General features: G+C 55.9%; 23 protein-coding genes (2 of these 23 running past the window's edge). 11 read left to right on the top strand and 12 right to left on the bottom strand.

Going from position 1 to position 57,671, the window contains the following annotated elements; genetic code table 11:
- Together CGZ80_RS09680 and CGZ80_RS09675 are read left to right on the top strand one after the other, a co-directional pair.
- Positions 1-566, top strand: partial view of a hypothetical protein gene (locus tag CGZ80_RS09680; RefSeq protein WP_094413756.1) — the 3' portion only. Its footprint begins 52 nt before the window's first position; 566 of the gene's 618 nt are visible here — the last part of the coding sequence; its start codon lies beyond the left edge, outside the window; the stop codon is at positions 564-566.
- 70 nt (positions 567-636) lie between these two features.
- A complete protein-coding gene (locus CGZ80_RS09675; protein WP_094413754.1) occupies positions 637-1,746 on the top strand; it encodes a serine hydrolase domain-containing protein in 1,110 nt (369 codons plus the stop codon).
- Between the two features lie 18 nt (positions 1,747-1,764).
- Here the strand turns inward: CGZ80_RS09675 and CGZ80_RS09670 are convergent, their stop codons facing one another.
- Both CGZ80_RS09670 and CGZ80_RS09665 read right to left on the bottom strand, forming a co-directional pair.
- The gene (locus tag CGZ80_RS09670) at positions 1,765-2,118 is read right to left on the bottom strand and encodes a YciI family protein (protein ID WP_094413752.1); all 354 of its coding nucleotides are present in this window, start codon (positions 2,116-2,118) and stop codon (positions 1,765-1,767) included.
- A complete protein-coding gene (locus CGZ80_RS09665; RefSeq protein WP_094413750.1) occupies positions 2,115-2,525 on the bottom strand; it encodes a DoxX family protein in 411 nt (136 codons plus the stop codon). The genes CGZ80_RS09670 and CGZ80_RS09665 overlap by 4 nt, the downstream gene beginning before the upstream one ends.
- A 393-nt stretch (positions 2,526-2,918) precedes the next feature.
- Here CGZ80_RS09665 and CGZ80_RS09660 point away from each other — a divergent pair, with 393 nt between their 5' ends.
- Complete coding sequence (locus tag CGZ80_RS09660; protein WP_094413748.1) at positions 2,919-5,003, top strand: transglutaminase family protein; 2,085 nt, start codon at positions 2,919-2,921, stop codon at positions 5,001-5,003.
- Positions 5,004-5,025: 22 nt separating this feature from the next.
- Here the strand turns inward: CGZ80_RS09660 and CGZ80_RS09655 are convergent, their stop codons facing one another.
- From CGZ80_RS09655 to CGZ80_RS09635, 5 genes are all read right to left on the bottom strand, one after another.
- Complete coding sequence (locus tag CGZ80_RS09655; RefSeq protein ID WP_094413995.1) at positions 5,026-5,526, bottom strand: ferritin-like domain-containing protein; 501 nt, start codon at positions 5,524-5,526, stop codon at positions 5,026-5,028.
- 231 nt (positions 5,527-5,757) lie between these two features.
- Complete coding sequence (locus CGZ80_RS09650; protein ID WP_094413746.1) at positions 5,758-7,569, bottom strand: glycoside hydrolase family 2 TIM barrel-domain containing protein; 1,812 nt, start codon at positions 7,567-7,569, stop codon at positions 5,758-5,760.
- Entirely contained in the window at positions 7,553-32,197 is a 24,645-nt protein-coding gene (locus tag CGZ80_RS09645) for a putative Ig domain-containing protein (protein WP_094413744.1), read from the bottom strand. The genes CGZ80_RS09650 and CGZ80_RS09645 overlap by 17 nt, the downstream gene beginning before the upstream one ends.
- Positions 32,104-46,896 (bottom strand): CARDB domain-containing protein, encoded by a 14,793-nt coding sequence (locus CGZ80_RS09640; protein ID WP_158222635.1) that lies wholly within the window; start codon positions 46,894-46,896, stop codon positions 32,104-32,106. Before CGZ80_RS09640 ends, CGZ80_RS09645 begins: the two co-directional genes overlap by 94 nt.
- Before the next feature lie 404 nt (positions 46,897-47,300).
- On the bottom strand, positions 47,301-47,774 hold the full coding sequence (locus CGZ80_RS09635) for a GNAT family N-acetyltransferase (protein ID WP_094413740.1): 474 nt from the start codon (positions 47,772-47,774) through the stop codon (positions 47,301-47,303).
- Between the two features lie 191 nt (positions 47,775-47,965).
- Between CGZ80_RS09635 and CGZ80_RS09630 the strand changes: the two genes are divergently transcribed.
- The 4 genes from CGZ80_RS09630 (at position 47,966) to CGZ80_RS09615 (ending at position 50,177) form a co-directional block, all read left to right on the top strand.
- Entirely contained in the window at positions 47,966-48,286 is a 321-nt protein-coding gene (locus CGZ80_RS09630) for a DUF6916 family protein (protein ID WP_094413738.1), read from the top strand.
- Between the two features lie 57 nt (positions 48,287-48,343).
- Positions 48,344-48,886 (top strand): phage tail protein, encoded by a 543-nt coding sequence (locus CGZ80_RS09625; RefSeq protein ID WP_094413736.1) that lies wholly within the window; start codon positions 48,344-48,346, stop codon positions 48,884-48,886.
- A gap of 68 nt (positions 48,887-48,954) precedes the next feature.
- On the top strand, positions 48,955-49,524 hold the full coding sequence (locus tag CGZ80_RS09620; RefSeq protein ID WP_094413734.1) for a PEP-CTERM sorting domain-containing protein: 570 nt from the start codon (positions 48,955-48,957) through the stop codon (positions 49,522-49,524).
- A 50-nt stretch (positions 49,525-49,574) separates the two neighbouring features.
- Positions 49,575-50,177, top strand: a complete 603-nt coding sequence (locus tag CGZ80_RS09615; protein ID WP_094413732.1) for a hypothetical protein — start codon at positions 49,575-49,577, stop codon at positions 50,175-50,177.
- A gap of 42 nt (positions 50,178-50,219) precedes the next feature.
- Here the strand turns inward: CGZ80_RS09615 and CGZ80_RS09610 are convergent, their stop codons facing one another.
- The 4 genes from CGZ80_RS09610 to pdxH all read right to left on the bottom strand — a co-directional run bounded on the left by CGZ80_RS09610 (position 50,220) and on the right by pdxH (position 53,326).
- Complete coding sequence (locus CGZ80_RS09610) at positions 50,220-51,197, bottom strand: hypothetical protein (RefSeq protein WP_143543830.1); 978 nt, start codon at positions 51,195-51,197, stop codon at positions 50,220-50,222.
- Between the two features lie 42 nt (positions 51,198-51,239).
- Positions 51,240-51,737 (bottom strand): RNA polymerase sigma factor, encoded by a 498-nt coding sequence (locus tag CGZ80_RS09605; RefSeq protein ID WP_143543829.1) that lies wholly within the window; start codon positions 51,735-51,737, stop codon positions 51,240-51,242.
- A 147-nt stretch (positions 51,738-51,884) separates the two neighbouring features.
- Positions 51,885-52,646, bottom strand: coding sequence for a hypothetical protein (locus tag CGZ80_RS09600; RefSeq protein WP_094413726.1), 762 nt, complete (start codon positions 52,644-52,646; stop codon positions 51,885-51,887).
- A gap of 32 nt (positions 52,647-52,678) precedes the next feature.
- A complete protein-coding gene (gene pdxH, locus CGZ80_RS09595) occupies positions 52,679-53,326 on the bottom strand; it encodes a pyridoxamine 5'-phosphate oxidase (RefSeq protein WP_094413724.1) in 648 nt (215 codons plus the stop codon).
- 218 nt (positions 53,327-53,544) lie between these two features.
- Between pdxH and CGZ80_RS09590 the strand changes: the two genes are divergently transcribed.
- From CGZ80_RS09590 to CGZ80_RS09575, 4 genes are all read left to right on the top strand, one after another.
- A complete protein-coding gene (locus tag CGZ80_RS09590) occupies positions 53,545-54,246 on the top strand; it encodes a YqgE/AlgH family protein (protein ID WP_158222634.1) in 702 nt (233 codons plus the stop codon).
- 143 nt (positions 54,247-54,389) lie between these two features.
- Positions 54,390-54,887, top strand: coding sequence for a cold shock domain-containing protein (locus CGZ80_RS09585; RefSeq protein WP_233148334.1), 498 nt, complete (start codon positions 54,390-54,392; stop codon positions 54,885-54,887).
- A gap of 214 nt (positions 54,888-55,101) precedes the next feature.
- The gene (locus CGZ80_RS09580; protein WP_094413720.1) at positions 55,102-55,683 is read left to right on the top strand and encodes a hypothetical protein; all 582 of its coding nucleotides are present in this window, start codon (positions 55,102-55,104) and stop codon (positions 55,681-55,683) included.
- Positions 55,684-55,949: 266 nt separating this feature from the next.
- Entirely contained in the window at positions 55,950-57,257 is a 1,308-nt protein-coding gene (locus CGZ80_RS09575; RefSeq protein ID WP_233148333.1) for a tetratricopeptide repeat protein, read from the top strand.
- Between the two features lie 83 nt (positions 57,258-57,340).
- Here CGZ80_RS09575 and CGZ80_RS09570 read toward each other — a convergent pair whose 3' ends face one another.
- Positions 57,341-57,671, bottom strand: partial view of a Trx7/PDZ domain-containing (seleno)protein gene (locus CGZ80_RS09570; protein ID WP_094413718.1) — the 3' end only. The gene runs 986 nt beyond the window's last position; the window shows 331 of its 1,317 coding nt (coding positions 987-1,317); its start codon lies off the right edge, out of view — the gene reads right to left on this strand; it ends in the stop codon at positions 57,341-57,343.

Below are 57,671 nucleotides of genomic sequence, written 5' to 3'. Positions count from 1 at the left end.
CTAGTGCTGGACTGATGGTTCAAGGCCAAGCTTCTGCATTGGTACCAGCCGGATCAACCGGGGTCGTCACCTTCACCATTTCAAGTGATGCCCCAGATTTTTTTCCCGACCTATTTCTTGGCTACGAGTTCACGTTTCATATCGATTCCAGCATGAGCCCTGGTTCCATCGAGTTTCTACCCTCTGGTTTGCCAGACCCTGCTGACTACGTTTTCGGTAATCAGAGCACTGCGCGTCTTTCCGGCAAGACATTCACACCGACAATGACGCTTGTTCCGGATGACACACTGGTGATCGAGGATGGCGGTGCGCCACCTGTTTTTCTGAGTCAAGGAAGCGGTAGCCTCGTTTTGGCAGAACTGCATTTCACCACCAATGGGACACTGCCACCAAACGTCGGTGATACGTTTAGGATTAGCGCGAGCACCTCGAATCCTTTCATTGCTTCGGACAACACTCCTACAGAGATCACGATCACCGCAGCCACTGGAGTAGTCCCTGAACCGCACAGCTTGTTGACCTGCCTGCTGTTCTCGACGCTCGGCATCATTCGCCGTCGTCGCTAGTCATCCTCAGTTCGCCTGCGTCAGCTCGATTCGCCTGCTTCGGTTCCCCTTCACCCTGAATTGATCCTCGATGCGTTTTTCATTCGCCCTGATCAGCTTGCTCGGATTCGGCCAGTTCATGCTCGAATCCAGTTCAGGCCAAGATCTCGAACAAGCCACCACCTTGCCACGCGCGACGCCTGAATCCCAAGGGATCGCGTCCACGGCAATCATCAACTTTGCAAAAGCCGCCGATGAGTCCGTCGACAGCATGCATAGCTTCATGATTGTTCGTCATGGCAATGTGGTTGCCGAAGCATGGTGGAGTCCCGAAGCAGCGGAAAAGCCACACGTCTTGTGGTCCCTCAGCAAAAGCTTCACTTCCACCGCGGTTGGCTTGGCCGTGGAAGATGGCCTGCTGGACATTGATGATCCGGTGCTGAAATTCTTCCCTGACGATGCACCACAGGATCCTTCCGATCATCTCAAGGCGATGCGTGTTCGCGATCTGCTGACGATGACCACCGGACAGGAACCGCTACCTCGACCGACCGAGAACGATCACTGGGTCAAGACATTTTTGGCCGCGCCCGTTCCGCATCAGCCCGGGACAAAATTTCTGTACAACACGCCAGCAACTTACATGCAATCGGCGATCGTACAAAAAGTGACTGGCGAAACGGTGTTGGATTACTTGACACCTCGCCTCTTCGAACCGCTCGGTATCGAAAAGCCGACTTGGGACCAGAGCCCACAAGGCGTTTCGCTGGGCGGATATGGGCTGTACCTCAAAACCGAAGACATTGCCAAGTTTGGACAACTGTATCTGCAGAATGGCCAATGGAATGGCAAACAACTAATCCCTGCCGATTGGATTCGGCTCGCAACCAGTAAGCAAACGGAAAACGCCGATGCCCCCAGCGGCGGTTCACCGGATTGGCGGCAAGGATATGGGTTTCAATTCTGGCGTTGTCGCCACGGTGTTTACCGTGGTGATGGCAAAGACGGTCAGTTCTGTGTCGTGATGCCTGAGCAGGACACGGTCGTCGTCATGACTGCCAACACACGAGATCTGCAGAAGCAACTCGGCCTGGTTTGGGAGCACCTTCTTCCCGCACTTGACCAAAACGCGTTGCCAGAAAACGAAACGGCAAAAGCTGAGCTAACAACAGTACTCAGCAATCTAAAAGCGACGCGTTAAACCGCCGCTACGTTGCGATCACTCTGGCAAGCCTTCGACTTCGATGACCGGACGAATCTCGGCAATCCCTCGCCGAGTTCCTGGGATTTGCTTGGCGAACTCAATCGCCTCGTCCATTGAGTCAACATCGATCAGGAAATAGCCGCCGAGTACTTCTTTCGTTTCCGCGAACGGACCGTCTTGAACTGACGCCTTGCCTTCGCGCACCCGCACGCACTTCGCCGTCGATGTCTTTTGCAATGGCGCCGCGTCAATGAATTTGCCCTGCTGATGATAAGCTTGGCAAACTTCCACCGATTCTCGAATTGCTACTTCGTGTTCAGGATCAGGCCAAGCGTCTTCGCGGCTATGAATTAGAACGAGATACTTCATGACGATGTAACGGTATCGACCGCTTCTGGTTGAATGGGAGTCGATCGGGTAAAGGCCAATTGGAAGACGCGCGAATCACGCAACCCCAGCGCGATCCAAGCCAGCACGCCGATCACGATCGGCACAATGAATGGATCGTCAACGCGGACATGCGTCGCAACAGCCCCCCCTAAGTAGGCACTGATCAAGATCGCGCCGATAAACGCAGTCTGCGGGATCAGAAACAACACCGTCATCCCAATCTCGACAAAGCCGATGTAGACCATTACGTCCTCTGACCACCCCAGTTTATCAAACATCTCTGCCTTTCCTTCGAAGTCCATGAACTTTCCGGGAGCGCTTAGGCAAACGAGGAACACAAACAGTAGCGCACTGAGGATCCATCCGACAATTTTTGATTTGGACATTGTTAGCGTTTCTCCGAAGACTCTTTCATTCTTTCGTTGATTACAAAGCGATTTCACACCAGCCTTCAGACTGGCGACCAGGTTGATACTTGACGATCGGCATTCTCTTTCATGATCCCGGTACAAATTGGTTCGCAGATCGTAAAAAAGCGGTCGATCGCGAAAAACTTGCCAAGCAGAAAAATCAACCTCACAACGCTGGTCGAATCCAGGCGAGTGACTTCGACAGGACAGCTCGCTTTTTGGCCAGAAAGCCAGCGGGGGTGCGCAGCGACAACTAGCCGATTGCACTACATTACCCCGTCCAGTCATCGCACTTCCCGAAGGCGGCGCGACTTAGCGATGAGCTGACTCAATCAATCCTTCCAACAACTTCGTCGGGTATGGCGTCGAATGGATTCAGATGATGGGTTTTTGCGCGCCCTTGCTGCGCATGATACGGCTGTTTCGCAACTTGGACTTCCGATTTGGATCGGTGCCGAACCGACGTTTACGGACCGGTTTTCGGAAGCTCCGGAGTGGCTGTTCTGCGCTTTGGGTGACGAAAAACGAACGCGTGCGGAGCGCGTCTTCACGCTACTCGCCAAAGCGGCACCCAACGCCGCGGTGATTCGGTGTGTCGGACGCCAGTACGAAGACGAAGACCTGCCGCGATGGAACTACGGCTTGTACGAAAGTCGTGATGGCGTGCCCACTTGGAAAGGCCCCCCGGATCCGCTGCTTGCGACAAGTGCTGGCGAACCGGAACCGGAACGATTCGCAACCGAGCTGACCACGAACTTACAATCGCAGTGCTACTCAGCCGCCACGCTCGCTTCGCCTCACCACACCCGCGTGCTGTTCCGAATCGACGAAGCACAACCGAACGTCAACGTCGAAGAACGCCCCACGCTTTTGCGTTCGGCGCTGGAATCGGAACGGATCGAAGGTGTCCAGGCGAGTGACGATTTGGCAGCGACCGGAGATTACCTCATTAGCTGTTTTGCGAATAACGGTTCATTGCAAATCGAGCTACCGGCGATCGACGATATCGACATGTTCCGCAAACTGCTCGACGCGATCGCGCAAGTTGCCAATGACTTGAACGTCCCATCGCTAATGCTCACAGGCTTCCCGCCACCAATTGATCACACGATCAAGTGGATGACGGTGACGGCAGACCCCGCGGTCATCGAAGTCAACATGGCGCCCTCCGATCAGGTTGTCGATTTATGGCAGAACCTCCGAGGACTTCAAAACGCGGCCAATGACGAGGGTCTCGAATCGTACCGCCTGCAATACAACGGTGAAGAAAGCGATTCCGGTGGCGGGGGGCAGATCACGCTTGGCGGGCCAACGGCGCAAAGCAGCCCGTTTCTGCGGATCCCAAGCATGCTGCCAAGCTTGATCCGATATTTCAATCATCACCCCTCGCTGTCATATCTGCATGCCTTCGCATCCATTGGGCCAGCCAGCCAAGCACCTCGTGTCGACGAAGGCGTACGTGGAACCGTCAATGAGCTGAAGTTGACTTTGGACCTGCTGCAACGGATCGGAAATCCGACGCCCGAGACAATCTGGGAAACCCTGGCGCCATTCTTGGCTGATCCAAGCGGCAACACACACCGCGCCGAAATCAACATCGAGAAACTTTGGAATCCGTATTTGGGGAACCGAGGCCGCTTGGGACTGGTTGAATTTCGATCGTTTCGAATGGGTCCTGTCCCAGAAACCACCGCATCGCTCGCCGCACTCTTAAGAGCCATCGTCGGTATGCTTGCGGCCCATCGTTGCGAACGCCCTCTAATGGATTGGGGAACAGAGCTCCACGAAAAGTACTCGCTCCCGTTCCACTTACACCATGACCTCAAATCGGTGCTTGCCGAATTGAAACAAAATGGCTTCGGACTCGAAGACCCGATCGTTCATTATCTGATGCGAGACAAAGATCTCGTGATCTCGCGAAGCAACCTTGGCGAAACGCAATTTGAACTTCGGCGTGCGATGGAATTCTGGCCGTTGGTTGGCGACGTCGCGATGCAGCGTGGCGGCTCACGCACGATCGATGCGAGCACTCACCGACTAGAGATTCGCTTGCGGAATAACAATCGGCCGGAATCGCTCGACGGTTGGACGCTGCAATACCGGGACTGGAATATCCCATTGCGTTCGGAGAAAGACGAATCAGGCAACGTCAAGCTGGTCGGCTTGCGTTATAGAAGTTTTGTCCCACAACGCGGACTGCACCCGCCGCTTCCAGCCCAAGACCCGCTGGTCTTTACCTTATCACACCCTGACGATCGACACTGGGAAATCAGTTTGTATCAATGGGAACCGTCCGGCCAAGCTTATCCGGGCTTGCCGGACTCGTTGGAGGAGGCCCGAACAAGGCGGCAAGCACGGTGCGTGATCAAGCAACTGCACCGCGCCCCCGACCCAGGCCAGACACCACGCAACGAAGCGATCGGCGATCATGTCGCCGACCTGCGTTGGCTGTAACGTCGCGCTATCGGACGTCGCCTCAACGGACCATGCCCATCGCCAAAAAGTTGATTTTACGCTCGGCAAGTCGGCTGAGCGTTTGATTGGCATGGCCCTCTTCGTTCAAGGTTTCTTGAAGTGCATCGGCTGCCTTTTGGTGGCCGAGCTTTTCAGCGAACGTACGTGCGGTACCATAGCCGGCCATTTCGTAATGCTCGACACGCTGCGCGGCTGCGATTAACGCGGCATCCAATACCGACGGTTCGATGTCACTCTTCAGCAGTGATTCGCCTTCTTTGATCAGACCTTCCATCGCCGCACACTTGTGGCCCCGAGGTTCGAATTCAAGGTCACTGAAGATCGTTTCTAGACGAGCGACATGCGTTTTCGTTTCTTCCAAATGGCTCTCAAAAGCCTCCTTCAATTCGCTATTGGAAGCAGCTTCCTGCATCTTGGGGAGTGCTTCAAGCAACTGTGTCTCGGCACTGTACAGGTCCTTCAGTTCATGGACATACAGCTTTTCAAGTGAATCAAGTTTCATCGTTTTTTCCTCGTGTCGTGCGAGCGGGCAATCTCGCGATTGGTCGTATTTGATACGGTGCGACAAGGAAGTGAATTCCCCGTGCACACACCGCTGTCGGTACTTCGCAGATTCCGTACCAGACCTCCGCGATAACGAAAAATGGGCAGGCCGGTCACCGGTCTGCCCATCGAATTGCATCGCCGTCATCCCACTTGCGCGGAAATCACCCATCAAAATGCGACAGCACAACTATTCGCTGATGTAGCGAATATCGTCCAGGTAAAACTTGATCGGTTTACCTTGGCCGGCGAGAGACCATCCGAAACCCGTTTTGATTCGGCTTAAATCCATCCCCTTAAGCGGAATTTGGTATCGATTCCATTCTGGCGTCAGCCGGACGTCCTTCAGCTCGGCCTTGGACGAATCGGCATACGGCGTGTCGCTTTCAATGACACCAATCACCACCGAAACCACTTCGCCGCCTTCGGCCCCGCGGGCATAGAATTCGAGCGCCGTGGCACCAGAAAGGTCTAGGCCGCCCGGCAGGTTGCCTTCCCAATCGTTTGCAGGTGATTGCCACAAAACGCCTCCCCACTTGTCGCTCGCTTGATACTGAACCTCAACGCAGGTTTTTCCGGAATATGGCTTCGCCGTGCAATCAAATTGCATCTCGATTGCCTGCGTATTGCCCATGTAACCAGACGGTTCGTAAGGCGGTTGGCTACTGTCAGCATAAACCACAAATGGCAACGTCGCCTTCGCAGCGGGGATTGCCTGTTGAGGTGCGTCGACAAACAAAGGAACATTTGCGACCGCCGCGCCGCCATGCTGGTCTTTGACATAAGCGAACAAACGATAGTTTCCGCCGCCGCTCGGAATCGTTATCGATGCTTGCTTGCCATTTGCATTGACCGCTTCTTTGAAAGCCAACTCGGCTTGCTGAAAATCACCGCCAACACCGATCGTTCCACTGTCTTGACGGAGTACCCAAGTGACTTCAATTGAGTCGCCTTCGGGATCACTCACATCGACAGATGCTTTGACAAGCTGGCCAGGCTTCAACCGATCTGCCTGGTCAATTGAGATGGACGTGAGCTGAGGACAACGGTTTGCCGGCGGCATGCCTTTCCATAGTGTCGACATCGCGTCGGCAGCTTCCAAGCGTGATCCGTCGGGCAACATCATCCCAAACCACGTCGCCGTCGTCTCTTGTTTATTTCCCCACAAAAAGGCGTACGAGCCAAAGCACAGGTCTTTCGATTGAATCGCGGTTGATTCGTATCCGTTCCGGTATCGATTCCCCTTCAAAGTACTCGTCGATTCGATTGGTGTCCCCCAACGTGTCTTCGCGACTTCCCACGGTCCATGTGGCCCATGTTCGGTAACGATATAAGGCTTGTCCACACCAGCGTTTCGATAGCGTTCCGCAAGCGTTGAAATGCCCGCATAAGAATTGACGCCAACGATATCGACATGCGGACAGAATTGGCCAAGTCGACGAAGCTTGTTTTCAGCTTCGCCTAACTCCGCAATCACGGTCATGGTTGGGTGATGCGTGTCGATCGCCTTGATCTCGCGTGCGATGTGCTCGACCGCATACCAGATCGCCGGATTTTTTCCGTCGCCTTCCATTTCATTGCCAATGGCCCAGATCAGAACCGCGGGGTGATCTTTGTATCGACGCACCGTTTGTAAACAGTCATTGAGCTGTTTCAAAACAGCAGCTTCGTCCTGATAGTCGAAACCGTGACGGGGATGTCCCAGCCACATGCCGACACAAACCGTCAAGCCTTGTTGATGAGCCTGATCAAGCAACTCACCCAGCCCATCCGTGCTCCAGGTGCGGATCGAGTTGCCGCCTAGCTCCGCGAGCAACTCGAGTTTTTCATTTCCGCCAACCCCGTGGATTGGATAGGGCTTGCCGTCTCGAACGAGTTGGAACCCATTGGATTCACGTAGCACATGGACCGGGATCGCTTGAGCGTTGACGTTCGAAACGCCAACCGCAAATAGAACGAAGACGTTTAAAAAAATGACAGTAAGCTTACGAGTGAATGTCATCGATTAGTTCAAAAGAAAAGGATTGCCGCCGTTTTCGCGGGTCGGATGACTCCGGCTCCCCGTTGCGAAGGAGCGTGGCAAGCAGAATCGTATTGGTGGCGAGAACGATGATGCGGGACCAACCTGTCCAAACCGGCTGCTCGTAAGCCAGCTGTTCTGCGGCAGGTACAAGCACGTCGCTCTCTAGCGGCACGTAAACTGGAGTACCGGCGACAAAGCATTTGACCGTCAACGCACCAGCGATTCCCGTCACCATCTGTCCATAGAAAGCATACTGCAAGCTCGTCCGGAAATCTCGTCCGGTCGACATTCCGTAGGCAAATCCGGCCGCTGCCCCGCTGGCTTCCACAGCCATCGCGGTGGCCGCGTATCCCAGCGCCGCACCACGCCCTGCGGTCGCCGCTTTACGCGCGTATGCCGCCGCCCCAGTGCCAAAGAAGCCTCCCATCATGCTTCCCAGCGTGTAGCCATTTGCTAAATCCCATCCGTTTGCGTGGGATACCGCTACGCCAGCGACGCCGCCCGCTAGGCTGACAAACGCCCCGGTGGGGGCGATCCCGCCAAAGCCTGCCCCGATCATCAGTTGCCAGTAACCCGCCGGCTCGCCAGACAACTCGCCTTGGATATAGGCGTCGGCAGCCCCTGCGATGATCCCGAGTGCGATCGGGACTCCCGCCATGCCGCCTGTCGCGATCGTCACAGTGACTGCAGCCAGTACCGTGACACCGGCCGCAACCGTGGTCGCTCGCACTCCGAAAAGGGTTTCGTTTTCCAATCCATCCAAACCGACCCCAACAAGCCACTGCCCGGTCGATTCGGCCCCAAGCATCGTGAACTGGTTCCCCGTCGCGACGATTGCCTGATTGGCGTAGTCGGAGATTGCTTTGATCGTTTGCGCGGTGTATTCGCCAAAACCTTCGAGGTAGGGTTGCACTTGACCGGCAACGATTTCGGCACCCGCCATGACAGGATCCAGAATCGGTCGCAACGGCGTCACCACGGCGTCAATCATCGCGTTCGTCATATCGACGATGTTGGACAAACCGCTGCTTTGATAAGCCTCCTGTAACACCGGCACCAACGCGCTGCCATAGGTAAACATGCCAAACGAATCGTTGTGCACAAGCACAAAACGGTCCGTCCCTGGAAGCCGCACGTGGTAGTTGTGATGCCGCCGAACACAGAAGTTGTAAACCGGCAAGTCAGTGGCTGACTCAGTTGCAACGTTACTGATCGTGAGACTGTCACCGCTGGCCGATATCAACTGGTCTCCCGGTTTCAGCTTGTCGGCCAAAACCCATTTGCCCGACCAAGTCGACTCAGTCGCATCGGGATCGATCACGAAGAATGGGTGACCGGCAGTCGTACGAATCGTCTCTGCTTCTGCGCTATTGTTGGCATCTAAACAGATCCGCACCAACACTTCCGTCGAGTTTTGATAAACCTCACTGACTTCGCCATCGACGAGCTCTGAATGCAGAACGGCGGCGGCTTCGCCCGATTCAATCGCTGCTGCAATTCCTTCCGTACGTGCGGCCCGCGACGCGACTCGGTCACCGACATCGACTTGCTCAATCGGCTTCGCGCTCCCGTCAGCCATCAGGACTTCGGTACCAGCCGGGAAACAGAATTGCTGTGCCGCATTGACGCCGGCTTGTGAGAAATTATCGACGATCGCACTTCCAGACCATGCGCTACCGATCGGAACGGAACCAGCCGCACTCGCTTGGATGCCACGGAAGTTCGCTGCGGCCATCGATCCTTGCGCAGCACTTGCTGAGGACTGAATCGCGACCGTCGAAACCCCGCCAAGAGATTCCGCTCCTCCGCCCGTCGGAACCGCAGGAGCGTTTCCAAAGGTCAACGGCGCACCGGTCGGCGAGTGATCCAAATCGCCAGGAACACCGGTTCCCGCATTTGATGTTTCCGCATAATCGACGAGCAAGTGATAGCGTCCAGTGCCAGACACACTCAAGTCGATATCGCCGTCAATGTAGTTGCCTTCATGCGTGACAACTTGATCGATCACCTCGTCGATATTATTCGCGACACCGCCGATCGTCTGAGTCCCCGTGGTCTGACCGATTAACTCCGTACGACGTTCGAACACGCCCGTTTGTGAATTCACAGACTCGGCTTCGGTAAAATCATCGGCACCAGTCAAATGAGTCTCGTAAACTCCGTTTGCAGACGCCCCCGTTTCAGTCAACTCGTAAACATCGCGCCCCGAGGTCGTGTTCGACATTGCACCGGTTAAACCGTTTTCTTCGGTCACCGAATGCGACGTCTTCGTCCCTGCGCCAACCAAGGTGTAGGAATCGCCGACTCCACGATCGATCACTTGTGTAAACGCGTAGCCTTCGGTCGCATCACTAACATACTCAAACACTCCGGTGACCGAATTCCCATCACTCGAACTTGTCTGGGTGATGTTTGACGATGCGTCATAATCGACCTGCGAACCGGAAACCACGCCATCTTGGGTTAACGTTTGAGAGACGGTCGTCGTCGCTTGACTTTGCATCGCACCGGTTACTGAATTGCCGTCGGAGTCGACCAGGGACGACGAATTCGTGGCATTGACGGTGACTTCGTCGAACAAACCGTCCGTTGACACCACCGATTGAGTGACAACGGCTTCACTGGACAACTCTTGATGGCTTTCAAACACACCGGTGATTTGGTTGCCTTCACTATCGCTCGACGAGTCGCTCACAAAGGTTTCGACGATTGCCAACTCGTTGTCGTCGCCATCGATCAAATCGCGTCGTGTGGTCGAGGTCACCTCGCCCGAACTCGAAATCAAATAGTCCCCTGTCACACGGTTCCCGACATCGGTCGACAGACTTTCGGATTCGGTGTGAACGGTTGCCGTGTATGTCTCCGTTCGTGTTCCCGTCTCGGCAACATCAGTAACGCCCGATGACTCGGTCGTTGTCCGGTACAGCCCAGTGATCGCATTGCGTTCTTCGGTGGTGGTCGACTCGTTTGTCTGTGTCACCGTCTTGCTGTCGGTTCCATCGCTATAGGTCACTTGCTTCGAATACTCATACACGGAATCCGAATCGCTTGCCGAAGTCATCTCCGTCGTGATCTGGTTTCCTTCGCTGCTTGTTTGAACCTGCGTCGAGTTCGATTCTTCAAGCGTAAAGGTGCGATCTCCGATCGTCCCTGTCTGATCCAGCGAGACAGAATCGGTTGCCGAAGTCGTCTCAGTTAAATCACCAGTGACCGAATTCCCGCTACGTTGACTTTCGACAGATCGGGATTGACTGGAAACCGAGGTGACATCGTGATCGGTATTGGTCTCATTGGTCGTGACAGAGGACGTGGAAGTCACCGTCGAGTTTGAGGTGTACAACCCGGTGATGTCGTTCCCGATCTGCCGAAACACTTCGTCAAACGCATCATCGCTGCTGTTATCGGATGCGAGAGTCTGATTCGACGATTCACCGGACGAGGTTGAAGTAGATGACCTTGTGATGTCTTCGCTGAATTCGCCGCTGACCGAATTGCCGCTGCGAACGGATTCCGTTTCAGTCGTTGACGACGACGAACTGCTCGTCGTCAGCGATTGATTGACAGAAGACTGCGAAAGCTGAATTGTTTGCAGCGAATTCGACTCCACCGAATACGTTTGAAAACGACTGTTGCCGGTTTCACTGGAAGTCACTGCCAGCGTTTCTGTTTGTCCGATCGTCGTCAGTCGGTTCGACTGGTTTACGATTTCACCAACCGATTCCGTCGACGCGTTGGTAGTCTGATCCGTGCTGTAGTCCCCCGTTACCTGATTGCCCGATGCTGTCGAATTCGTCGTCGATTGCGTGGTTTGCTGCAGCGATTCGGTCAGTGTTTGATTCGTTCTTGCCTCCGTCAGTACTGATATTGACTGCGAGGTCGCGTTCGACTGGTACACGCCAGTGATGGCGTTAAGTGATTCAGTCTCGGCCGATGAACTTGTCGCCGCAATTGTCGAGACAACGGTTTGGGTCTGGTTTACATCCGTCTGCTCTGATGTCGATCCCGAACTGCTGTCCGTCTCCGAAGTCATCGCCCCAGTGATTTCGTTACCCACCGAAGTCGCGGTGGACTCCGATTCTGTTGTCGCCTGAACGGTTGTCGTCAACGTTTGATTTCGAGTCGTAACCTGTTGAGTGCTTTCTGAAACTCCCGACATCGTTGCGGTGAACTGCCCGGTGACCGAATTGCCGCCCCGATGGCTGGTCGATTCCTCGACACTCGATCCACTTGAATCGTGTGACAACGTTTGATTCTGGCTTGTCTCACTCCACGAGTCGGTCGACACACTCGTCGAATCCGATTCATAGACGCCCGTCACTGAATTCGATATCGACGTCGAATCGACGATCACCGAAGAAGTGAACGTGGTATCAACAAGCACCAACGACTGGTTGTTTTCGGTCGAAGTCCCCGCGCTCGATGACTCGCTGTGACTGGACAGCGACTGTGTCCCCGCGATTTCATTCCCCGCCGATTCGCGTTCTGTCTCACTGGTCGAACTGGAGGTTTTCGAGGCGGACAGATCCAGATAGTCGAAGGTTTCGACAAACGTTGACGCGACGCTGGTCGTCGAAGTCGACTCGAACGCTCCGGTGACATAGTCGCCAGTAGTTACAACATTCGACGTTGTCGACTGGGTCGATTGATTGGTGCTATTGGGCCCGATCTGGTTCGATTCAGAAGAGGAGGACGTCGCGGATTGAGTTTCATTAAGCGTATAGGTACCCGAAATCAGATTCCCACTTTCGGTGGATGTTGTCTCCGACGTCCCCGTATACGCCGAATCGACCACCCGTGTTTGGTTGACATCGTTTGACTCGCCGGTCGAAACTGATTCCGTAGACGATTCACGGGAATAGTCACCAGTAATGTCGTTTCCACTTTGAGATGTAGTGGTGTGCGATGATGCCGTCGCGTTCGCAGTGATTGCCAGCGTTTGATTTCCGGACTGCTGCGAAGAAGTGGTTGCTGAATCGCTAGTGGATTCAGATGCATAGACTCCAGTGATATCGTTACCGCTTCGGACGCTTTGCCAGGTGCGCGTCGTGGCGGAGTTCTCTTCGACAGCTTCGGTTTCAATTTCACTGGATGCATCGACGACTTCAGTGGATTCCCCCGATTCGTTTGAGATTGATGCGCCGGTGATCGTGTTGCCAGATGCTTCACGCGTGTTGTTGGATTCGGTGCTCGAAGAATGGGTTGCTAGGAAGCCTTGATTCGAGAGCGACTCAACACGATCACTCGTCGATGTTGTGACGGACTCCGTAGAGAACTCTCCTCGGTACTGGTCATTCGTCGAAGTCGCCTCGGTGCGTGATGAACTGTTTGCGGTGATGTCGACGGACAAGGATTGATTGGCATCCGTTTGCGTTAAAACGCTGATCGTGTCAATCGCAAGGGTTGATGAACTGGTACCCGCGACGGAGTTGCCGGTGAGCGTCTCATGCGTCTGTTCCGTCGTGACCAAAGTCGACTCAACCGCCAGCGGTCCGTTGGTCGACAAGGTTCGCTTTGTCACCTGCTTCTGCGAAGCCGAATCGCTTGTAAAGTTACCGACAACATTGTTGCCGCTGGATGCGTTGGTGTAGCTACTGGACTGTTCCAGGGTGTACTCGACGGAAAGCGACTTGTTGACGTCGTCGCCCTCGAGTGTCGAACTCTGAGACCCCTCGATCGTCTCTTGATAGACGCCGGATAATGCATTCTCCGATCGCGTAGCCAGCGACGCGAAGATCGACGTTTCGCTGGCTTGAGAATTCAATGTTCCGTTGGTGATCGATTCACTTCGGACACGTTGCCCGCTGTTCTCGGTTGTGGACTGGGAAGTTCCCTCGACGGAATTGCCTGTAAACGATGCCCGGACGGTGACGATTTCGTCGATTCCGGCAACGACCAGCAAAGATTGATTCTCGAACGTCCGAGCGGTGCTGTTGCTTGTCGTTGAAGTCGAACTGCCACTCCGCTGTCCCGTCACGGCATTGCCACCAAGCAATTCCTGTGACGTCATGTTTTCTGTCGCTAGGATCGTCAGCGCCGACGTTTGATTCGTCGTCGTTTCATCGGTCTCGGCCGAAGTTTCGGTCTCTGTCACGCGATCAAAGCCGCCAACGATTTCATTGCCCGTTTCGACAATCGACTGGTCGGTTACGACTTCTGTCGAATTCAATGTTAGCTGGGTTTGGTTTTCGGACCGCGTCGTTCGTTGTGTTTCCACTTCGTTTTGCGAGTCAACCGAATAGAGGCCCGTGATCGCATTTGCGTGGCGAATCGTGATTCCGCTTGAACGGTCCACGATGCTGATCTGATTGATTTCGTCTTCGATCGTTGACGTGTCCGATTGCGACAGTGTTTCGGAGAACGTCGTTACCGATCGTGTGGTGCCAGTGACCGTATTGCCTGACACATCGGTGGTATTGACCGTCTCAATTTCGACAGACGACTCAACCGACATCGGCCCATTGGTTGTGGATTCCGTGCGGGCCGAATCGCTGTCGATCGTTTCACGACGCGTGTAGTCTCCCGTCCATTGGTTGCCCGACGTCTCGCCTGTGGTCTCCGCGGTGCTTTCGGAAGCGAGCTGATTTGTTCGAGATTGGTTCGTGACGTCTTGCGACTCATTGGTCTCGTGAATCGTCGTCCATGATTCCGCGTAGTCTCCCAACAACTGATTGCCTGAACGAGTTGTTTCCGTGCTAACACGGGCAACCGAACTTGACACGATCTCCAACGTCTGGGCCGTCTCAGTTTGCGCCGTCTCCAACGTTTGCGACAGGTTTTCGGTGCTACGATACGCCCCTGAAATTGAATTTCCGTCGCTCGTACTCGTCACGGTTGACTCCGCTTCCTCAGCCAACGTTTTGCTGCGGCTGCCGTTGGTCTGGTCCAAGGTCCGAGTGTATTCACTGGTTGCCGATCGCGACTCGCTGAACTCTCCGGTATTGGTGTTGCCAGTGCTCTGAACGATCGCCGTGGTCAGCGAGTCATTTGACTGATTGGTCGCCTGTGTCTGGTTAACGGTTTCTGAACTCGATCGGCTCGCCGTTTCGCTTCGCTGTGTCGATGTTGTTTCCCCGGTAATCCGATTGCTGTTCGACTGGTTGGTTGTGGTTGATTGATTGGTCGCGACCGATGACTGCGACAAGGTCTGATTGAGTGACAGTGTTGTCGTTTCACTTGTCGCCGTCGTTGCCGATTCCGAGGTAAATAGCCCTGTGATGCTGTTACCACTCTGACTCGAGACGATGATCGATTCAGACTCGGATTGTTGATCGCGAGTTTGCCCCTGGTTGGTGCTGACCGATTGACTGTTTGACTCGGCGGATTCGGTGGAGTTTGTCGACGAATCACCCGTGATCGTATTGCCGCTTGCAATGGTGCTGCTGACCCGATTGCTCGACTGAGTTGATTCAGAGATCGAGGCTTGGTGGGTTCGGTAAGATCGCGACTGCTGATCGATCGACTGCGTCGTCTCGGATTCATAAACGCCATCAATCTCGTTCGATGTCGATTCCGAAGTGGAGTTTGACTGAACCCGCGATACGGTTTGCGATTGGTCATCGGAGTAAATCTGCACGCCAGCTTGAACGACAACGCTCAGACCGTCGGCCAGTGTTTTGAACTCGCTCCCCACATCGGTCGGCCAAACGGTGTCCTGGGTCACTTCACTCGCCTGGACTCCCGCCATCGCGACGTCCAAACTACGTCGGTCGGACTGCGTTGTTGTGATGCCGGACCGATCACCAACAATCTGATTTCCCACCACGCTGGTTTCCGCTTGCGTTTGCCCAATTGACACGGCAAACGCGATCGCCGAAAGGCTTGTGGTGGTCGATTGCGAAGTGGACTCACTCGACGAAATCGACTGCGATTCAATCACGCCGCTAAACTGGTTTGCCGATTGTGACGTGACCTGACGAGTTGTCGTGATTCCCAACTGCTGAACCGTTTTCCCCAGGATCGATTCGCGAGACGATGAATTGACTTCTGCGGTTTGAGCCGTCCGTGAAGTCGACTCGCCTGTAAAACGGTTGCCTTCCGATTCAGACACTGCTGTCGACCGTGTCTGAATGTTGCTTTCCGACACACGATCTTGATTGGTCTCGATTGCCGTCGACTCGGATTGCGATACTTCGTCGACCACTGATTGCGTTGTTCCAAGCAACGTGTTCGAAACCGACTGCGATGCCCGCTCCGATTGAGTCACCGATCGGCTTTCGCTCCGCTTGGTCTGATTGGTCACCACCGTGTCGCTTTCGATCGTGGTAGAACCTTCTTCTTGCTTTTCGACTCGCCCGGAGATGGAATCACCGGTACCGGAATAAACGGATTCCATCAAACGACTTTCGGTCTGGTTGGTCGTTTCCACCGTCCCGTTCGCACCGGTGTTTGTCGCAAGTTGTGTCGATGAGGTCGTACCAAAGCTATAACCGCTGAACTCGTATTGGCCCTGCTTCAGGTTGCCCGACTTTTCAGATTCCGAATTGGATTCGGATTCCGCAACCGTTTCCGACTCGGTCGTTTGATTGCGAGTCACTGTGGTCGATTGTCCGACGGAATTTGCCTGCTGTGTCAAACGGAACTCGCCAGACTTTTTATCACCAACCGTTCGCTTCTCGCCCGTCGTCGTGCTGGTCGAGTCAGTTTCAATCCGGCTGGGGCCGTTGCTGCTCGTCACAAAAGACTGTGCTTCGTGCGTAAACGTTTCGTCATACTGGTAGGAACCGTCGTACAGATTACCGGACTGCTCGACCCGAGACTCCACCAAATCACTCATCGTCGATTCGGACCGATAGTCCACATCAACGCTGTTGGTCAAAACAGTTTCATTGATCGACTCGGTTTCGCTGGCGAGCACGAAATTGAACACACCTGTCTCGTCATTACCTCCACCAGAGAGCGTCGATTCGGCATGGTGACCGAGCGTCGAGACCTTACTTTCACCCTGATTTTCTTGCCGGACGACTTGGTCGCTTTGGGTCTCAACCTGTTGCAAGAGCGTGAAGTTTCCTGATTGCAGATTGCCTGCCTTCTGTGTTGTCGTGGTACTGGTCGTGCCACCGGTCGTCACGGTCGACTGGGGACCGTTGTTTTGCCGACGTTCAACAATTTGAGTGGACACGGTGCTTGTGATTGCGAGCGAGTAGTCGCCTGAATCAGAAACCGTGCCGAACGAGTGGAACACCGAAGTCGCATCACTTGCGTCCGTGAAGTCGAAGCTTTGCCGTCCGCCCGTGTGATTGGTTTGCGACTCGGTTTCGACCAGGAAATCTCGTGTCGCCATTGCCTGGGTACCGAACTCACGCAGCGTTTCGTCGACCGATTGGTTCCCCGACATGACGAAGCTGCCGATGTACGAACTTCCTCCGCCGCCGATCAACGCGTCGACTTGCGAAATTAAGTCACCGTCGACAAGACGCTCGCCGCTGGTGACATACTCCGTGTCTTTATGAGTCCGCAGCGTCCAATCGAACACGCCGCCGTCCCACGTTTTTTCGTCGACAAACTGGCCGACAAAATTGGTCGTGGTGGTTGCATTTTGAGCGTATGAGTTCGAGCTTGATGTGCCGCTCGCTTCGACCTCGCCATCGAACGCGGTTTCGTAAGTCGCGACGGAGAAGGATCCCGGTGCGAAGTTCACCCCGTCAAGCGTTCCCCGTGAGATTACTTTGCGGACGTTGACGCCGGAACCGTCGCCACGCTGACTGGCATTCGGTTCGCCCTGTCCGTCACTGCCAGCGGTTTCATAAACGAAATTGTACGAGAACGCGGCGGTGCCTAGCGAAAGGACTTCATACGTCCCCGCCGCACGATCAATGGAAACAACGGTTCGCAATCCGAGCGAAGTCGGCGAATCCGATCCGCCGCCACCGCCACCTTGACCTGATTGTCCGGAGGAGTCTTGATCGGATTCTGTCAACGGCGTCGCGAAGCTTTGCACGCTCGGCATCACCGGGTTTCCGTCGCTATCGGTCTCGGACAGTTTCTCGAGGTTCTCTTCGGACTTGACGTTGATGATGTTCGCTAAAGTCGTCGCGAGACCACCATTGTCATGGACCGTGTCGGTGATCTGAACCGTTATCGCATAGGGACCTTCGCGATCATAGGAATGCTCGGCAACGACTTCGTATCTGGCACCGCCAATCGAACGAATTTCTCCATTAATGACTGTCCCGTCGCCAAAGTCTACGCGAGCGATGAACTGGCTGGCCGTTGCTTTGGGATCGCCTGCAACAAAGGTCGCAACCGCCGCACCGCCATCGCGTGCATAGGTGGAGTTTTCGCCCAGCCGTCGGCCTTCGAGTGCATAGATGACTTCACCATTCGCATAAACCGGCGGCGTCGCACGAACGACTTTATCGCCAGTCGAGAATGCGACTTGGCCGGAGTTGTTGACGATGTCGAACCCATGAATTTCGTTGACAGGACCAATCCCTGGCAACAACTCGCCGAGATCAACAACCTTGCCGTGGCCATGGAAAAATGGAATGGGAACCGTCCCGCCGGATTGATCTGTCGGGAACGCAAACCGAGCCGAATGCAATCCTTGCTTGCCCTCGCTGTCGGCCGCCATGAAAGCCACTGTGAAATAAGGTGCACCACCGGGTGGCTCACTCGTCGTGGTGGGAGTTTGTGAGAGTCCCGATGAGTTTTCGCCACTTTGGTCACCACCGGAACCGCCAGAATCTTCGCTCACTGCAAGCGAGCCGTTGATTCCGATCGGGCCTTCCAGCAGGCTAGCGATGCTTCCGACATCGCTACCGTCGATATCAATTTCGTTGGAATCCAAAACCCCGTCACCCGATTCGCCGACGACTTTCACCCATAGACCGCTTTCGGCATCGATCGCATAAATGCCGCGTCCGAGCGGTCCGTTGGCAAGTACTGCGATCACACCGGTGTCGCTGATCGAAACGTCGTTTCCGATCGCTTCAAACCCAAACCGTTTGACTTCACCCTCGATCGAAACCGCTTTGACTTCACCGTTTTCGACATAGGCGGCCCAGCCGTTGTCTGACAAATGGATGTTGTCGATCGGTTGCGAGATCGGCACGTTGACGTAGGGCTTCGCACGCTCGCGGCTGTACGTGACCAAGTTCAATCCGGGATCAACTTCCGAATCGTTGGTTTCGGCCAGGAAGACCGTTTCACCACGGTTGTTGACGGAACTCGTTTCGGGGCGAATCGAAACGAAAGGCGTCACGTAGATTTGGTCCGTATAAATCGGCGCAAGCGAGGTCACGATCGCGACGGACTGAAGCACGTTGATGTCAACCGCATCGGGATGCTGAAACGCGTTCCAAACCGGATTGACAGGCGTGAAATAGGCGCTCGCCCAACTTGGGTTGATGGTCCAAACTCGCGGCACCATCGTGGTCTGAATCGTCGTCGCAGCTCCGATGATCGGCGGCAAGACCGCCAACATTTCCAGGAACACGAAATCTGTCATGGTTGGGTCGCCCCAGCGCAGACCACTGTTCGCAAGTCCCATGTCACCGACACCAACTTGCCGGGGCAGCGTCGGACGAACACCAGTACTACTTTCCCCCGGAGACCCGCTGAGGATGCGGTCGGCATTCCAAAGCTCGGAATAAGTCAGCGCCAAATCAGTGAACTCCATCAACGGCGCACCAAGGGCCACAATCCCCAACATGCCGCGAGCATTCATTTGCCGCTGTGCGTAAACCGAGTTTTGATCGTTGATCTGGACGGTATCGCTAAACCGCATCATCGGTGTTTCGTCAAACTCGCCACGGGGAGGCGTCGAGATTGACGAATCCCCAAACGTCAACGAATCAGGGATCAATGTCGCGATACCACTTTCACGCGTCCATACATACAGGTTGTCTTTGTCAGCTTGCGTTGCCGAGAAGCTGACCGCCCCGTGATTGTTGATGGAAACGCCTTCGCCGATCCGATCGTAATCTTTGCCAACCAAATCGAAGCTGTAACTTGATGGACCGCTGCGAACAATGATTTCAACGACGCCTTCACTGCTGGCCTCCAGCGAACTGGATTCCGCCCCGCTTGACACCGCATTCGCACTTGCTAGCGGCGCAGTACTCGGCGAATCGGATACGGAGTACGTAAACGTATCGACGACATCGATGCCTTCGGCTTTGAACTGGGCTAGCGCCGCACTGACGGTTGGGTCGTAGCTGAAGCTTCCGTCTGCGTTCACGATGACGCGTGCGCCGTACTGACTAAAACCGTCAAAGCTAGCCAAAAGTGTTGACTGGCCATCGACCTGATCCGGATCACTGTCGTTGATCAGCAAGCCGTTTGCGGCATCGACGGTGATCTTTTGCGACGCGACCGCCCAGTAGCCACGTTCGATTCCGTCCGTACCAGAAACCGGCGCATCGTCCACACCGACGACCTCGATTTCGACCAAGCCAATTGATTCTGCCCCCCGGTCATCCAGAACGACGTAAGTAAACGAATCGACGACTGTTTCACCTGCTGCCAACGCATCGAAAACTCCCACGGGGTCATAATCGAACGTGCCGTCCGGACGCAGTGTCACGGTTGCCCCCAGCGACGACAACGCGTCGGTTTGGCTGGGGTCAATGATCAGTGGCAACGGCGAATCAAAGTCCGAATCGTTGGCAAGCAAACCCGTTCCTGGATCAACCGTCAACACTCCATCGGCGGCGACGCCGAAGTACTGATCGTCGACCACACTCGGCGCGTCGTTTTGCCCATGAATCAACAATGTCATCGTTTGAAACGGCGAGTCATCGATTCCATCACTGACCGCAAACTGGAATGAGTCGGAACTCACGTCACCAACCTTCAGTGACTCGATTGCCGCAACACCGTTGCTGTCGTACACGAAGGTGCCATCGGCAAAGATCTGGACCGTGGCACCAAGGCTGCTTTGCACCGATGTTGCCACCGTTTGCAACGCTTGGTCACCGGGCAACGCATCAGGGTCGGTAGCGCCGTCCAACAGGTTAGCCACATCGGTGGAGAAGGCTTCGCCATCTTCGGTGATCTCCGCCAAGTGATCGATCGCGACCGGTGCCAAGTTCTGTGAACTGGTCACGACGATTTCCGCGATGGCAGTGCTCGTTAAACCAGACGGATCCCGCAGCGTGTACGTCACTCGGTCGATCAAGGTTTCCCCGGCAGCCAACGATGCGAATGCTGGCACGGATGTCGGGTCGTAAACATAATTCCCATCGACCAGCGTCACCGAAGCTCCGCGTGAACTGACGCCATTGATCGCTGAGATAGACAAAAGATCGTTTACATCTGGATCGACGTCGTTGGCCAACAGATCGGACGGGTTAATGACCAGTGTTCGTGTTGCTCGTACGCCTAGCGACGCAAGTTCGTTGGGTTGAATGTCATCGAACGCGATCGGCGATTGGTTTTCCCCCGTCACACGAATGAAGACCGTCGACTTCACGAGTTCTGATGCCGCGTTACGAGCCGTGTACTCGAATGAGTCGACCGCGATTTCGCCCTCGGCGAGCCCTACGAAAGCCTGACCAGGGACCAATACAAAACTGCCGTCTGATTCGACCGCAACGTCCGCCCCCCAACGTGTCCTAAGTGGTGCTTGCGTGACCGTGTTGATTCCAGCCGCGTCATTGCCAAGCAATCCGTTGGCTTCATCAACCGCCAGAACCTGTGACGCATCGATCGAATAGAAATCGGCAGCAGACCTGCCCGAATCATCCCCCGGCGCAACACTTCCTGGTGTTTGCGCGAAAATCGTTACCGAAGCAACGGAGTCGCCATCAGCCAGATCACTCATCTGCATCGACACCAGCAAACGATCAGGCGAAGCAGAGGAGGTGAAACTAAAGCTGAGTTCTTCCCCAGGGCCTAGGCCATTCCCATTGTCTGCGATCATCCGTGCGAGAAGATTGTCTGGTTCCACCTCGAAATGCCATCCTGGAGGAACCGCCCAATCGATCAAGTCCGCGTTCGCCGGAATCGGAATAGGGACTTCATCAAGCCGCCGAGAAATCTGCTCCGCACCGGTTGCCGTGTAGCGATAGCGATATTGACCGGCTACGGAGACGACCTCGCTAACCAACGTCGCGCTGGCGAATTGATTCCGCTCCCACGGCACCATCACTGTTTCACTGCTGCGTCCCGCATCGTCCACCGCCCGGAAGTACAGCTTGTGTGTACCGTCCAAGAACGGCGCACCGTGGATCACTTCCCAATCCGTCGCATCCAACACAAACGATCCGCCGTTGATCTGATCGGTTAAATCAACAACTTGTGAAGCAAACGTCGGGTCGGTGCTGACTTGGGCAACAGCGATTGGGCTTTCCGATCGAAGCTGCCCCGCGATGGTCGGAGCGATCAATGGACCTTTGTCGGCGACATCGAATGTGAACGCGGGAGGCAATAGCTGTCCCAGTGTGACGATCAATGTTTGAGTGATCTGATTGCCAGCCAAGTCTTCGGCAATCATCTCAAAGGGGTTCTCGCCGGGCTGAAGTTGCACCGAAATCTCGAACGTCCCGGAAGCATCGACGATCAAATCATTCTGCCCGTTGATGGTGACGTTCGAGCCGGGATCGGCATGTCCCACCAGAACCACGTCTTGATCGAGCGTGTGCGTCGGACGAACGCTGCTTTGAAAATCCTCCCGCAGTTGCAAGCCGATTTCTGACGGTCCCTCCAAGTCGATCGTCAGTTCCAACGGTTCACTTGTCTCCGCGATGTTGCCAGCCAAGTCTTCGATCGTGCCGGTGACTTGGTACGTGCCACTCGACATTTCAGGCAACGCATACTGGGCGACACCGGTTGAATAGGTCGATCCGATTTCGACGCCGTCGACGAAGAACGTGACGAGCGAACCGCGTTCGGCAAATTGGCGGACGACAGGCTGTGGTTCATTAGTGATGTTGTCGCGAGCGTCACGACCATGATCGCTGGACGTCAACAAATCCACTGGCGTCGGAACCGGTGGTGCGGTTCGATCGAGCGAAAATTTTAACGTTGCGTCGGATTCATTGCCGAGCGAATCGGTCGCGTGCAGCAATAGCTCATAACGTCCATCCGGTAACGCTTGCCCTACCATCGATTCCAGAGCACCGACGTCGAGCGACAACAAGTCCTGATTCAGCGATGGTGTCAGGTCGATCGCCGGAAATTGATTGAGCGATCCCGTTACGACGACAATCGACGAAGCATCGGTCAGCGTCCCGATGATCGCGGGGTCGTTTGTACGCCCGTCGCTGTCGCTGGCCCCGGTGTCATTGACCAAGTTCATTTCGATTGCCGGTCCGTCTTCGTCAACCAAAATGACCTCAAGGTTGACGGTTGCCGCGTTGCCTGCCACATCGGTCGCGTCGACTGACAGCGAGTTCGCACCAACGGCAAGCTCGACGTTTTCAATGGCAAACATGCCAAACTCGTTTGCGTCGGCAAAGTGCGGCGTCCCGGTGATTTCCAATCGCGTCCCAGGCTCAGCCGATCCAACCAAATCAACCACTTGCGTCGATGTAAACAGTGGACCGCCTAGATCGTCTCGCCGGAAACGAGCTGCGAGTGAGACGGTCGGTTTTGTGAATCGATCGTCTACGGTGACAAACTGTGGTGCGGTGTAAAAGCTAGCGTTGCCAGCCAGATCGACGGCTTGTGCGACAAACCGATGCCGCCCAGTCTCACTGGACGCCTGCAGGGTCACTTCGCCAATCGCGTTTGCACGATAGACGTCGATCCCATCGGCAAATAAAAGCACTTCTGCGTCACTATCCGCTACGGTCGTCGTAAATACCAACGCGGTTTGACTGGTGACTCCATCACCTTGGACGCCGGTGTCTGCACTGCTGTCCAACCGAAGCGTGGCTGGCGTCGAGGGTCGAGCGGTATCAAGCTGGAACACCAAGGATTCGATTGCCGAAGCATGCCCCCATTGATCCACCGCACGTACACGCACAGTGACTTCGCCGTCAAGAAGCGATGCATCCAGCGCCGTTTCGAGGACCGAACGCGACAAATAGAAGCGGTTGTCTTCTAACGTACCCAGTGCGTTGACGAAGGGGCCTTGCTGGACGCTGATTTGGAACGTCGTGATTCGGCTCGCGTCATCCACACGTCCTTCAATGTCAGGGACGCGGGTCAACAAGTCATCCGCGAACGCCCCCGTGTCCTGCGCAAGGCTTAACGCAATCTGGGGTGCTGACAAGTCGGGTGCGTCAAATCGAATCGAGCGGGTCTGTTCGATCGAATTCCCAGCCAGATCTTCGGCAACGACACGGAAACGATTGATGCCGTTGGCAAAACGAACCGAATCGAAGCGATAGGAACCGTCGGTTGCGGCGATCGTGGTTGCGATCGCCGTTTGAGAATCCAACCCGCGATAAAGATAGACCGTCGCGTTCGGATCGGTATTGCCACGCACCGCACCGACGTCAACGCCAGCTCCCGGCAACTGAATTTCAGCATCCAGTTGACTCGGCACAGTCGTGTCGAGCGACACGTCAAGTGTCGCACTGGATGAACCAACATTCCCAGCCAAATCGGCGAGCGACGCGGTCAATTGGTGCGTGCCTTCGGAAAGTCCCGTCACAGTGACACTGTTCTCGCCGATTGGCAGATCAAACGTCTCCCAAGCCGCGCCGTCAACGAACACGGTCAGCAGGCCGGGTTCGGCAAGCATCACGTTGATGCCAAGATTTGTCAGCCGGGTGATTCCGTCACTGTCGTCCCGCCCAAGGTCACTTTGTGGGTCCAACCTCAACACATCATTCGCGATCGGTGCGGTCCGATCCAGCTTCAACGTGACGCTCTGCCGGGCCGAAGCATTTTCGTATTCGTCGACGGCGACCAGTGAGATAGTCACATCTCCATCCGGAACTGATTGGCCGAGAGCCGCTTCGATTTGCGCCGTCGAGATCGAGAACGTTGCACCACTGATCGACGAGACCAAATCAACCGGATCAAATCGCTGAGTCGTCTGGGTTGCCCGCGATGTTGATGTCACAGTCATCCACAGATGGCTGATCGCCGACGCGTCATCAACCGCCCCCGCAAACGCCATTGACGAAGTGACTTTATCATTGAAATAGCGGCCGAGATCTTCGGTCAGCGTCAGTGCCAACCGAGGTGCGTCCGATTCCAACCGTGGCCGGAATAGGGTCAACGATTGAGCGTGTGTGTTGCCGATCGCATCGCTGACCGTCAAGTCAATTTGATTGGTACCGAAGCCGAGCGGCAGGGAACCGAGTTCGAATGCGCCGTTCACATCGGCGACCGTTTCGAGCATCCCATCCACGGCACGCACGATCGCGCCAGGTTCGGTGATTCCCACAACGTCGACTTGTGCCAAGTCCGTCGTCCGATCGCCGACGGTCCCGGTATCGCTGGCCGGGGCCAATTGCAACTGTGCGAACGACGGTGCTGTGCGATCGATCGTCACCGAAAGCTCACCGCTGCTGCCGCTGCGATTCCCGGTAGGATCTTCGGCGGTTGCAGAGAATTTGTAGGTTCCGTCTGCCAACGATCCCAAGTCGACTTGGAAATCGACGGCATTCGATGCGATGCCGAGACCAACTTCCGAACCACCGTCTTGATACAAACGCAAGATGCTGTCGGAGTCGCCTTCGCTGCGAATGGTCAACAATGAATCGCCCACAACGGGCGATGTGACTTCGTTGCCGTCGCTGTCGATCAACACCGGTGTGATCGGGGTTGCGGGTGCGGTCACGTCAATGGCAAAGTCGACCACAAACGGCTCCGATTCATTGCCCCAGCGATCCGACGCGACGAACACCAATTCGTGATCGGCTTCGTCGAGCGACCGTGACGCCATCGCATACAAATCCGCCAACGGCATCTGCAAGGCTTGTTCGCCGGACAGATGCGAAACCAACTCGACCGCAGGCGATCCGTCGATCGTTGCCTTCAAGGAAGCGATTTCGCTGACGTCGTTAACAACCAATGACAAGTTCGAATCGCGTTGATACGCATTGACCAAAGGCAGACGTTGGTCAGGCAGTGTCACTGCCGCAATCACCTGCGGTGCCTGATGGTCGGTCGTCGATGGGTATTGATTTCGCCACTTGATGAAATCGTACCGGTCGATCCTGCCATCGCCGCTCAAATCGCGATAGCGAACATAGCGATCAGAACTGGACGTGCTGTTGAAGCTTTGGTTGATGTCGTCCCAGTCGTCTTGATCGACTTCGTTGTTGCCATTGACGTCGCCAAGCAGTTGGTGGAACGGCAGCGGCAGGAACTCGCTCGCGACTTCCGGGCCGTTCGCCATCGTTTGCAAACGGTTCGCGTCTGAGGCGATTCCGACACGTCGCATCATCAAGTAATACTGGGAATCGTCAGTAAGCAGCCCTTCGACGTCGATCGTTAACGTTGCAGTGTCAGCGTCATAGTCGAACCGCTTGGGGGCGATCAACGTGTCATTGCCATCGGTGTCACGAATCATGATGTCAGACATCGGATCGGCAATCCACGCGTCCTGATTAAACGTGACGGACAAGGTGTGGATGTACGATCGTTGAGTTTCGCCGCGATTGATCTCGTAGGCGACAATCGACATCGGGTCGACGATGGTGCGACCAACTTCGACAGTCATTGCCGATTCTGTAACAGCTTCGCTGGCTGCGGAATCGGACGCGACAACCGTCACATTCAATTGCGTCTCGCCGCTCCAACCGGACGAAGGCAGCAACGTCAAACCCGTGAGGTCGTTTTCAGTCAGCTCATAGACGCCGGCAGAGATCCGCCGTCCATGATTCAGAATCGCGCCCGTCGGCAACGCATCGACGCGTACATAAAACGTTTCACTTCCGTCGGTATCCGCAGACCGTGCGTCGATCGTCAAAGCAAGCGGGGTGTCTTGACTGCCGCTTGCCTTTTGGAGTTCGAGCACTGGTACATCGGTGACTGCCTGCACGTCGACACTGACGAAGGCCTCATTGCTGACGAAGCCTGCCGCATCACGGATGGTATAGGTAAACGAATCGCTGCCCGAATAATCGGCCTGGGGTGCGTAGGTGACCAAGCCGGTTTCGCGGCTGAGGTAAACTTCGCCGTGTGATGGGGGCACGACAATTTGCAGCGAAGCAAGATCGAACGCCGCGGTCGCTGTTTGGTCGTTCGCCAACAGATCGAAGTTCACCGGCACGTCTTCGGAGGTGACGATGATGTCAGCTTCCGCTACCGGTATCTTGGCCCCACCTTGAACCAATCCGACCTCGTCAATCGACACAGTGCTGTCGGTGTCGCCGAAGCCCAGCAGGTCCATCGACAGGACGGCAAGTGTCCCCGCTGGAATCGACGAAACATCAATTTGCACCAGATAGCGACCGAAACCATCAACCGCAACGACTCCACCAAGGTCCGAGGAAGGATCGGCACCGTTCGCGTCACCGACCACAACACCGGGGGCGGCGAGGTAGGTGCCATCGGAGCGGATGTTTAAGAGCGAGTCGCTATCCGCTGCGGCGACCACACCGGCAAGAGGCAAGAGTGTTGTCGCGTCAAGTAAAGCGATTTCAAACGCATCGGGCGCATGCTTGACGGTCGAGTTCAGCGTCAGTCCAGAAACGATCAATCGCAGCTCGGATGAATCGTCCGGAACATAGAACGCTTGACGAAGCGAACTGCGTCGTGTGCCGTTCTCAAATAGCTGCGCCGCGGCGGTGTCAAACGTCACCGTTCCGATCGTTGACCAACTTTCACCAGCTTGATCGAAGTTGCCGTTGCGAAGCCCAAAGGTCGCTCCGGCCGTTGGTGCGAGCGGCATCGCCACCGTTTGTGGCGGTTGTACGATCACGGTATCAGCGGCCGGTAATTGCAAACGGTCGTTGTTGCCGACTGACGGGTCGACCGGTGTTTCCGGAATTGGCGGCTGACCGGTTCCGGGATCGGGGATCACGATCGCACGCGCCGCGTCAGTCGTAAAGGCTTGGTTCAAGGCGAACGTCGGCGAACTGGAAGTCAGTCCATAGTTTGCCGCAAGTAACTGCGAATCGCTGACCGTGATTGCTCCGTCGGCGTTGAAGTCAGCTTTGGCATTGAAACCCAACTGGCCAACGAAGGTTCCCATCGCTTGAGCAAGCAACTGGCTGTCGATCCCGTCAACTTTGCCGTCGTTATTGATGTCACCCACCAAGTCAAGCTGCAATCGATACTGACCGGCATCGGTTGCGGAGGCCCCGCGAATTTCCAGTGCAGACAGGTCGGCATGATCAATCGCAAACAACGCAACCGTTCGATCCCCGTCAACGCTGCGGGCGATCGGCTGCATCCCGGAAATCGTCGGTGTCGCGGCGACGAAGCGGCTTCGGTAGCGTTCGATGATCGCACGGACATAGACAATACCGTCGCGCGTGCTTCGGATCTGATTGTCTTCGATCGAAAAAGCAAACCGATCTGAGTGGCCTTCTTCAATTTCGCCGATGACAGGCGACAATGAAAACTGGTCCGATGCCCCCAAGTTTTCTGTCAACGTCGTGTCACTCGGATAAGACCGATGGTCACCCGTGGAACTGACGGCAATCGCAAGGGCTGATGAATCGTCGGCTCGATAACCATACCGATGCAGCACTTCGATCAACGTCGCTTCGTCGGCATTGCTTGCTGGTTGACTCGCTAGCACTTCCGAAAGTGCCCCCTCATCGTTCCAGCGATAATTCAAATCGATCGATTCGGTAAGCAGCCCCGCAAACTGACTTGCCAAGGAAGACGGCCCGCTAAGCATGACACCCGAAGGCAACCGGATCGCTGTGAGATTTCCCTGTGGATCGAATTGGGTGGAAATGAAAACACCATCCGAAAGCTGCACGCCGCTATCGCTAAGATGCCAAGTGGTGCCGTCCGGCCAAACCGTCCGAACGATGACTCCATTTGCGTCAGCGACATCAACTTTTCCATCCGGATGTGTCAAACGCCAACTGTCGGCCCCCAGCAACGTGTTGGCTGGATGATAGGGCTGACCGCTCGATTGGTCATAAAACCGGTTGCCGCCTCGGACTAACAGCCGATCGAGTGACTGAAGCTCGTATTCCACACCCGTGTCAGCAATCCAAAGCGGCTTGTAAAACACGAGCGACGAATTCGATGCGAACGGCTGACTCGGTTCGGGAGCAAACGTAAACCCGGCGCGAGTGCCATCGGGCAAACTGATGTAGATGCGATCGCCCGCCGACAACGCCGAGTAAATGCCGAGTGATTCGAGATCGCTGGCGCTGCCGGTCGACATTAGGTCTGGCTTGCCGAGCGAGCGAAAGGTTGGCCGCCATGATTGAGACAGCGAATCGTATTGACGCGAGACTTCGAACACTTTGCCATCGACTTCGATCGCGGCATCCAAGTCCGTCCTCGTAAAGGCATCGATCTTTTCGGCCGTGTCGATTTCGACAAAAACATTTGTTGCCGATTCACGGCCTTGGATGTCTTGGGCGTCGAGGGTGATTCGATAGAAGCCGTTGGCAAACTCGCGTGGGTCGATCTGTGCGATCACTTCATCGAGCACCGTTGTGTCGCCACTGGCGATTGTTGTCGTTCGGCCGGTGGCTAAAGACTGAACAGTCAGCGTCCAGCGTTCCAGTTGTGCATCGTCAATTGTCCCGGCCAAGTCCGCTTGGTTCGACAGCTTGCTCAGCGAAGGCAAATTCAGCGAAACGACGGGTGGCTGGTCATCAGCTAGGTCGCGGACACGAATAAGCTCGCTTGTGGTGCCAGTGAATCCGTCTTCATCGGTCGCGGTGGCAACCAAAGTCGACTTGCCAGGACCGCCTGCCGTGATGGTTGCTTTGCCGGACGCGTCGAGCGTGACCGGGTTGCCTCGATAGGTCAACGAAAGTGTGTCGATCGGCGAAACTCCATCGGCGATCACTTGAACTTGAATCACCTGTCCCGGACGTGCGGGGAAGCTTGGCGTGGTGACGATCACGACGTTGGGGACGCGAGCCGACGCGACGCATTCGATGACCAATGTTGACTGTGATTCGAGCAACCCGTCGCTGACCCGCACGTCAACATAATACGATCCGACTTGTCCCGGATTCGGCACCCACTCGATCTGCCCGCTCGACGCGTTCAACGTCGCGCCTTCGGGTAGTCCGTAGGCCGAATAGGTCAGTTGGTCATCGGCGTCTGAATCGGATGCAACGATGGTCGTTGTCAACGATTCGCCGACGAGGACCTGATGCCGCCGGGCTTCAATCGTTGGCGGGCGATTCGTGTTGCTGACAAGGATCGGAACGGAGATCGTATCACTCGCGGATTGCTCGTCGGTCAACGTGAACCGCACGTTGTAGGTGCCCGCTTGATCGTACCCCGGCACCCAACGGAAACGTCGCGTGCTTGAATCAAACGTCGCGCCGGAGGGCAGATTTTCCGCGACCAAGTTCAGTGGGCCACCGTCGAAGTCATCACCACGGACACGGAACAGCAATTCGCTGCCTTCCCGACCGTATTGCATCGCGGGATACGCCAGTTTCGGCGCACGATTGACATCGTCGACGATGATTTCCACGTTCCGCTGGTCGCTTGCGGAACCGTCCGTTGCCTTGATTGGGATGGTGTAGATGCCGGCTTGATCAAACGACGGTGTCCAGCGTAGCCAGCCTGTGATCGGATCGAACATCGCACCGTCTGGCAAGTTTGACGCAGCGAAATGGACCGAATCGCTGTCTGGATCGGTCGCGGAGAGCTGACGAGCAAACGCTTCACCTTCGCCGATCGTGATCGTTGGTATCGCGTTCAGCATTGGACTTTGATTGGTCGCACGTACGTCCAGCGAAAACGTCTGCGAAGCTGTCAGACGACTGGCCATGACGCCATTGCCCGAATCGGTCGCTGACACGGTGACGTCGTAGTGCCCCAAGTCGGCGGTTGTGGGATCCCAATTCAAGAACGCTTCGCCGTACCGGGCTCCGGCAACGATTCTGGCTTGCGGCGGTAAACCGGAGATCGAAAACTCCAGTGGTTCTTGATCGATGTCTGAAACCTGGATCGGCAAGCGCAGCCGTTCGCCCGCAACAGCAACCAGGGCTGGAACCGTTTCAATCACGGGCGGATCGTTTTCCGATTCGATCGTTACGACAAAGTCATACTGTGACTGCGCGACCTGACCGCGATAACCGCCTCCGCCATCGTCCTGGGCTAGAATCGAAAACGTGTAGTTCCCACGGTCTCCGGTTCCAGGTGCGAGCTGAATCACGCCGGTGCCATTGCCATGGTCCGTGAACGTCGCGAACTTCGGCAGCGGCAGCCCTGTCAAACCGTTGGCAACTTGCAATTCGATTGTGTCACCATCTAAATCGACCACTTCGATCGGCAAGTCGACTCTGCTGCCACGTGACAACGCCAGCGAAGCAACGGGAGTAATCAGCGGCTTGTGGTTGACGTCGCGAACGGTAATCGGAATTTCGGTCTTGATCGTGATTGGGTTGCCCGTTCCATCGCCGTCATCCGTCGCAAAGACTTCAACGGCGTATTCACCGGCCTGATCAAAGTCGGGCGTCCACGTCAGTGTGGCCGTGGCACTGTCATAGGTCGCGCCATCCGGTAACCCGATCGCGTCATACGTGATGTACGAACCGGCGTTTGGCGAACGAACTTCCGGATGGTCAGGGTCGAACGCGAACGTGGTGATCGATAACGTTTGGCCTTCATCGATCACCCAACCTTGCATCGGATCGAACAGCGGTGCGCCGTTGGCGTTGATCACATCGACGGTGATGTTGGCCGTAGTCGACTGGCCGCCGCCCGTCACCGTGATCGGAATCGTCACGACTGCTGGGCTGTCAAAGCCGACTTGCCAACGTAACACGCCTTCACGAGCATCCAGCGTTGCCCCACTCGGCAGTTGATCGCTCGTAAACGTCAACGCGTCGCCATCAGGGTCTGCCGCTTGGATACGGTAGGTCCACAGGTCACCCTGACGCACGGTCGCGTTAGAAACCGGTTCGATCACCGGCGGACGATCGGCAGCAGCGACCAAGAGGTCAAACGAATGACTGGTGACGTGAACACCGTCGCTGGCCCAAAGTGTGACGCCGTGATACGTTCCCGCGGAAGCCGCACCGGGCGACCACCACAGCGTTTTGGTTTCCGCATCCAAGAACGCACCGGCAGGCAAATGATCCGCCCAAACATCGACGCTGTCACCGTCAATGTCTGTCGCATCGATTGTCAGTTGCAGCGTTTCGTTCTCGGCAAGCTGCACCGTGTCGGGTGGCGAAACGAATTCTGGCGGAGTGTTCCCGCCCGTGACGTTGACCGTCCATTGCTGGGCAGCAAAGCCGCCACGCGAGTCAAACGCATAAAGCACCACGTCGTTTTGTGCGGCAACGTGCGAATCGGTCTGCCACCGAACGATGCCCGTCGCGGAGTCGACGGTCATGCCATCGGGCGCACTTAGCAACTGATAGAAAATCGCGGTGCCGTCGGGATCGTTTGCGTTCGCGTCGTAAACGTATTCATTTCCCGCGACGACGTTTTCGGCGGCAACGGAATCAAACGCGGGACGCAGGTTTGCGGTTGCGGTCGCTAAAAAACTGGGGACAACGTCCGTTACCGCATCGCCAGGCACCAACCATCGCAGTGTCTTTGCCGAAGTCGATTGGCCCGGTTGCAAACGAACACCGCCGGGAACCTGATCGGCCAAGTCAAAGATCCAGCGCCTTCGGCATCACTTGATGCGTCATCGGCCGGTGTCGCTTCGATCAGTCGCCCGTTCGATGTGAAGGCAAGCGACATCGGCAGCAGCAGGTCATAGCTGCCTTGGTTGGTGATCGTGACATCGTAAGTCAACGTTTGCTCGGCACGATTCAAACGCGTTCCGACAATCGTGATGTCGACGTCGGCCGAGAACTCGCTGACCGTTTTGAAGTGGACTTCGAAACCACTTGCCATCGGGAACCCGCCGGCACTTTGAATGCCGCCGCCGACAAACAAGGTTTGATCGCCCGGCTGAAATCCGCTGACAAAGACATACGCCGTGCGAGTCGCATCGTGATAGCGAACTCCGGTCACGACAGGATCATTGCCGTCAGCACTGTGAATGACATAGTTGCCGGGGTTGATCACCGACTGAACTGCCATCCCGTCACCAACCCACATGTCTTCACTGAACGCGACCGCGATCATCCCCAGCGGCAATGCCGTCGTCGTTTGCTCGGCCGGTAAAGTGGCAATGATTTGAGGCGTTTGAATCGGGCTGAGCACATCGACCGAAGTGGAACCACTGACGTAGATATTGCCGTCGCTGCTGGTGATCACCACGTCGCCTCGCGTTCCACCACTCGCCAACGGCACTTGGCGAAGCGAGGCGAGATCGACCATCGTCAACTCGCTGTTCTCGTTGTCGCTGTTCGCACCACGGATTCCACGGTTGTGGGTGACAAACATCAAACCCTCGAGCGGCGTGTCTTTGATCCCGATCGCGATGGAATCGATCGGCGTGTCGAATTGCAAAACGGTTTCGGCACGTCCCAGTGCGTTGAACTTCACCACCGCGTCTCGCTGAGGCCAGCGTGTGGCGTACAGTGTGCCATCATCGGCAAACGCCAAACTGCCGACGCGAAGATCCTGATCACGTGAGAAGTGACTGAACCGCTTCGTCTCTGGATCAAACCGTTCGACGCCTGAACCTGATCCGACAAACAGGTCACCGCTGATCGGATCCACGGTTAGCCCCATCGTCAATCCGTCACCGTATTCGGCAAGTACGGTTCCATCGCTGGGATCCAATTCCAATAACGGTCCGCCACCGGTGGTCGCCCAAAGTCGTTCGGAGTGATCGAAAACCAGATTGAAGATCGGATGGTCGAGTTCTGCCCAGACTCGGTCTGCTTCACCACCTTCGCTTGAAAAGAGATAAAGCTGATTCCGCGACGCACCGCCGCTGACCAAGAAGTCACCGCTGGGCATTTCGGCGATTGCCATCGGGCCGATGCCCGACGAATCAACTGCGTTTGCCGAGTTGGCAAAACCGCCAGCGAATTGCTGCGCGGCAAACGGTTGCAATACCGTCGCAAAACTTGACGGTCGTGAAGGCGAAACCTGTGACGGAATTAGATTTTCCGCAACCGTGAACAAAGCGTTGGGCGACGGGGTGGAACGAGGCGTTGCCGGTTGGCCAAGCTGGTTGGAAGTTGAAGTGTCGACGGCAGGCAAGGTGCCGAGTGCGACACGCGAACCGTCGTCTGCTGTCGATCGTCCGGTTGGCGGAGTCTCGCGGTTGCCGGCAAGGTCGGTTGCCAATGCGAGAAACTCATAGTCATGTCCGACTCGACCGACGAAGACTTCTTCGCCAGTTGCGCCGGGTTGCTGGCGTTTCCAGATTTTGAAATCACCGCCATCTTCGGCGACATAAATCGTGACATGTTTGACACCGCTGCCTTCCGGTTCGTCGATCGACTGCCAACGAACGACAAAGTCATGTTGATTGTTCAGCGGCGTGACATTCACGGTGCTGATCGGCGACTGTGCATCGATCGCGTAGGTCAGCGGCTCGGCATCATCAGCCGGTGCGTTGTCCAGCAACACACGGGCGCGTGCGGTGAACGTGGCTCCAGAAGTCGCTTGGTCCGCAATTTGAACGCTGTAGCTGACAAAGCCTGCGCCGTGGCCTTGCGCGTCATTCGGCGGCAACAGACCGTTTTGTCCGTCGGTGCGGACTTCGCCGGTCAACGGATCGATCGCTTGGATCAACCAGGTCGCCGTGTTCGACTGCAAGTCAACACCGGCACTGACGCGCACGTTGTACCCCAAAGAATCGGCGAACTCGAATTCGCCTTGATACAGCGATCGGTTGTCTGGCATCCGAATGTTGAGGTCACTGATTTTCAAATCGCCAAGCCGGAACGATCGCGGGTCCACGTTTTCGTCGAGCGGAACGACGACGCGGATTTCGTTTGTCTCGCGCAGCGCATTCGGATCATTTTGAAAGTTCACCGTGATCGGCAGCGGTGTTTCCGCCGGGACGAAGCCGCCGGTTTCGATGGTGAAGGGACCGGTTTGCGAGGCCGCCCCTGAAACTCCACCGAGTTGGTCGTAGTACCCTTGCAAGTTCAAGGGAAAGAAAATGTCTTCGCCGTTTGGCGTGATCCCATTGATTTGGTACTCCGATGGAATGCCGTCGCTACGACGTCCGAACGGCACCCAGGGCACATAGACTCGCATCGCTTGGAAGTGAGTGTTTGCGCCGAGGCCCAGGTCGTAGTCATCGAAGATCGGCAATTCGGCAACCGGGTTGGCACTTCGCAGAATCCCCAGGAAGGAAAGCGAATCGGAATCGAATTGTGTCAGATCGTCTGCGAGTGGTGCTGTCAGCGATGGGTCGTGACCGTACCAACGACGGACGTTTGCAAAGAAGTCGTCAAACGTCCCGGCCAAGATGACTTGGTCGCCCCCAGGTCCCGTCATCACGCCGCCAGTGAGCGTTGCCATCAGGCTTGCCAGTTCTTGATCACGCCGCGCCGGTGGTGCGACGTCTTCGGCACGCAGCCGGCCGCTTTCTGTCAGATACGCCAGATACAGGTCTTGCCACGCATCCTGGTCGCCGGCGAGGTTGACCAATGCCGCGTCTGCATCGGCGTCATTCAGGATTCCACTGCGCAGCGTTTCGGCTTCGGCCAATGCGTGTGCGATGAATTCGTCTCGCGTCATCGCCGTTGCGGACGCGACCACATGGAATTGGAACGGGATCAGCGGCTGAGTCAACAAGTCCGGTACGGCGCCGAAGACTTCCCAAACCAAAGAAAGCCCAGGCGACAACTGATCGAGTGCTGACGGACCTTCGGCAAGTAAATCTTGTTCCGCGTACAGCGGCACCGCTTCGTAAAGCTTCGCCTTGAATGCTTCCCACGCATGGTCGCTTAATTCGCGAAGGCCGGGATAGGTTTGCACTTGAAAGTTGAACCCGGCACTGCGATCGGCAGCCTGATCAAACAGGTACCCGCCAGCAGTCCAGTGGCCATCGACGTTGACAGCCGAATCGAGTTCTGCCCAAGGCAAGTCATGTAGAGAACCTTCGGGGCCGCCACGAAGGTTCGAAGTGAAGTGTGTGTAAGGAAGGTTGTAGACGTTTTGATTGATGCCCAGTTCCGGGATGCCGACGCTGTAGTACACATACGGTGCGTCAACGTTGCTGAGGTTTTCGATCGCAACGCTGTAGGTGCCTTGGTCACCGGCAAAGACATAACGCGGACCACCGATCCCAACGGACACTTCGGGTTCGATTGTCCGTTGGATCAAGAAACGGTAGGGCAGCACCGCGACTTGACCATCCGGGTTGATGACTTGAACGTCGTACAGGCCATGCGGCGCGTCATCGAAATCAAAGGTCGCGATGATTTCTGACGCCGAAACTCGGTTCAGAGTCACCGGCAGATACTCCGCAAATCCGGGGCGAACCAGTTTGACAATCGCGTCTTCATGAAAACGCGCCCCTTGGATTGTCGTGGTCACATACCGGGAATCACCGCCGACATCGGTGCGGACATCCGTGATCGCGAGCGGCAATAACTCGGCGAGCACACGGATCGATGAACCGGCTTCGCTAGCGGCAAAGTTATCCAGCAAGACGTAATAGGTTCCGGCAATCGTGGACGGCACGACGGCGGATGTCGCCGATGCCAACGTCCCACCACTGCTGGCGTCGTACTGATGAGTCGTCGGTGCGACGGCGGATCGCAAGTAAACTTCCTGCGATGAATCGTCGTCCGCGATTACCGTGACACGCAACGTTTGCTCGGGAGGCACGTCGACAGCAAACAGACGCTGCTGCGATGGCAACAGGGTCGTTGGGTACGGAACGTCCAGTGTCAATCGTGGTGCCGTGACCTGCATCGTCGACGGCGACGCGGTCGTGTTGTTGCCTTCGAGATCTGCTTCGAACACTTGGTTGAAGATGTCGGTGCGAACGATCGCACGGTACGCTCCCGGTGTCACCGAAAGCATCCACGTTTGCAAGGTCGACGTGTAACTTTCACCCGGCTCGAGAGTCCCTTCAAACTCGACACGGCCGACAGGAACGTCACTTAAATTCCATGACGCATCGACAGATAAGTAGACGCTGTCGGACCAGTGGCCTTCGGCGGTCTCGTTGCTGTTGTTGGTGACTGTCCAGGTGAATTCGACAGCTTCGCCGGTCACCGAATTTTGTGGGACCGTCACGGACTGGACTTCCAGGTCCACCGGAGGCGGCAATTCGATCAACAGCGGTGTGCCAGGGTGGGCCGCGTTGTTGCGTTCCAAGCCTCCTTCGAAGACATCACCCGCGAACCGTTCACGGTCTGGATCAGTGATCACAAACACGTAGTACGGCCCTAGCAAATCGGCCGGCAATGGGACCGTTGTTTCAATGGAGTAGGCCTCGCCTGCTGCCAAGCCGTCTTGGTGCTCGACCGAGCCGAGATAAATGTCACCCGACAGATCCAGCAACGTGTCACGCGACAGATAGATCAGGTCAATCCATTCGTCTTGCGCGGCGACAGTGTTGCCGCCGGCATTTCGGACGACATAAGAAACATCGATCGATTGCCCGCGATCGGCACGCAGTGGTGCCGTGACCGTTTCGACTTGCAAGTCGGGTGGCATCGCCAACGTGACGCTGGTGGTCTGTGCCGCGATGTTGTTGCCTTCCTGTTGGTACTCTTTGACTTTGCCGCGTGCCGATTGACGCGATGCGGAAGACGCGAGGTCCCAGGGTGCAAGCGAACCGGGCAACTCGAACTCGATCCCGACTTGGCGGAAACCGATATCGCCGAGTCTTCCGCTGCGGTCGATTTGGGCCGCCGAATCGGCAAACAGGATCAGTTGGAAGTCGCCTTCGATGCCATCTGGAATTCGGGCATTGATGCTGGCCGTGTAAGACTGACCGGGCTCAAGGATTCCAAAATGCGGTGTGGAGCCAACCTGCAAGTCACGGTTGTCCAGCGAATCATCTCGCGAGATGAAGACACGGTCGGACCAACTGCCAATTCGCGTTGCCCGATCGCCTTGATTTGCGACGGTGTAGGTCAGCGTGACCGTTTCCCCCGAGGTGACATCGTTTGGGACATCGAACTGAGTGACAACCAAGTCGGCTTCGCGATACTCGATCGGAAGAACAGCTCGTGCCAGATTGTCGCTCGGGTCTTCGAACGCCCAGTGATCGAAGTGACCGACCCACAAGTCATTTTCGCCTTCATCCGCCGGATAGAACTGTTCGTCCAGTCGACGTGCGAGATAAGGAAACAAGAACGGTGACTGATCGTTATTCGCGTTCAGATGCACCCACAAGGAATAGTCGCCATCGGTGCCCGGCGGCAACGTCGTGGTCATCGACACGGTGTAGCGATCGCCGGGCTGTAAAATCTCATCGGGCGCATACACCGTGGCTCCCAAAAACGACGCCCGGTCTCGGATGAAGGTCGGATCGCTGGACAACCAGACGAAATCTTTCCAGTACTTCGTGCCCGACCAAACCGGTGCTGTGCCGATGTTTTCGACGGTGTAGCTGAACGTGATTTCTTCACCGCTTCTCGCGTCGCTTGGCAGATCAAAATCGACGACTTTCAAGTTGGCCGGTGTTGCGACAACCTCTGCTGACACCGCAGTCAGGTTATTGTCTTCGAAGACCTCCGTGACCGGGAAGAACTGCTCTTGGGGCGGAATCAAGTTGCCGAAGATACTCCCCAAATCGATCTGTGGTTGCGGCGGCAAATCATCGTCGGTGATCACGATGATGTACTGGCCGGATGCGGATGGGCTAAGCGGCACGTCGACCACAACGGTGTACGACGCACCTTCGGCGAGTGGCTGTTCGCGTTTGACTTCGGCCAATAGCATCGTCGTCGCGTCGTCAGCTTTGGGGTCTGGCCGATCGCTCAAGTAAACTCGATCGAGCCAACCGCCGGGGCCGGCATCGGCGAGGCCGAGGTTGCTGACGGTCCATTCGACATGAATCGTTTCGCCCGCTTGAGTTGTCGCTGGCACATCAACATCCGTGACCACTAGGTCTGGCTGTGAGCCTAGTACCTGAACCGCTAGCGAATGGTAATTGTTGTTGTCAAGATTGGTCGGGTCGTCGGGGTTTTGATCCGCGACCAAAGACTCTTCGGGAATCATGTCCAAGGGATCGACCCAAGGCGTGATGTACCAAGTTCCCGAAGGCAGCGTTTCGGGGATGGTGACCAACACCTCGCTTTCATAACCCGCGCCCGGTGTCAGTTTTCCAGAATGAGAAATGGACTTCAGGACATAGTCGCCTTGACCGGGATGCGGCCGGTCTTTGTCCCGTGTCAGCCAAACGTTCTCCAGCCAAGTCTCGCCGATCGTTTCGGACTCGCCGAGGTTCGTCACCGTGTATCGAACCGGGACGACAGCCCCGGCCACGACTTGCGATGGTGCCAAGACATCGCTAACAGCCAAGTCGGCGAGCCGGTCGCGTTCGACGATCACTGGTTCATAGAACACATTGTTATCTTCGCCGGGCCATTCATCGACGTCATCAAGGGCGTCGGTTTGCACCAGCACATAAACGGTGCCGCGATAATGCAGCGGAACAATGATGCCGTCCGTCAAGGTGTTGTAGCGTTCGCCGGGTGCCAAGGCGGCCCCGTTGTCAAACTCACCGATCAGCAAGTCGGCTTGGTCGACCGTCGTATCCAGCGACAGATAAACGCGGTCGATCCATGTGGTGCCTTCGGTTGCCCGTCCGCCTTGGTTGAGCACGACGAAGCTTGGTGACAGCCTGGCACCGGCGTCCAATCGTTCGGGAACGCTGATCGATTCGATTTGCAAGTCGGGCCGTGGATTGACATCGATTGTCAGCGGCAGTGACTTCGTGTTGTTCGTCGTCGCGGTGGCTTCGTAGAGCAATTCGCCCGCGTTGGTGTCGACGAAGATTCGGAACACGCCCGTCGTTTGCCGAGGGATACGGATGCTTTCGCCACGTGTGTAGCGTATTCCCGGTTCGATCGGATCGAGAAACGGATATTGACCGAGCTCAATGATCGGGGCGTTCGGATTGCCCGCTTCTTGCAAGTAAACGCGGTCAATCCAACCACCGGTTGCGGTTGCCAATCCGTCGTTCAGCACCGTCCACTGGACGTCGATCAACGTCCCTTCTTGTGCAGTTGCCGGAACGATCAAGTCCGTCACGGTTAAATCAGGAGTCGGTGACAGCGTGACCGTGATCGCGGGACTGGCGGTTTGATTGTTGCCGGTGAAAATAAACTCGTAGGGCGCGTTCGATTGGGCGGTGTGAACGATGACAAAGAATTCGCCCGAGATGCCGTGCGGGATGACAAGGCCACCGGTTCGGACATAGTTTCCGCCGGCACCCAGTTGGCCGAAGTGTTGGAACCGTGTTTCCGTTCCCTCGACAGGATGTTCACCCGCCGCGTCGGTTGCCAAGTAGACCTTGTCGTACCAGTCGCCACGGTCGGTAATCCCCGGGCCAATGTTTTGCACCGTCCAAGTCACGTCGACGGTTGTTCCAGAGTCAACGTCGACGGGAACCACCACATCGCTGACGATCAGGTCCGCCGGTAGTGCACGCCTGACGTCGATGGTGTTGCTTGCCACGGCGGTGTTGTTTTGTTCGAAACCATTCTCGAAAACTTCGTTTGCAGAGTCGGTTTGTACGAACACATTGAATCGGCCACTCGTCGCGGCCGGTAGCAGGATCGTTTCGCGATACGTGATGGCCTGCCCAGCGTCAATTCCGCTATGGTGCTGAATGGTCGCCGCAACCCAGTCGTCATCGTCTCCCAAGATTTCGTTTTGGCTGAAGATCACCGTGTCGGTCCAGTGATCGACCGCTCCCTGCCCGGTACCTTGATTTCGCACCGTCCACTGTACGGTGACTTCCGCCGGGTCACCCGTGATTTCATTGGGCAACTCGATGTTCTCGACAGTCAGATCCGCATAGGGCGCCAAGGTGATCTCGATCGTGCGCAAGTCGACGTCAACGGTTTCGCCAGCGTCCGTTTGCAACAGCAGATTCCAAGTGCCTTGCACGTCGATCGGCAGCAGCAGATCTCGCGTCTGCTGACGTGCTTGCCCAGCGTCCAGCGAGTCAGAAACGAGAAACTCGTCCAGCAATCGGTCGTCGGCAGAGACATTGCCATCGGCGGACAAGTACAGTCGCTGAGTCCATTGGTGCGCGGTCCCGGTGCCTTGATTGGCGAGACGCCACTGGAGAGCGATCGTCTCGCCGGACTGTGCGGTTGCTGGTGAAACGAAGTCGCTGGCTTTCAAATCCGCATGGTCGATTGTGATCGCAGTCCCTTGAATAACGTTGTTGTCTTCGTAGGGGCCTTCGAACAATCGATCATTCCAGTCCGTCACCAGTTCGACCAAGTAGTTGCCATCGGGAATCGCCGGCAAGTCCACCGTCATCATTGACTGATACGACTGACCCGGCACAAGCGTCATCGTGGTATGCAGGACGCGGCCGACAAAGTACACCTCGTCCGGTTGATCAACCGAACGCAATTGAACCTGATCAAACCAAGTCGAATCGGTTGCGATGTCACCTTGATTGACTACCGACCAACTGAAGACGGAAGTTTGCCCTGGTTGCAACGTTACAGGGCCAGACAAGGCTAGCGGCGTCAGATCGACGAGCGGCGGGAAAAGCAATTCGATCGCCGAAGACGAGACGACGTTCGTTTCATCCGATTCGCTAATCTGCTGATCGTCATCCAACGAAAGCAGCAGGTAGTACGTCCCGCTTTGCAATGAAACGTCCAGCGGCAATGTCACGGTCAAATCGCTGCTTAGCTGCTGGCCCGATGTCAGCACATCCGTTTGCAGCAATTCACCGATCGACAGGTCGTCGCCGTCTAGCGTTTGATCGTGTGATAAGTAGATACGATCGGTCCAGTCGCTGCCGCCTGCGGTGCCGGTTCCTGCGTTTCCAAGTTGGTAAGCGACATCGATCTGCGTGCCAAACTGATATGCGGTTTGGCCGAGGTTCAGCGAACCACCGGACAACGCCAAGTCTGGTAGCGCCCACTGCAACGTCGTTGCAAATTGGTCGTCCAGTGGTTCGCCGTTGGTTTGGTCGCCATCTTGGTTCATCGGGTTCCCAACGACGTCCAAGACGTTGGGGCCGATGACAAGTTCGTACTGGCCGTCAACATAGTCATCGCGATTCGGGCGAACGATAAAGCTTGTAAACGACGTCTGATCCGGTTGCGGATCAAAGGGCTCGATCGAATCGATCGCGACTGCAATGTCACCCGGTCCGGTCAAGATGATGTCGTCGGTTGTCAACGATGACTGGTCGATGGCTTCATTGAAGTTCAAGACAAGAAACGGGCCATCCGCATTGACGGCACTATCGGACACGTCGATGGACTCAATCGCCGGACCAGAGGAGAAGCCGGCGACAAATTCCAATGCATTCGCGGTCAACTCGGGCGTCAAAATCTGACTGCCGAAATCCAATCCCTCGTACGCCGGCGTGCCAGTCTTTGAATCGAAGGTGATGACGCGGAAACTGTCACCGAATTCAGGCTCAAATCCACCAGACTTCACCGTCCGCACGGTCCCATCGAACTGGACGCTCGATAGGCTCAGTTGTTCGTATTGATCAACCGGCGTCGTGCCGCTGATCTCCAGTTCGACGACCGACGTTGGCAAGAGTTGCAACGGACCACTGATCGAAAGCCGAGGCTCTGGCTGAATCAATCCGCCTGAGATCACGGCCGCCTGGACATTCGAATCGCCTGTAAGCACGCTGTCGGTGTCAAGTTCGAACGATCCCGTAACCGTGCCTCGAGCAATCACGACCACTCGGGTACCGGTCAGCATTGCGGCTTCTGCAGAAGCCCTCGAGATGTCGATGCGTCCGCCGTAGCGAGCGATGATCGACGACCAAAGGTTCGCACCCGAGGTGCTGCCTGAGGATGCGTCCGAAACGAGTGTCAGCGAAGCGAGATCGATCAAACTGCCAACCCCTTCGCTAAGAATCTCGAAGCGGCGGAAGCTCAAATTGCCTTCGCTGGGATCCACCAGGGACACGGCGTTTGACAGGTCAACGACGCCGCCCGACAACGCTTCGATTGCGACGTTGGTGTTGTAGTGTGTGCCTCCTCGGATCGAGGTGACGTTTGACAAATCCAGTCGGCTGCCGGGCCCTTCGGCGCGCAATCGCATCGTTTGATTGGCGGCAGTGCTGGAGTGACTGATCGTGGTAACGTTCGGCAACGAGATGGTTTCACCACCCGACGCGATCAAGGTTGCAGAGTCGATGTCAGCAAGCTTCGGTGCTTCGATGGTTGCACCGGAAACGATGGAAAGCTCACCGCCTCGGATGGTTGTCAGTTCCGGCAATTCCCCGGCAATACCGTTCAAGCGAATGGCGGTGCCGGCCGCATCGATCAAACTGTCGAACCGCACCTGCCCTGCGCCGAACAGTTCCAACGAACTGTTGAGAGCCGTTTGGACCGTCGAAACGTCGATCGCGTCTGCGCGGTCTGAAATCAACTGTACCCCGGTGAGTTCCGCCAACACGCCGGTTTGAACCGTCGCCCCGCCGGTCACCGAAAGCGTCGAGTATGCGGGAACAACGTTTTGACTGATCGGACTCTCGCCCACGTCCGCGAATGTTGCCAGCTTCGGGAGTTGCAACTCGCTTCCGTATCCGACCGCGATCAAATGCACGCCGCGAAAGGATCGGTTGCCACTTTCTGGATCCGCGATGCTGGTCAGCTCTGGCAATGCGACTTGCCCGCCGTCGTTTGCTGAAATCGCCAGTTGCGATCCGTACGTCGTCGCGCCCGTAATCGTCTGCAATGAAGGCAGCGACACTTGACTGCCGAACCCTTTTGCTTCGATGCGACGGGTTTGCGAATTCGCGGTGGAAGAGTGGTCGTAGTGTGTGACCAGCGGCAATGAAATCGCGGCGCCACGTTCGGCGATCAAGTTGCTGCCGTCAATTTGTTCCAAGACGTCGACGGAGACCGATGCACCGGCGCCAACGCGAAGTTCACCACGTGTCAGCTGTCGCAACGCGGGTAAGCTGAGCGAGCCGTGCTGGACTTGAAAGGAAGCACCGTCCGCAAATTCGAGCAACGGCAATTCGACATCGATCGAATCGACATCCAGCCAACTCTGGTCGAACGTTTCGACGCTTTCGATTGGCAGTTGGCTGATCGAATCGCGTTTGACTGCGACACCGATCAACTCAGTCAACGATCCCAACGAAATCTCGCCGCCGCGAAGGGCTTGTAGCTGCGAATAAGTTTGTAGCGACGAGGGGTCCGACGAATCGTCTTGGAAGCGAACCAATGAATTCAGGTCGATCTGACTTCCGGCATCGATCGCCAAAACTTTGATGGACCGTAGGCTCGTGTTGCCGCTGCTGCCATCAACGATTTGACTGACCATGGGCAAGGAAATCTGTCCACCCGCGCGGGCTTCAAGATTTAGTCGTGTGTTGTACTGCTCGCCGCCGTTGATTTCGGTCAAGGCGTCGAAAGCGAGCACGCTGCCGCTGCCCTGCACGATCCAATTTCGAGCGACGTTGCTGGCCCCCAGATGTGAATAGCTGTTGGCTTTGGTGAAACGTAATTCGGCACCATCGGTGACCGAGAAGTTTGCCCCGTCGATGACCTGCGTTCCGTCGGCAACCAAACTCGCGTTTTGGCCATGCAGGGCGAGTGTGGTGCCGGGATCGAGTGACAGTTCGCCGTCCAATCGTGATTCGCCCCAAAGCGTCAACGAACCGGCTTGCAAATGCAACGCACCGCTGCCATTGATCGAATACGCCGTTTGATCGCCGGATCCGATCGTAGCGGTGCCGCTGGTCAGTTCAACAGCATCGTGCACACTCGGAACTCGGCCGGCATCCCACATCGATGGATCCGTCCAATCGCCGTCGCCGCCTAACCAAGTAACGATTTGTCGCGACATCGTCGGCGCAAATTCGGGCATCCCGGTTTCTTGACCGCCGGAAAGCACCGACTGCCCCGACTCGGTCACCGCCGGGGCACCCATCGCGTGATCTTGCATCAACGTCGCATTCACAAGCGTCTGAAGTGCAGGCGTGAGCACACTGCCGCCGTTTGACTCGGCCAGCGACGAAACGAGGTTGCCGTCGCGGTCGATGACGTTGACCAGTTGATCGAGCCGGATCGTGGACGCGTCGCCTTCGGCACTGAAGCTGATCTGCCGAAAGCTGGTGTTCCCTTCCAGCGGATCGACGACTTGCTGAACCGAACTCAAATCGATCTCGCCGCCGTCGCGTGCGGCAACGTTGATGCGAGTGTTGTAGAGATCGCCTCCTTCGATCCATTCCACATTCGAGAGATCGATTTTGCTGCCCGCACCATCGGCGATCCAGGCACGTTGTTCGTTGACGTCTAGCGGCGACAATCGATACTCGCTGAATGCGTCCAGCGAGATCACGGTTCCGCCGTAGGCCTCGAATCCCGATCCGTTGATACTTGTCACCGAAGGCAACTGGATCGTTGCGGCTTGATCGGTGATCAATTGGTTGTGTTCGAACCGCGAGATTTGATTCAGTTCGGCTTGGGTCTGAATCAACTTCAAACGCGTCGATTCGATGGTGGTAAGCGATTCGAACAGGCTCGGTTGTTGGTCGATTGTCAGATCACTTTGCGTGATCGAAACCAATCCCGAAGTCGCGATGTCACCTGTGGTATCGATCGTTGTTTTAACACCTCGCAGGTAACGCAAGTTCGCCGCGTCGATCACACCGCCGTTACTTGCGTCGACCACCGAAGGCTGGCCGGCTCCTGATGCGAATTGATCAATGATCGATTGCAATTGTCCGACTTCGATCCGGCTTGCCGTTCCGTCGGCGGTCATTTCGAAGCGGCGAAAGCTCTGGTTGCCTTCGCGTGGATCAGTCACTTGCCGCAGCACTGGCAACTCGATCGCACCACCAGCGGTCACGCGAACGAGATGCGTTCCACCATAAGTTGTCGCACCGGTGATCGTTTCGAGATGTGGCAGGATCAGCTTTGAACCGACACCATCGACTTGCCATTTCCTTTGCTTGGAAATCGATTCGGCGGCATGCGCATAGCGGGTGACATTCGGAAGTGTCAGTGACGAACCACCAGTCACTGACAAGTCCGCTCCATCGATCTCCGATAGCAGTGGCGAATCGATTTGCCCACCGTCAACCAAGTGAATCCCACCGTTTTGAAGTGACGTGAGTTGCGGCAATCCGAGCGCGACACCGTCGACATAGAATTCCGTACCGGTGGCATCAATCAAACTGCCAAGCGAGACGTCGCTACTGCTGATGTTGACAGACGATTCGTAAAGTGACCGAATCGAATCGATTGCCAGTCCGCTGCTCCCATCGAGTCCGAATGAAGTTCCTTGGGCGTGCGTAAGGCTTGGCACATTGATCACGCCGCCGCTCGTTGCAATCAGCGCTGTGGGATCGTCGGATTCTTGATCGACGATGGAGACGAGACTCGGCAAATTGATTTTGCTGTCGGCGCCAGTGGCCTGAAACTTGATCGATCGAAAGTCGACGTTTCCTTCGGCGGGGTCGACAACGGAAGCGACGCCGGACAAATCGATTACGCCTCCATCGGTCACGACAAAGTTCAGGTGGCTGTTGTAGTTCCGCCCGCCGCTGATGATTTGTAAGCCGCTGAAATCCAAACGGCTGCCGGCACCGTCGACACTGAAGGTGCGCGTTTGCCCATTTCCGTCGGTATGAAACCAATACGTTTGCACGTTTGGCATCGCGACAACGCCGCCAGCCGTCACGCTGACCTGTGCGTCTTCGAGATTCGCATCGCCATCGACGGTAAGCTGCGCATCAGCACCGTTGGCAACGATGCGTGTCGGCTGCGCGAGCAACAGATCGCCAGTGACGTGCAGGTTGCCGAGCACCATGAAGTCACTTGCCGATTGTTCGACCGTTAGTAGTCGCTGGATGGTTGCCGAAACAGGCATCCCGGCTTGGCCGATCAGCGACGCGTTTTCGAGGTGCAATTCATCAGCGATCAACGACGTGGTTTTTAATTCCGATCCGACGACGTGCAGCCGTTCGGTTGTGCTGATCGAAGCGACTTCGACGTTCGCCAAGATGTTGATTGAAAGATCGTCTGCGACGTCTTCGATAGTGACATCATCTGTCACTGCGGGGACTTGATCGCTATCCCAGTTCAGCGGGTCGTGCCAACTCGAATTGTCGCCGCCGCCATCCCAGTGGATTGCTGCGAGCACACGGCGGTCTTCGAGTTGCTCGAAGGGAGTTCGCAGTTGCCGCTTTGAAAAGAGCTTCCTTGCCAATCGAGCCGTACGAACTCGTTTCTTTTGGCGTAACTCATTCGCCAGCCCAGACTGCCTCTGCAGCCCGCTTCTTTTCCGTGCCATCAAGATGCCTTGCTTGCGGTGGCGAATCGGGCACGAGAGATACCTGCCTAGAGCAATTGCAGGCGTGGTATCCGTCGTTCGCGATCTGGCCGCCGAGAACGTCGTATCGAAAAAGTCATCGCGATTATCGGTACGGAAGGACTGCAAAGAAACAGTCGGAGAAGACGAACTCGACACACGACGAATCGTGAAACGCTTGCCATCAGTCCCGCACCCTTTGTAGCGTTCCGCACCGTCCATGCGAGGCATCTAAGTTAGACCCCCAACCCCCTGAACGCAAGGCACACGAATCCACCTACCACAAGATCCGTCATTGGTTTGCGCGAACAAGCTTGGTCAGGACGATCGCGACGAACGGCTGCCTAAACAAACTCGGGCGTGGTGGAAGGTCACTCAGTCGCAGATCACTCAGACTCTGCGGGATAGCGCAACGCCCAATAGCCGCCATCCCCACGGTGCACCGAAAAGCCCATCCGCTCCCAAAAGCGTTGGGCGACTTGGTTCTGTGCGAACAGGCTCGCATTGATCGACTCATCCTTTGCATCGGCATCAGCCAGAACGATGGCGATCGCTTGGCCGCCGATTCCCTTCCCCCGATGACTTGCCATAACTGTGAGATCGACCAAGGTCCAGGGACGCTTGGACTGATCGATCAACATCCTCCCAACGACGTCACCTTCGAACCGCACTGCCCAAGCTTGAGCATCGGGAAATTGATCCTTGTATTGTTGCTGACGCGCATTGAACTGCATCTCAACAAGTCGGACGTCGATCGACCGCAGTGCCGCAACGTGCTCGAGTTCGCTGAACAGTTGAAATGCCAATCGGCGATCTTCCTGTTGGTCTGAAATGACACACATGCAGACGTCGCTTGGCATGTTTTCTCCTAGTCTTACAACATTGTTTCGCTGGAAATCATAGCCTTCTGAATCGGCCTTATTTCGGCGCTCAAGCGCCAAAACCTACATAATCTGTTTATCCTGCAAAATTCGCTTGCCCCCCACCTTCTGAGGCAGTACACCTACACCCATAGCCTGCGAATGGAACCGTAGAACCCAATTGGGGAACAATGAACGACACAACTGATTTCGCCGCACTGCAGTCTTTGACGGCGGAATTCGTCAGTGAATTTGCAGGCGAGACCTTTGTGTTTTCCACGGACGATCAATCGGTTGAAGCCCAGCTTGTCGAGATTCGTGAATCGAGCCAGCCGGCACTTTCCCCAAGTGTAAGAAAAGGCTTCTCAATCCTTTTCCAATTCCCTCCCGGTTCGCTGGTGACTCAGCGAACGTACCGCCTGACCCATCCAGAACTCGGACAACTTCACCTCTTCGTGGTTCCCGTGTCTCCATCTGAATCAGGCCCAAGCGTTGAAGTCGTCTTCAGCTAGCTACCCATCTCTCTGTGCTTTCCTCTCCCGCCCCACTGTTTACGGAACACGTTAACGATGTCAGAGCCATTCCTCGGCGAAATCAGATCCTTTGGATTCAACTTTGCACCACGCGGCTGGGCCCACTGTGACGGCCAATTGCTTCCGATCAGCCAAAACACCGCACTTTTCTCGCTTTTGGGAACGATCTATGGCGGTGACGGGCGGACAACGTTTGCCCTGCCAGACTTGCGTGGACGCGTCGGCATTCATATGGGAAATGGACCAGGACTGCCAAGCTACTCCATCGGCAATCGTGGTGGCGCAGTAGAGGTCACACTGAACAATGCCCAGATCCCCTCTCACTCGCACACTGCAGACGTCAGATGCCAAAGCGCTGTCGCGGCAGGGCATCAAAACACGCCCGTCGGTGCCACCTGGGCAACTGACGCGGGTTCCTCAGGTGCAACGTATTCGACCGTCGCACCAAACGAATCCATGCTTGAAGGGACAGTACAGATTTCGTCCACGGGCGGAAGCCAAGGTCACCAAAATATGCAGCCCTATTTGACCACGAATTGGTGTATTGCATTGGTCGGCCTTTTTCCATCTCGGAGTTAGCCCTGCGGGGCAATAGGGGCTTCACTGATTTACCTCTCTCCGAATCTTTCCCATGGCCGAATCGAACAATGAAAAACACACTTCACAGAAACTCGCTATTTTTTTCGTTCGCAATACTTCTATCGATTGCGATCACGCCCAAAGTTGACGCAGGATTGATCGTCTCCGGAATCGAAACGACCCCTGGGCTATACACCTTGTCGTTCAGTCAGGATGCGACCACCAATCCGATCCAGACTCGTGGTTTCATCAATATGAATTTCACGATTGATAACGGATTGATTGTGGACTTTGGGTCTCCGACCGGAACCCTTACTGATGGCACGACAACCTTTACGCCTGATCTCACCGGTTGGACGGGGACAGCCACCGATTTTTCCTTTAACCCAAACCTACTCACAACGCCCCCGTCTAGCGTCACTTTCACCTCGACTCCAGGAATTGACTTCAGCGTCACAAATGTAACCTGGCGATTTACGTCCGATGAGTTTTTCAATGGTGCACCATTAACCGGACGGATTCAGCAGGGCACAACGACGGGTGGAGGAGGCGGGGGCAACGTTCCAGAGCCTTCGAGTTTTGCAATCCTCGCAATTGGCCTCTTGTCGGCAGCTCGCTATCGATCACGCCGCGTCTAGACCGTCGTCTATCGCCTACCCCGAGTCCAAAAAGAAGAGAGGCACCTTTCATGAGTTCTCACGAACCGATGGCGAATCATTCACGACGTCGATTTATTCGCAACGCCGGATGCATCACTGCCGCAGCGAGTTCTGTAGCAACCCTTGGGTCCAAAGGCTTTGCTGACGATTCACAGCGTCAGCCTGGCAAACAAGACCGCCAAGCGAAACAGATTGACTTAGGCGCTCGACCTAGTTTGACAACTCATGGCGCAGTTGTCGTAACGAGCGGCAATCAAACCTTCGCGTGCTTTAGCGCTGAAAGCGGTGGTGGCCAGGGGCTAGCGGTAATCGGACTGAAAGGTTGCCAAGGTTGGAAGTCGAGTGCACCTGGTGAAAATCCGCTCGACACGAGCGACCACGATACTTTGGAAGCTTGCAGCGTGTTTGAGATCCCCGATTCAACCTGGGTCGATTCGCAGTCTCCGAATGGCAAAAGTGACAATCACAAGCTCCATCACTACGTCATCACATTCCTTGGTGCCGACCCCGAAGTCTGTTTCGGTGCCCGGCACTTCGAATGCCTCGCGGAAAGCTTGGAGATGACGTTTCTTGCCACCGGTCCGTTTGAAGACGTCTTGGAATTTATCGACTACGTTGCTGCGGACGCCTAACCGTCGTCCGCGGTATGATCGGATGTGTTCTTCGGCGACTGACTATCTTGACCGGCGGTCGGTCGCCGCATCGATCATTGATCTTGAAATCGTTTTCTTGATCTGATCGCGACTCGCCAAAACGAGCCGGTCATTCCGGATACAGATTGCCCATGGCTTCTGACTCGCATTAAAGGTAACAATGCGTTCGCCATGATACGTTTCGACAGATAGGTTTTCGACGACTTGCGTCACTTGTTCCAACATTGCTTTGACCTTACTCTCCGAACGCAATTTCAATTCAACTTGAACTTGGCCAACGGCGTCATCGCTAGTCGGATCAACCATGATCAGTACCGGCGATTCGATTTGTGCAAATAGATCCTGACGGACATCCACTTGCGGGCCATCGGGATCTAGTTTGATGCTTTCGATTATCGAATCAAAGACTTCGGCATTGAGAGCGCCGTTCACAAAACGCTCGATGTCTTGCTCGAGCTTGGTTTGATCGATCTCATACTGAAAGACAATCTGTTTTCCGGTAGGTGAATCATGTTCGAATCGACTCACCCCCAAAATCCCATTTGCCGAACCCATTGCGGCAAACCCTGCTTTCAATGTCAACAATTCGGTGCGAACGAGCCCATGAACGTGCTGGGCCATTGCGTCTGAGTCCCAATTGCTTGCCAACAGTAATTCGTTGATCGCGATGAAACGTCTCAGCAATGTCGAGTCCGCCTGTGGTTGCTCGATTGCGACCGATTGCTTCGGTTCGGTCTGTATGGCCGGCGTCGGTTGATGCGTCGGCCAAATGGCGATCGCGATCAATGCACTCACAGCGATAGTCGGCACGACAGATACCACGGCCCAGACCGATGGCAATTGCACAAACGATTTGCCTCGTCGACCAGGTTCATCAAGCTTACAGGAGGTCATCAGCCAATGATCCGGTGGACGGACTGGGATCGACTGTTTCGCAAAGGCATGCTCGATAGCCGTGACCAGTTCGTCGTCGGATGGTCGTGTCGAAGATTTTGTCATCTTAGAAACCAGTGATGAAAAAGTTTTGTTTCCGATCGCCAATCAAGTGAACGTTTTTAGGCTTTGCGGCAACCGATGCCGCAAAGCTTGGAGTGCACGGTGAATCAAGACTCGTACATGGGCAGGGTCAAGTCGCATCTGCACGGCGATCTCTGCGGGTTGCCAAAGTTCGATGTGCCGCAGGTAGAACGCTTCGGCCTGTTGTTCCGGCAACGTGGACAGAACCTGCCTGACCGATTCACGTAACTCTTCGAATTCCATCGACTCGGCAGGCCGCTTGGGGTCACACAACAAATCTTCGGTGAAGTCAGGAACGGAACGGTCCCGATAGCGGTGGCGCAAACAGTCCATACAACGCCGAATCGCAATGCGGCACAACATTGACTTCCAATCAACAACGTCACTGTCAGATAGCTTCAGTGCATCAAGAAACGTTTGTTGGTAGCAGTCCAAGGCATCGTCTTGATCGCCGACCAATCGATTGACGGTTCGCCAAACGTCGTCAGCGTATCGCAGCAGTTCGGTTGTACCGTTCGCCATTTGAAGATCCGAGGTCCAGTAGGTGAGCCACTCTGCAAACACAGTCGCGTGAAGGCTCACCGCGTTACAGCGGTCTCGGAAATTTTAGAAGAAAGTTGCTACGGACAGGAAAGCCCGAAACGCCCAGTGGGGCGATCAACCAATTCTCTACGGCTCGAATTGAAGATCACTGTCTTGTGGGACAGGTGCCGTCACCGGCGGCGGTGCGTGATCGGGAACCAGTTTCTGCAGCATCGGCATGACGACACTGCGATAGACGCCTTCCATCATCGGGTACTTGCGAATCAACTCAAACGTCTCGTAGAGCTTTTCACCTTCTTGAACGCTCACCGGAACTTCGCTGCGATGCCCTTGCTGGTCAACCATTTCAGCGAAGTACGCATAGCCACCTTTGTCAGCTTGGCGACGCGTGACGTTGGCGATCTGGGCGGTCGACGGATCGAGCTCGCCTTCCACGACCTGGCCGTCATTTGCAGCAACGTACTGTGACGTGTCGACCCCGAATGACTCGGCGACTGCGGTCGCCGTTTGCCTGACGGATTGCTCATCGGCGATCGCTTCAAGTCGCCTCGCGTTCCTCTCCAACTCGCTAAGCTTCTTCTCGTCGGGCAGACGATTGACCGCTTCGATCTGTTGGTCGAGTGACTTCTTGATTTGCTCTTTGTCGACATCGACCGGCGGAAGCGGACTTGCTGGGGCGGCTGGTGGCGTTGGTTGGCTTTGGGTGCCCGATTGGTTCGGCGAATCAGGTTTGGACGCAGTCTGGTTCGAACGCTGCTGTTCAGATCCCTGCTGTTCGGTCGGCGGCATCACCCACACCAGGAGCACGGTCAGGATCAAAGCATGTATGACCAGGGAGATGCCGATCGCTTTTTGCCGCGAGGTGAGTGAATTTAAGACCGGTGACATGGGAATCAGTGATAGGTCGTCGTAGAAATTGGTCAGGGTGCCAAACGCTCAACCACCCAGTCCGATCCGTTCGATCGATAACGCAAACGATCGTGCAGTCGGCTTTCGCGTCCTTGCCAAAACTCGATTGCAGTTGGACTGACGCAGTACCCGCCCCAATCCTCGGGGCACTCGATCGTATCGTTTTCGCCGTATTGTTGTTTGAGTTCGGCAAGACGTTTTTCGAGGACCTCGCGAGACTCGACGACACTGGATTGGCTGCTGACGATCGCGCCGAATTGGCTGTCGCGAGGCCGTTTGTGGAAGTAGTCGATCGATTGCTGGCGAGGTGCTTTTGCGATCGTCCCGGTCACGCGAACTTGACGCTGAAGATGCTGCCACAGAAAGCACAGTGACACGCTTGGATTCGCTTCCATCTGGGCGGCTTTTTCGGAAGCATAGTTGGTGTAGAACCAGAACTTGTCCTGCTCGATGCCTTTGAGCAGGACGATCCGACTGGTGACGTTTCCGTGGCCGTCGCTGGTGGACAAGGTCATCGCGTTGACCTCGACCCAATCGGGCAAATCGCCTTGCAAAGCATCGGCCAGCCAAGTTTTGAACTGAACCATTGGATTCGGATCGATGTCTTTTTCTAGCAGCGTCGCGAGCGTGTAGCTCTTTCGCATCTCGTACAAACTCATGACGTCCTCGCTTGCTTTTCCCGATCGGTCTCGTATTGATTTTCTAGACCAACCTTAATCCTTCCCAGCATTACTGCACAGTCAGGATGATCGCCCGATTTGGCTGGAGAATCGGCCGGGAATTGGCACAGCGCTTGCGTAATTGCATGGCAGGCAACCCTGATTGCCGGGAGGTCTGCCAATTTGGCAAAACTCCGCCCCTTGATTTAGGTCAACTGATGATGGACTCCAACGCATTTCAACCGACTGATTCGCTGGTGGGCAAGCTCCTGGTCGCTTCCACAACGGTCCAGGATCCGATGCTCAGCCATTCCGTTTCGCTGATTGTGCATCAAGACGCCGAGAACGTCTTTGCGGTGCTGTTAAACCGGCCGATGGCGGCACCACCCGGGTTAACGCAGATGCTGGAATCCGGCAAGCAGGAAACGTCGTCGCGAATGCCACGGATGTCCCATGATGGCGATAACGCGCAGGAGGAATCGGAGGACGAGGCGGCGTTCAACGAGATTGCCGCGGCGAATGCCGAACAGACCGCTAAAGAAGTCGCCAAGGCGTTGGGGACGATACATTTCGGCGGCCCCCTCTCCGGACCGGTCGTCGCCATCCACAGCTCCAGTGCTCATGCGGAGGCCGAAACCGGTCAAGGTGTCTATGTCGCCGCGGACCGTTCCGTCTTAGAAACGCTTGTGAAGCAGAAACCCGGTCCCTACCGCCTGATTGTCGGCCACCTGGGCTGGACCAGCGAACAACTGCAAGCTGAATGTGAAGCAGGTTACTGGCACGTGATCGACGCCACCGAACAGGAAGTCTTTACGCGAGACGACATGCTTTGGCCGACAGTGATTCGCCGTGCGACAACCCGTTCAATGGCTCGCTGGTTGGGCATCGCCAATTTGCCGCAGCTCGCCGAGTGCAACTGACCCAACAGAGCGTCCTGCCCCAGCGACCCGCATGGGGGAGCTGTAGGTGATCGCGAAACGGCGGATGTTATGACTTCCGCTCGCCGACATTCTTGCTAAGTTTTGGGGACGACCTTCCAAGCCCCCGATGTGGACCTCCGACGTTGCCTCGAAACTCCTCTTCCTCTCACGAAGACGACCCATCGAAGAAATTTCGAATCACCCGCAAACGTCTGGGAACGATTCGTTTTATCGATGCGAAAGGTGAATTTGGCTTTATCGAAGCCGAAGACTTCCGCGACGACGTCTTTTTTCATTACTCGGCTTGGCAAAAACCCGAGGGCACCGAGGCGCCGCGAGATGGTGGCCCGATCCAATCTCGCCGCGATTCACGACCGCCACGTCACGGATCACGCCCACCACGCCGCGACGGATTCGGAAATGCCCCGCGTCCACCACAGCTCAGCAATGAACTGATTGGCCGTCACGTCGAATTCGAAATCGATGACGTGATGTTCGAGACGGAGAAAAAGCTGCGGGCGACGGTCGTGAAAATCACCAAGCGACCGATGGGCCGAAAAATGTCTGGCCGTGACGCGACTTTCAATATCGTGACACATCACCCCAAGGCGCGTCGCAAACGCCCTGACTGGCGAAAGTAACGATTATGGCATCCAGGCCACCCTCACAAACGATGGCCACTGAAGGCCTGCACACTGAAAACGTCGACTCATCAGTCGACCTGGGACAAGTTGTACCGGTTATTCAGGTGCCCTCCTCGGCAGCAAAGTGTTGTCACGCGTTGTGCCGATGGTCTGTCTAGCGAATGGATGTCACACAATCATTTTCCCATCGGCGGAAGGAACTGCCCTAGTCATGCGACGCACTAATCTCATTGGACGTTTGATGATCGCCGTGGTGGTGATGTCGGTATTCACCCCCACTGCCTTCACCAACACTGCCGACGCGGGTTGGAACGAGTTCTGGGCAAAGGTCGGAGTGGGCCATCAGCGCAACAACGCGTGGCCTGACCCGTTCAATGAAATGGACGCGATGGGCGTCATCATGCCGTTTGAAGCACAGAAGCAAAACGGCTGGGCACTTCACAACACACTTGCCGGGCACCAATTCCGACCGGGTGACGGCGCCCTGAAAACCTCGGGACAACAAGCACTTGCTTGGATCGCTTACCAAGCACCGGCGTCGCGTCGTTTCGTCAATGTCGAGCGTGGAAGAACCGAACAAGAAACGCAAGCGCGCATCGAAGCGGTTCGCCAGATGTTCGATCAGTTCGAACTGGATGGCCCTCAGCCGATGATCGCTGTCACCGACAAGAAAATGCCAACCGCCCCTGGCGACTGGGCAACCAAAGTCAACCGTACATGGCTGGAGCAAATGGCATTGCCGAAGCTTCCAAGCGCGAGTGCTGCTGGCACCGCATCAGCAACGCGAAACTAGTTCACAAACGTTGCGGGTTAAATCGGCAAGAAACCGATTTGAGCTTGCAAGCAAAAACAGAAAGGCGACCTTCCACTGGGAAGGCCGCCTTTTTTCGTTGAAACGGGTGTAACGATAAAACCTGATGTGAAGTCAAGGTCATTGTGTGCCGATCCCTAGAACCGATACAGATTGACGGCGCTTGCGATCAAACGCTTTCTCTAGTCTTTTCGCTGCATATTTGTGCCCAAGAATATGACCCTCGCGGTCATGGGAGATTGATACACGTGTCTGGCCGAACCAAACGACGAACTCAACTCGCAACGGCACTGACCCTCTCGATGGCCATCGGCTGCACCGGGATCAGTGGCTGCACCAGCGGCTCTGGTGGCCGAGTCGCATCGTTGAATCCATTTGCCAAATCCACCAGCACCACGACCGAAGAATCCGGCTGGATGAACGGTCCTAAGAACGTCGCGACATCGATCGCCGGTGGTGCCAAGACCGCCGCGACCAAGTCCAAAGACACCGTCGCAGGCTGGTTCGGCAAATCATCCTCCTCCTCATCAGACGTTGTTGCCGGCGACGCCACCGACCCGACCAGCTTGGCGCACAAAGCGGAGGTCTCTTCCGAAGTCTTCGTCGCCAACGGACGCCTTTGGGAATCGGCCAACAATTATGAAAAGGCGATGGAGAGCTATGGCAAGGCACTGGAGAAAAATCCAAACGACTCCGCCGCTCTGGCTCACATCGCTCGGCTTCACTTCCGTCAAAACAACTACCAGAAAGCTGCGGAGTACTTTGGCAAAGCGATCAAAGAGAACCCGGAAGACGCTGGTCTTTACAACGACCTGGGCCTGACACTCAGCAAGCTCGGCAACCACAGCGCGGCCGCTTCGACGATCGAACAAGCACTGAAGCTTTCCCCCGGATCGTCTCGGTATGCCAACAACTTGGCAAGCGTGAAATTCGAATCGGGTGACGCGGAAGGTGCCTTCCAAGTCCTGGCCGCGAACAACACCGCGGCCGTCGCACACTTCAACATGGCTTACTTGCATCACAAACGTGGCCAAGCCAGTGAAGCGACACGCCACCTGAACCAATCGCTCGCCTACGAGCCGCAAGCCCAAGGCGACCCGGCAACCAAACGTGCCGTCGAGCGATCCAAGCAGCTGCTTGCTCAGCTCCAAGCGACGCCGGGTGCGGTGACTCCGAACAACATTGCCGCCGCAACGATCACCGACAAGCCAACCGCTGCACCGACAACAGCAGTCCAGACAGTGTCGACCGGTGGAGTACCTGGCACGGTCGGTGCCGCGTCATACCGCATGCCATCGGCGCAACCGACTGCGACGCTGCCGCCAGCGACGGCACCAGCGGCACCCTCTTATGCAACGCCATCTGCTGCAACGCCATCTGCTGCAACGCCATCTGCTGCGACGGCGCCTGCTGCAACGGCGCCTGCTGCAACAGCACCGGCAACTGCCGCCTCGGCCGTGAAGCCGCCAGCCGGCCCATCGCCGACGAGCACTGCACCTGCGGCCGCGCCAGAGACCTCATTCTCGCTGCCACCTGGATTCCAGTTTCCGGAATAGGCTGCGTCGCAAAACGCTTCAACAAACACGCAAACGCGTGACAGAGCTTTGGCTTTGTCACGCGTTTCGCTTTTCGTCGTGCGTTATTGCTGTATCGGCAAGTCAAACGTCATGACTTTCTCGTTGCGACGAACACTGACTTTGACCATGTCGCCGGCCTGCTTCTTGGTCACCGCATACGTCAGTAGTTCTTGCTCGCTCTCAAAGGACTTCCCGTCGTAGGACAGCAGGATATCGCCTTCACGGATCCCGGCATCTTTGGCGGCGCGGTGTTTGCCGTACTGGCCAACACGCTTCACTAGCAATCCACCGGCCTGCGGTTCGCCTATCTGCATTCCGCCACCTCCCATCCGTCGCAGTCCCCAAGTCGAAACGCGCCAAGACAAATCGCCGGCATGACGCCAACCAGCGTCA

The sequence above is a fragment of the Rhodopirellula sp. MGV genome, assembly GCF_002251265.1.
Classification (GTDB): domain Bacteria; phylum Planctomycetota; class Planctomycetia; order Pirellulales; family Pirellulaceae; genus Stieleria; species Stieleria baltica_A.
This window is presented reverse-complemented; position numbering and strand designations above follow the sequence as displayed.

What these genes read in the sequence shown, in the direction of transcription:
- CGZ80_RS09635 (WP_094413740.1), bottom strand. Translation starts at nt 47,774, where the DNA reads ATGCCAAGCGACGTCTGCATGTGTGTCATTTCAGACCAACAGGAAGAT.
- CGZ80_RS09655 (WP_094413995.1), bottom strand. Translation starts at nt 5,526, where the DNA reads ATGAAACTTGATTCACTTGAAAAGCTGTATGTCCATGAACTGAAGGAC.
- CGZ80_RS09650 (WP_094413746.1), bottom strand. Translation starts at nt 7,569, where the DNA reads ATGACATTCACTCGTAAGCTTACTGTCATTTTTTTAAACGTCTTCGTT.
- CGZ80_RS09675 (WP_094413754.1), top strand. Translation starts at nt 637, where the DNA reads ATGCGTTTTTCATTCGCCCTGATCAGCTTGCTCGGATTCGGCCAGTTC.
- CGZ80_RS09580 (WP_094413720.1), top strand. Translation starts at nt 55,102, where the DNA reads ATGCGACGCACTAATCTCATTGGACGTTTGATGATCGCCGTGGTGGTG.
- CGZ80_RS09620 (WP_094413734.1), top strand. Translation starts at nt 48,955, where the DNA reads ATGAAAAACACACTTCACAGAAACTCGCTATTTTTTTCGTTCGCAATA.
- CGZ80_RS09600 (WP_094413726.1), bottom strand. Translation starts at nt 52,646, where the DNA reads ATGTCACCGGTCTTAAATTCACTCACCTCGCGGCAAAAAGCGATCGGC.
- pdxH (WP_094413724.1), bottom strand. Translation starts at nt 53,326, where the DNA reads ATGAGTTTGTACGAGATGCGAAAGAGCTACACGCTCGCGACGCTGCTA.
- CGZ80_RS09630 (WP_094413738.1), top strand. Translation starts at nt 47,966, where the DNA reads ATGAACGACACAACTGATTTCGCCGCACTGCAGTCTTTGACGGCGGAA.
- CGZ80_RS09670 (WP_094413752.1), bottom strand. Translation starts at nt 2,118, where the DNA reads ATGAAGTATCTCGTTCTAATTCATAGCCGCGAAGACGCTTGGCCTGAT.
- CGZ80_RS09625 (WP_094413736.1), top strand. Translation starts at nt 48,344, where the DNA reads ATGTCAGAGCCATTCCTCGGCGAAATCAGATCCTTTGGATTCAACTTT.
- CGZ80_RS09665 (WP_094413750.1), bottom strand. Translation starts at nt 2,525, where the DNA reads ATGTCCAAATCAAAAATTGTCGGATGGATCCTCAGTGCGCTACTGTTT.
- CGZ80_RS09590 (WP_158222634.1), top strand. Translation starts at nt 53,545, where the DNA reads ATGATGGACTCCAACGCATTTCAACCGACTGATTCGCTGGTGGGCAAG.
- CGZ80_RS09610 (WP_143543830.1), bottom strand. Translation starts at nt 51,197, where the DNA reads ATGACAAAATCTTCGACACGACCATCCGACGACGAACTGGTCACGGCT.
- CGZ80_RS09615 (WP_094413732.1), top strand. Translation starts at nt 49,575, where the DNA reads ATGAGTTCTCACGAACCGATGGCGAATCATTCACGACGTCGATTTATT.
- CGZ80_RS09640 (WP_158222635.1), bottom strand. Translation starts at nt 46,896, where the DNA reads ATGGCACGGAAAAGAAGCGGGCTGCAGAGGCAGTCTGGGCTGGCGAAT.
- CGZ80_RS09660 (WP_094413748.1), top strand. Translation starts at nt 2,919, where the DNA reads ATGGATTCAGATGATGGGTTTTTGCGCGCCCTTGCTGCGCATGATACG.
- CGZ80_RS09605 (WP_143543829.1), bottom strand. Translation starts at nt 51,737, where the DNA reads ATGGCGAACGGTACAACCGAACTGCTGCGATACGCTGACGACGTTTGG.